The organism is Mesorhizobium sp. ORS 3428, from assembly GCF_001854785.1.
In the GTDB taxonomy this organism is placed as follows: Bacteria; Pseudomonadota; Alphaproteobacteria; order Rhizobiales; family Rhizobiaceae; genus Mesorhizobium.
This window is the reverse complement of the sequence record NZ_MDFL01000046.1, coordinates 114480-157158: the sequence shown is the minus strand read 5'-3', so window position 1 is coordinate 157158 and position 42679 is coordinate 114480. Positions and strand designations below refer to the sequence as shown.

General features: G+C 64.0%; 40 protein-coding genes (1 of these 40 running past the window's edge). 17 read left to right on the top strand and 23 right to left on the bottom strand.

What is annotated here, in order from left to right; genetic code table 11:
* Positions 1-445 precede the first annotated feature (445 nt).
* The 8 genes from ORS3428_RS06520 to ORS3428_RS06485 all read right to left on the bottom strand — a co-directional run bounded on the left by ORS3428_RS06520 (position 446) and on the right by ORS3428_RS06485 (position 9054).
* The gene (locus ORS3428_RS06520; protein ID WP_071095644.1) at positions 446-841 is read right to left on the bottom strand and encodes an ester cyclase; all 396 of its coding nucleotides are present in this window, start codon (positions 839-841) and stop codon (positions 446-448) included.
* A 96-nt stretch (positions 842-937) separates the two neighbouring features.
* Positions 938-2062 (bottom strand): DUF2333 family protein, encoded by a 1125-nt coding sequence (locus tag ORS3428_RS06515; RefSeq protein WP_071095643.1) that lies wholly within the window; start codon positions 2060-2062, stop codon positions 938-940.
* A 17-nt stretch (positions 2063-2079) separates the two neighbouring features.
* Positions 2080-3378 carry a DUF6638 family protein gene (locus ORS3428_RS06510; protein ID WP_071095641.1) on the bottom strand — a complete coding sequence of 433 codons (1299 nt, stop codon included), beginning with the start codon at positions 3376-3378 and terminating at the stop codon, positions 2080-2082.
* Between the two features lie 67 nt (positions 3379-3445).
* Positions 3446-3856, bottom strand: coding sequence for an endonuclease domain-containing protein (locus ORS3428_RS06505; protein ID WP_071095690.1), 411 nt, complete (start codon positions 3854-3856; stop codon positions 3446-3448).
* Between the two features lie 59 nt (positions 3857-3915).
* Positions 3916-5820, bottom strand: a complete 1905-nt coding sequence (locus ORS3428_RS06500; RefSeq protein WP_071095639.1) for an AAA family ATPase — start codon at positions 5818-5820, stop codon at positions 3916-3918.
* A gap of 23 nt (positions 5821-5843) precedes the next feature.
* Positions 5844-6989, bottom strand: a complete 1146-nt coding sequence (locus ORS3428_RS06495; RefSeq protein ID WP_071095637.1) for a hypothetical protein — start codon at positions 6987-6989, stop codon at positions 5844-5846.
* 34 nt (positions 6990-7023) lie between these two features.
* Entirely contained in the window at positions 7024-8112 is a 1089-nt protein-coding gene (locus ORS3428_RS06490) for a hypothetical protein (RefSeq protein ID WP_071095636.1), read from the bottom strand.
* 330 nt (positions 8113-8442) lie between these two features.
* Complete coding sequence (locus ORS3428_RS06485; protein ID WP_071095634.1) at positions 8443-9054, bottom strand: thymidine kinase; 612 nt, start codon at positions 9052-9054, stop codon at positions 8443-8445.
* A 232-nt stretch (positions 9055-9286) separates the two neighbouring features.
* On the opposite strand from ORS3428_RS06485, the gene ORS3428_RS06480 reads away from it, so the two are divergent.
* From ORS3428_RS06480 to ORS3428_RS06465, 4 genes are all read left to right on the top strand, one after another.
* Positions 9287-10222 (top strand): choline ABC transporter substrate-binding protein, encoded by a 936-nt coding sequence (locus ORS3428_RS06480; protein ID WP_071095688.1) that lies wholly within the window; start codon positions 9287-9289, stop codon positions 10220-10222.
* A gap of 220 nt (positions 10223-10442) precedes the next feature.
* Entirely contained in the window at positions 10443-11297 is an 855-nt protein-coding gene (gene choW, locus ORS3428_RS06475) for a choline ABC transporter permease subunit (RefSeq protein WP_071095632.1), read from the top strand.
* Positions 11294-12475 carry a choline ABC transporter ATP-binding protein gene (choV, locus tag ORS3428_RS06470; RefSeq protein ID WP_071095630.1) on the top strand — a complete coding sequence of 394 codons (1182 nt, stop codon included), beginning with the start codon at positions 11294-11296 and terminating at the stop codon, positions 12473-12475. The genes choW and choV overlap by 4 nt, the downstream gene beginning before the upstream one ends.
* Before the next feature lie 108 nt (positions 12476-12583).
* Entirely contained in the window at positions 12584-13621 is a 1038-nt protein-coding gene (locus ORS3428_RS06465; protein WP_071095628.1) for an MBL fold metallo-hydrolase, read from the top strand.
* Positions 13622-13748: 127 nt separating this feature from the next.
* Here the strand turns inward: ORS3428_RS06465 and ORS3428_RS06460 are convergent, their stop codons facing one another.
* Positions 13749-15818, bottom strand: coding sequence for a BTAD domain-containing putative transcriptional regulator (locus tag ORS3428_RS06460; protein WP_083355018.1), 2070 nt, complete (start codon positions 15816-15818; stop codon positions 13749-13751).
* Between the two features lie 170 nt (positions 15819-15988).
* Here ORS3428_RS06460 and ORS3428_RS06455 point away from each other — a divergent pair, with 170 nt between their 5' ends.
* Entirely contained in the window at positions 15989-17074 is a 1086-nt protein-coding gene (locus tag ORS3428_RS06455) for a PLP-dependent cysteine synthase family protein (RefSeq protein WP_071095626.1), read from the top strand.
* A gap of 105 nt (positions 17075-17179) precedes the next feature.
* A complete protein-coding gene (locus ORS3428_RS06450; RefSeq protein ID WP_071095624.1) occupies positions 17180-18655 on the top strand; it encodes a pyridoxal phosphate-dependent decarboxylase family protein in 1476 nt (491 codons plus the stop codon).
* Positions 18656-18679: 24 nt separating this feature from the next.
* Here the strand turns inward: ORS3428_RS06450 and ORS3428_RS06445 are convergent, their stop codons facing one another.
* The 3 genes from ORS3428_RS06445 to ORS3428_RS06435 all read right to left on the bottom strand — a co-directional run bounded on the left by ORS3428_RS06445 (position 18680) and on the right by ORS3428_RS06435 (position 21266).
* Complete coding sequence (locus ORS3428_RS06445) at positions 18680-19054, bottom strand: YciI family protein (protein WP_071095622.1); 375 nt, start codon at positions 19052-19054, stop codon at positions 18680-18682.
* Between the two features lie 89 nt (positions 19055-19143).
* Positions 19144-20553: an ATP-binding protein gene (locus ORS3428_RS06440; RefSeq protein ID WP_071095620.1), complete on the bottom strand. Its 1410-nt coding sequence runs from the start codon at positions 20551-20553 to the stop codon at positions 19144-19146.
* Positions 20550-21266: a response regulator gene (locus ORS3428_RS06435; RefSeq protein ID WP_071095684.1), complete on the bottom strand. Its 717-nt coding sequence runs from the start codon at positions 21264-21266 to the stop codon at positions 20550-20552. Before ORS3428_RS06435 ends, ORS3428_RS06440 begins: the two co-directional genes overlap by 4 nt.
* 236 nt (positions 21267-21502) lie before the next feature.
* Here ORS3428_RS06435 and ORS3428_RS06430 point away from each other — a divergent pair, with 236 nt between their 5' ends.
* The 4 genes from ORS3428_RS06430 to clpS all read left to right on the top strand — a co-directional run bounded on the left by ORS3428_RS06430 (position 21503) and on the right by clpS (position 23069).
* Entirely contained in the window at positions 21503-21805 is a 303-nt protein-coding gene (locus ORS3428_RS06430) for a hypothetical protein (protein ID WP_071095618.1), read from the top strand.
* 36 nt (positions 21806-21841) lie between these two features.
* Positions 21842-22084, top strand: coding sequence for a hypothetical protein (locus ORS3428_RS06425; protein ID WP_071095615.1), 243 nt, complete (start codon positions 21842-21844; stop codon positions 22082-22084).
* Between the two features lie 150 nt (positions 22085-22234).
* Positions 22235-22576 carry a hypothetical protein gene (locus tag ORS3428_RS06420; RefSeq protein WP_071095613.1) on the top strand — a complete coding sequence of 114 codons (342 nt, stop codon included), beginning with the start codon at positions 22235-22237 and terminating at the stop codon, positions 22574-22576.
* A gap of 187 nt (positions 22577-22763) precedes the next feature.
* On the top strand, positions 22764-23069 hold the full coding sequence (gene clpS / locus ORS3428_RS06415; RefSeq protein WP_071095611.1) for an ATP-dependent Clp protease adapter ClpS: 306 nt from the start codon (positions 22764-22766) through the stop codon (positions 23067-23069).
* A 179-nt stretch (positions 23070-23248) separates the two neighbouring features.
* On the opposite strand, the gene ORS3428_RS06410 is transcribed toward clpS, so the two are convergent.
* From ORS3428_RS06410 to ORS3428_RS06395, 4 genes are read right to left on the bottom strand one after another with little or no spacing between them, the layout of a single operon-like run.
* Positions 23249-25336 (bottom strand): hypothetical protein, encoded by a 2088-nt coding sequence (locus ORS3428_RS06410; RefSeq protein ID WP_071095609.1) that lies wholly within the window; start codon positions 25334-25336, stop codon positions 23249-23251.
* A gap of 3 nt (positions 25337-25339) precedes the next feature.
* Positions 25340-28156 (bottom strand): DUF4159 domain-containing protein, encoded by a 2817-nt coding sequence (locus ORS3428_RS06405; protein ID WP_071095607.1) that lies wholly within the window; start codon positions 28154-28156, stop codon positions 25340-25342.
* Positions 28153-29202, bottom strand: a complete 1050-nt coding sequence (locus ORS3428_RS06400) for a DUF58 domain-containing protein (RefSeq protein WP_244507868.1) — start codon at positions 29200-29202, stop codon at positions 28153-28155. The genes ORS3428_RS06405 and ORS3428_RS06400 overlap by 4 nt, the downstream gene beginning before the upstream one ends.
* A complete protein-coding gene (locus tag ORS3428_RS06395; RefSeq protein WP_071095605.1) occupies positions 29202-30206 on the bottom strand; it encodes an AAA family ATPase in 1005 nt (334 codons plus the stop codon). Before ORS3428_RS06395 ends, ORS3428_RS06400 begins: the two co-directional genes overlap by 1 nt.
* 146 nt (positions 30207-30352) lie before the next feature.
* On the opposite strand from ORS3428_RS06395, the gene ORS3428_RS06390 reads away from it, so the two are divergent.
* From ORS3428_RS06390 to ORS3428_RS06380, 3 genes are read left to right on the top strand one after another with little or no spacing between them, the layout of a single operon-like run.
* Complete coding sequence (locus ORS3428_RS06390) at positions 30353-30997, top strand: DUF1285 domain-containing protein (RefSeq protein ID WP_071095603.1); 645 nt, start codon at positions 30353-30355, stop codon at positions 30995-30997.
* Positions 30997-31629 carry a CoA pyrophosphatase gene (locus ORS3428_RS06385; protein WP_071095601.1) on the top strand — a complete coding sequence of 211 codons (633 nt, stop codon included), beginning with the start codon at positions 30997-30999 and terminating at the stop codon, positions 31627-31629. The genes ORS3428_RS06390 and ORS3428_RS06385 overlap by 1 nt, the downstream gene beginning before the upstream one ends.
* An 8-nt stretch (positions 31630-31637) precedes the next feature.
* A complete protein-coding gene (locus tag ORS3428_RS06380) occupies positions 31638-32894 on the top strand; it encodes a CCA tRNA nucleotidyltransferase (protein ID WP_071095682.1) in 1257 nt (418 codons plus the stop codon).
* Between the two features lie 122 nt (positions 32895-33016).
* On the opposite strand, the gene ORS3428_RS31215 is transcribed toward ORS3428_RS06380, so the two are convergent.
* The 4 genes from ORS3428_RS31215 to hemF form a co-directional block, all read right to left on the bottom strand.
* Positions 33017-34000: a S8 family serine peptidase gene (locus ORS3428_RS31215; protein WP_083355017.1), complete on the bottom strand. Its 984-nt coding sequence runs from the start codon at positions 33998-34000 to the stop codon at positions 33017-33019.
* 87 nt (positions 34001-34087) lie between these two features.
* A complete protein-coding gene (locus ORS3428_RS06370) occupies positions 34088-34573 on the bottom strand; it encodes a hypothetical protein (RefSeq protein WP_244507867.1) in 486 nt (161 codons plus the stop codon).
* Between the two features lie 381 nt (positions 34574-34954).
* Entirely contained in the window at positions 34955-35140 is a 186-nt protein-coding gene (locus ORS3428_RS06365; RefSeq protein WP_040970995.1) for a DUF1059 domain-containing protein, read from the bottom strand.
* Positions 35141-35458: 318 nt separating this feature from the next.
* Entirely contained in the window at positions 35459-36373 is a 915-nt protein-coding gene (gene hemF / locus ORS3428_RS06360; RefSeq protein ID WP_071095597.1) for an oxygen-dependent coproporphyrinogen oxidase, read from the bottom strand.
* Positions 36374-36494: 121 nt separating this feature from the next.
* On the opposite strand from hemF, the gene ORS3428_RS06355 reads away from it, so the two are divergent.
* Positions 36495-36752, top strand: a complete 258-nt coding sequence (locus ORS3428_RS06355; protein WP_071095679.1) for a hypothetical protein — start codon at positions 36495-36497, stop codon at positions 36750-36752.
* Between the two features lie 9 nt (positions 36753-36761).
* On the opposite strand, the gene ORS3428_RS06350 is transcribed toward ORS3428_RS06355, so the two are convergent.
* The 3 genes from ORS3428_RS06350 to ORS3428_RS06340 form a co-directional block, all read right to left on the bottom strand.
* Positions 36762-37553, bottom strand: coding sequence for a hypothetical protein (locus ORS3428_RS06350; RefSeq protein ID WP_071095595.1), 792 nt, complete (start codon positions 37551-37553; stop codon positions 36762-36764).
* A 113-nt stretch (positions 37554-37666) separates the two neighbouring features.
* A complete protein-coding gene (gene soxR / locus ORS3428_RS06345) occupies positions 37667-38110 on the bottom strand; it encodes a redox-sensitive transcriptional activator SoxR (RefSeq protein ID WP_071095593.1) in 444 nt (147 codons plus the stop codon).
* Between the two features lie 246 nt (positions 38111-38356).
* Positions 38357-38815: a tRNA (cytidine(34)-2'-O)-methyltransferase gene (locus ORS3428_RS06340; protein ID WP_071095591.1), complete on the bottom strand. Its 459-nt coding sequence runs from the start codon at positions 38813-38815 to the stop codon at positions 38357-38359.
* A 469-nt stretch (positions 38816-39284) separates the two neighbouring features.
* On the opposite strand from ORS3428_RS06340, the gene ORS3428_RS06335 reads away from it, so the two are divergent.
* The 3 genes in view from ORS3428_RS06335 to ORS3428_RS06325 are tightly spaced (at most 23 nt apart) and all read left to right on the top strand, a layout consistent with a single transcriptional unit that may run on beyond the window.
* Positions 39285-39701 carry a hypothetical protein gene (locus tag ORS3428_RS06335; RefSeq protein WP_083355019.1) on the top strand — a complete coding sequence of 139 codons (417 nt, stop codon included), beginning with the start codon at positions 39285-39287 and terminating at the stop codon, positions 39699-39701.
* Between the two features lie 23 nt (positions 39702-39724).
* Positions 39725-41605, top strand: coding sequence for an ABC transporter ATP-binding protein (locus ORS3428_RS06330; RefSeq protein ID WP_071095588.1), 1881 nt, complete (start codon positions 39725-39727; stop codon positions 41603-41605).
* A protein-coding gene (locus ORS3428_RS06325) for an ABC transporter ATP-binding protein (protein ID WP_071095586.1) crosses the window boundary here: on the top strand, positions 41602-42679 show its 5' portion. It continues 806 nt past the right edge of the window; 1078 of the gene's 1884 nt are visible here — the first part of the coding sequence; the start codon lies at positions 41602-41604; its stop codon lies off the right edge, out of view. The genes ORS3428_RS06330 and ORS3428_RS06325 overlap by 4 nt, the downstream gene beginning before the upstream one ends.

The window sequence follows — 42679 nt, the reverse complement described above, 5'->3', positions numbered from 1 at the left end:
GGTTTCTTCCGGGCGGCGCGCGCGATCTCGATGTCGGACTTCACTTCGGCCATGATGGCTTTCCTCTGGATTGGGCGGTGGAGGGTAGGGGTTCGATCATCGTGCATGCTCGAAACGCCGCCCGGACGCAAGGGCAAGTTCTAACCCTATCGCGGTCACGGCGTCAACTGTCATGCAACTATGTTTCCTAACAAGAAATAATATTGCTGTTCCCGATCGACCTTTCCGGGGTCTTTGGCGCCCGGTTGTTGCGCCGTATAGAAGCCAGAGCGGGGGTCGTTCCGCCGTCTTAAAACAGCCGCGCAATGCGCGAAAAGCGACAGAGGCCCGGCGTATGCCGCCCAAAGCTGCGCGATGGTTTTGGGATGGGCGACATGGCGCAAAAACGACTCGACCTACATCGCTCAAGGCTGCCCGAAACACGCGCTCCAGGCGGACGGCGGCATCAGATTGCGCCGATCTGGCGCAAGAGCCCCAGGCCGTCGAGCTGGCCGAAATGTTCGATGAGGAGATCGCCCTCGAAGCGATCGATGTGAATTGCGCCGACCGAGACGCGATTTCCACTCGGCTTGACGCCGTGGAACATGCCCGTATGCGTGCCCTGGAAGCGACAGCGCGTCACCACCCTGCCGGCATCGCTGACATAGTCGTCGATGACGTGATGAGCGTCGGGGAAACCAGCGAAGAATTCCGCCAGGGATTTTTGCCATTCATCCAAACCGACCGGACCGGCGCTGCCGAGATGAACCGCAAGATCGAGTGAAGCCAGGCTGGACAGCGTGTCCCAATCCTGCCTGTCGATGGCGGCGTAGAGGTCTCGAGCGGCCTCGCGGATATTCATGTCGTGTCCTCGCTGGCAATCGCATCTGCGCCTGAACGGCGACGAGACGATCAGGTTCCAGCCTGAACCCGAATTGGCACTGCGATGCCGACCGGACTACTGCGTGAGCACGTTGCTGATCTCGACCATGTTGGAGCGCACGCGCAGGATATAGAAGCCCATGGTCGTCAGGTGCGTCGGCAGCAGCCAGCCGTCCTCGCGCCCATTGGCGATGATGAAGGGCTGGATGCGCAGCGCCGAGACGAATTGCGCGTCCATCGTGTCCCACAAATTCTGCAGGTGCTTTTCCTTGATGACGTCGTCGAAGTCGGCCTGGGCGCCCTTCATCAGACCGTAATAGGCATAGAGCTGGCCGTAGGCGAACCAGAAGCGGTCGTCGGCGCGGAAGTCGAACCAGCCGGCATTGTGGTTCTCGGCGCGCTCCTTGAGGATGGCAGAGGTCGAGCCGATGTCGCTGGCGATGCGGTCGATATACTGTTTCAAATTGTCGGCGCGGGCATCGAAGGTCGCCTGGCAGGCGGTGAGGCGAGCGTTGAAGGAGCGCAGCTTGCGCACCGCGTCGCGGTAGTAGCTCGGCGTCGGCGTCTTGGGGCCAAACGGATTCAGGCCGAAATACCAGGTGTATTCATCAAACTGCAGATTGCCACGCGCGTCCTGCAGGTCGGCATCGATCTGCGAGGTGGTGCGCACGCGCCCGAGATTGTCGGCAAGCTCGGTCGCTGTGCGCCGCACCGCCTGGTTGATGCCGCGCTGGAAGGAGGCCTTGTTGTCCATCCACGGCGTGTGGTCCCAGTCGATGCCGAACAAGCCGAGCTTGTAGAGGACCATCGACGAGATCCAGGCATTCTGGTTGACGTTGAAGTCCGTCAGATCGGCGGCCACCTGCGCGATCCCGGAGTTGCCGCACGTCCTTGCGGTACTGGTGCCAGCGCCGGCCGAGACCTGCTCGCCGGCCGACACGTTGCGCGTCTCGAAGGTGTACTTGTCGACGTAGTTCGGATCGAAATTGTTCCACCACTGGGTGGCGTAGAAGAAATTGGCGTAGAGGCCGATCAGCACCAGCAAGGCAAGGCCGACCACGGCCTTGAGGATCCAGCCGCGCTTCCCGTACCAGCGGCCGCCCCACATGAACGGCCACAAGATGATGCCGATGACGAGGCCGATGCCGCGGCCGATCCATTGGAAAATCCGGGTGAAGAAATTCACGATCGGATCGAGCATGGCTGTTGTCGCCCCCCTCAGTCAGTCAAGCCATAGAGGCGCGCGCGGAACGCCGCCTTGTCCTTCAAATATGTGGTTTTCAGAACCTCCACAACATGCCTTCGCCAGGCCTCGCTGAAGCCGCCGAAGTCCTTGTAGAAGCCCGGTTTGTTGAAGACATAGCGCGAGACGAAGTCCTGCGGTACGAAGTCCGAGACCAGCTGGTTGGTGAGCCAGGCATCGGGGTGATCGGGCCTGGCGCGCACGACCAGGAAGCGCTGGCGCGGCGGAACGTCCTCGATCTTGAGATGGCCGAACTGAGCGATCTCGCGCTTGGCGGCGTTGAGGATGGGGAAGTTGGCGTCCTCGGCAATCAGGTCGGCATGGCGCTGGATCCAGGTCTGCAGCCAGACCTTGTCGACATCGGTCAGATTGCGGTTGGGCTCGGCGTCGCGGATCAACGCCCGCACCACCATCTCGGCGCGGTGCTCAAGGTAGCCCGAGGCCTCGATCCAGGAGGCGCGCGGCAGGTCCAGCCGGCCGGTGGCGGCAAGGAAGCGGAACACCTTGTCGGCGTCGTTGATCGACAGATAGCTCACCTGCCATGGCCGCGAGCGGCGGAAGCCCGGTGCCGCCGGGTCGCAGATCACCGTCGTCATATCAGGATCGACGAAGACGTAGAGCCCGCCGAAATGGCTGGTCCAGTAAGCGTTGTGGCGGAAGATCACCTGGTCCGGGACCAGCGCGTTCTCGCGGATGTCGCCGCAGACCTTGGCAAGATCGACCATGCGCTCAAGCATGGCCTTGTCGCGCCAGGCGTCGGGCTCCTGCTTCAGCCGGTCGACCAGCTTGCCGAGCTCGGCCGCCTTGCCCAGCACGTCCTCGGCCGACAGCACCTTGAACTCGACCTGGTTGATCGACAGCAGATCCTCGATGTCGTTGACCTTGGGGACGGAGTCCTCGATCTCGCCGTAGATCACGTCCTTGATGGTCAGCGCATCGATGGCGCGCCGGTTCTTCGACATGAACTCGAACATCAGCTGCGATGTATTTGAAAAGGCGGTGTGGACCACCGGCAGGTCGATCTGCGACGGCGTCAGGATGATGAAGCGGCGGTTGACCTCGTTGGGGTCGAGATAGTCGTAATCGCCGCATTCCTCGGCGATCTCGGGCGAGAAGCCGGTGCGGTCGATCTGGAAGCTTTTCAGCTTGGTGGGCTCGAGGCCGAAGGCGGCAAGCGCCTTGTTGTAGCGCTGGATGAGATGTGGCTCGTCGACAAGGAGCAGCCTGCCATAGATCAGCTCGTTGTCGCGTAAGAGATCGGGCTTTTTGGCCATTATTCCTTCTCCCCGTTCACGGGGAGAAGGTGCCCGAAGGGCGGATGAGGGGCGGCGCAGACGCTCATCATCTTTGCTCCGACGTGTCGGACGGCAGAAATTTCACATCGACACCAATCATCTTGCGATCCAGCCGACCATCAAGTGCTGCCGTGATCGTGTCCAGAACGTTCGTGCGGCTGGTCAAAACATCCGCATGCCAAACCCTCAATATCGACCAACCATTGGCATTCATCGTCTCATCCCTGTATCGATCATGAGAGCGACCTGCGTGCTGGCTGCCGTCGACTTCCACGACCAGATTGGCCTCACGGCAAGCGAAGTCTGCGAAATAGGGGCCAATCGGCAGTTGGCGAACGAACTTGTGGCCATTGAGTCGCCGTCCGCGCAGTTCATGCCACAGCTTTTCCTCGGCATCGTTCTCAACCTTCCGCAACTCGCGGGCTTTCGCTATCTTTGGCTCGTTTTTCCCACGCATGGCGCTGCCCCTCATCCGCCCTTCGGGCACCTTCTCCCCGTAAACGGGGAGAAGGAAGATCACCACAGGCCCTTCTTCTTCAGCTCCTCCATCTCGCGCGTCGCGCGTTCGCGCAGCCGCGCGTCACGCAGGAGCTTCTCGACGGCCGCGTCGTCGGACTTGTCGGAATAGCGGAATTCGGAATCGGCGTAGCGGTTGATCTCCTGCATGACCATATCCATCGAGAACGGCCCGCGCAGTTCCTCGATCATCGCCTTCTTGTCGTCGTAGCTCTTGTGCATGAAGGCTTCCGGCTTCTCGAACCAGTCGTCCGGCAGTTCGATGTCCATGGCGCGCATCTTGATGGCGTCGGTGACGTTCTTGATGGCGCGGCCGGTGAAGCGCGGCTCGGCGTCCTTGATCATGTGCAGATAAGTGYCGATATCGGCCAGGGTCTTGGGCGCGCCGTTCTCCTTCATGTAACGCTCATAGACCTTCATCAGCCCGTCTTCCTGCGGCTTCTCGTGCTCCTCATAGGCCTCGGCGACGGCGCGCCGGATCTCCTGCGCGGCATAGAGCTTGTGGTCGCCGAGCGGGATCTTGTGGTTCTTGCCGGCGAGCAGCACGAAGATGTCGATGTAGTCGTCGCGGGTCTGCGGACCGTCGACCAGCCAGCGGGCGCCGGCGCGCTGGCGCAGCGCATCGTCGACATTCTCGGGATAGTTGGAGAACATGCCGAAGGCGCAGTTGCCGCGCACCACGGTCGACGCGCCGGCAAAGGCGTCCATCAAAACACCGGTGATCTCCTGCTGGCCGGCCGACGCGCGGTCGTCGGAGCGGCGTGCCGCCACCTGGTCGATGTCGTCGATGGTGCCGAAGCCGATGACGCGCGGATTGAGCACATTGTTGATGAACTGCCGGCAGTTCTGCCCGGACTTGCCTTGGTAGGACGAGATCTGGTCGACGCCGAAATTCTCGTAGACGAAGGGATAGCCGGCGACCTGGCAATAGCCGTTGACGAGACCGGCAATCATCTGGATCAGCGTCGTCTTGCCGGTGCCCGGCGCGCCGTCGCCGATGAAAGTGAAGACAAAGCCGCCGAGCTCGACCAAGGGGTTCCGCTCGCGCTCGAAATCGTAGGCCATCAGCATCTTGGCCAGCCTGACCGACTGGAATTTGGCGATGTGGTTGCCAACGACTTCTTCCGGTTTCTTGAAAGTCATCACCAGCGGCTTGGCGCGCTTGCCGGGCGCGACGTCGAAACCGTCGAGGGTGAAGTCGTCGACGTCGATGCGGATATGGGCATTCTCAAACGGGCCGATGCCGTCGAAGCGGCCCTTGCGTGCCAACAGCCCGTCTATGGCGACGCGGGCGAAGGCGCGCGAGCGCGTCATCAGGTCGGCATCGTCCTTCGAGCCGGCGACCGCCTTGTCGAGCCCAGCCACGATCGACTTCACCGCGTCCTGCGGCGTGTCGAACAGGAAATCGGGTTCGGGAATGTCGTTCGGCGCCTCGCCGTCGCTGTCGATCAGCTGGAACAGGTAGGAGGCGAAGCTGAAGGCCGAAACATAGGCCGAGGCCGACAGCAGCTTCTTGAAGGTCGCGGCGTCGTCGCCCTCGAGCGGAGCGCGCGCATTCCGCGCCTGCAGGCTTTCAAGGTCGGAACCCTCGGCGAAGACGTCCGCTATGGCGAGCGCGATCGCTAGGCCGCGCCGCGCGCGATAGAGAAGCGTGTGCTGCGGTATGGTCATCAGCTGGTCGTCGGGATGGACTGCTGCGACCGTCTTGGTGAGCTCGACTTCGCGCGTGCGGCGCACCGAACCGACCGAGACGGTCGAGACGAAGCGACGATTGGTGCCGGCGAGCGCAGTGCCGGACTCGCGCGACGGATCCTCCAGCACGACGATGCGGGTGATGAAGCTCTGCGCGACTGCACGGTGCTTTTCAATGGCGGCTTCCGGGATCGTGGTCAGGCCGGTGTCCATAAGGATGCTCCGCGGTTTGACGGTCAGACGTCGCTGATGACCTGTCCGTTGGACAGGACGTGGACCTTGTAGCCGGAAAAGATCTTCTGCGCCTCGCCGGCGGCGTAGAGCGCCTGGTAGGCCTCGTGYGGGATCAGCGCGTGGTTTTCGTAGCTCGACACACCCTGGCGCACGGCTTCGAGGTCGTCGGTATCGATGAAGAATTCCTGCGTCGTCTTCTCGCTGGAGAACAGGCCCCTGCGGCCGKGCTTCTCGCCCTTGGAATAGACTTCCTGGATGGTCCAGGTGAGCAGCCAGGCATTCTCGGGCTTGCGGACCTTGGTCAGCACCTCGGTCACRGTCGAATTGTTCTCGGTGATCCCGGCGGAGTAAAAGGGGCCGAGCACCACCCGCCGAAGCTGCTTCGGATGCAGCGGCTCGAAGTCCTTGTCGAGATTGACGGCGATTGTCGCCGGCGACAGCGTGTAGGCCGAATTCTTCTCGGTAAAGTCGTCGAAGCGGTGAGCGAGTTCGGGGTTGAGCAGGCCGTCCACCGGAAGCGGAATGTCGACCCGTTCGTTGAGCCTGCCATTGCTGTCGACGAGCTGGCGCACCATGCTCTCGGAAGAGTCCTCGACCGTCACCATGTAGATCAGAGGCAGGTTGGCGCTGCCGTCGAACGAGGCCCAGTGGACGAGATAATAGGGCAGCAATGTCTTGGGATTGACCGAGACCTTCGCCGTCTGCGCCAGCATGAAGGGGCCGAAGGTCGCCTCGCTCTTGACGTCTTCCAGATAGAGCCGCTCGGCCATCGACTTCTGCAGTGCGGCGGGAAATTCCTTGTGGCGCAGGATGAAGTCGGCCATCTCCTCGCGCAACTCGCCGGCCTGCGGAATGTTGGCCAGGCGGCTATCTGCCTGGCGGCGGTCGTTCTCCAATTCGAGCAGGTTCTGGAAGACAGGATAGCCGCTCTCGRCACGCGAGATGCGGAACGTGTCCATGAAGCCGAGCCGGTTGCGCCAGCAGGCGAAGGACTTGTCCAGCCGGGCGATATACTCGGCGACGATCTTGGCGACGATGCCGTGCCGGTAGAGCGGCGAGCGGTCGTCGCGCATGAACACTTCCAGTCCGCTCAGCGCAGCCTGGATGGCGGAGAAGTAGCGGGCCGCGGCTTCATTTTCGGGGGTCATGGCACTGTCCCGGAGAAGAATGCCAGCACGGCGCCTACTGCTGCACGTAGTTCGCCGAGTTGTGCTTCTTCATCACCTCGTCGAAGCGGCGGGCGAAGGCGTCGTCGGCAAGCTTCTTGCGGCGCTGGATGTCGGCGCTGRCCACCATGTTCTTCTCGTGCATCTCCAAGAGATCGCCGATGTGCTTCTGCGAGGCGGCGCCGATGCCGGCCATCGTCTCTTCCGCGGTGTTATCGACCTGGCTGCCCAGCGTGTTGATCTTGTGGGCGACGTCCTGCTGGGCGGCAGTCTTCAGCGAGTCTTCCAGCGMCTTGTAAAGGACGATGCGCTGCTCGGTGTCGATGGTCAGCTTATTGATCAGCGTCGACTGCGCGGCGATCTGGTTGTTGAGTGAATCGACGAAGGTCTGGAACATCGAAGTGTAGCGCTCCAGCGTCTGGCTTTCGGCGAGCAGTTCCTGCTCCTTGGCCTGCTTCTCGTTGTATTCGGTCGCCATCTTCGAGCGCTCGCCTTCGAGCTCGGTGCGCTCCTTCTGGGTAGTGGAGGCGGCAATCTTGTTCTCGATGTCGAGCAGCATCGGGTTGAGCTCCTCGATGCGCTTCTGCACGGCCTCGAGATTGGCCATGGTCGCCTTGCGGCGCTCGATCACCTGCGAAAGGCTGGCCTCGGAGGTCTTGTAGCGCTGGTCGAGGATCTGCTTCTGGGCTTTCAGAATGCCGACGATGGTGTCGGATTTCGCGAGCAGCTCCTGCAGATTGCCGGCGAGCGACATGTTGCGCACRCGGTCGGTGCGCATGCGCTGCTGGCGCTGCTTGGAGAAGATGCCGACGARGTTTTCCCAGCCGGTATAGTTCCTCATGCTCTCGAATTCGGCGCCGAAGACGTTGGTGGCGTCCTCCAGCCCGATGATCAGGTCGGCGATGTTGCCTTCCATCACCTTCTGCYGTTTCAGCACGTCCTCGATGCGCGCATTCTCGATGTCGAAATTGGCGTCGCCGATCTTCTTGTCGGCCTGGGYAAGCGTGTCGAGCACGGTGCCGGACTGCTCGATCTTGGTGCGCATGTCCTGCACGACCTGCTTTGTCTTGGCAATTTCGGCATCGAAATTCTGCAATGTCGCCATTGGGGCCCTCCCGCTTCGGCGTCCGGTTTCGTCGCACGTGAAGGCGAATATATGTGGGGCTTCAAGCGATTGAAAGAAGCAAGACAAGGAGGGACGCCAAAACAAAAGAATTGCTTAGGTCCTTGAAAGACAAGGCAAGCATGCGCATGGCGCAAGTAACGCGCTCACCTTTCTAACAGCCTTAGCTGTTGGTCCTTAAGCTCTTGTTTTTACGAGCAAGCTGCGCCGCTGAAAGTGTCGCAAATCTCTTATGCCGGATCGCGTAAGTGGCGCATTCGCAAAGAGGTGGCAACCGGTTACCCGCTCGCAGGCGGCCGCGGGTTGCACGCCTCAGCTGCGGACAAAACCGACGAAGTCGTCGGGCGGGACCCTGCCCATTTCCTCTTCCCAGTGCCGGCGGCAGAGGGAGACATAGACATCCTTGCCGATCGCCACCTGATCGCCCTGTTTCGCCACCTTGCCGTCGGGACCAAGGCGCACGACCATAGTGGCCTTGCGGCCGCAGCGGCATATGGTGCGCACCTCGCGCAGGTCGTCGGCGATGGCAAGCAGCGCGCGCGAGCCGGGGAAAAGCTTGCCCTGGAAATCGGTGCGCAGGCCGTAGCACATGACCGGGATGTTCAGTCGGTCGGCGATGYGGGCGAGTTGCCAGACCTGTTCCTCCTCGAGGAACTGAGCCTCGTCGACGAAGATGCAATGCACTGTGGTGTGCTCGTGATGCTCGGCGACGCGGGCGAAGAGATCGTCGCCGTCGCGGAACATCTCGGCCTCCGCGTCCAGTCCGATGCGCGACGAGATCAATCCCTGGTCACCCTTGCGATAATGGCCGGCGACGAACAGCATCGTCGTCAGGCCGCGTTCGCGATAATTGTAGGACGCCTGCAACAGCATGGTGGTCTTGCCGGCATTCATCGTCGCGTAGTTGAAGTAGAGCTTTGCCATGGCGCCCTTTTAAGCCGACATGTCGCCGCGCGGGGAGGGGGCGCTTGCTCCATCCACCAAAATCAGTCTTGCCAGAAAGATCCCCGGCATGTCGCTGAATGGCCAGCGCGCGCCGTTGATCGTGATGTGGCGCCGCTTGAAACCACATCAAAATGGTGTTTGGCTCACGAAACAAGGCGGGCGGAAGATCCGTGACTTCGCGTCGCTTCAGAATTGCAATGGGAGAAAGTTCATGTCGCGTATGAAATCCTTCGTCGCCGGTCTCGGTCTGGCGGCGCTTCTGTCTACGACCGCCGCTYATGCCGGCGATCCGGCAAGCTGCAAGGCGGTGCGTCTCTCGGACGTCGGCTGGACCGACATCCAGGCGACCACGGGGCTGGCCTCGGTGTTGCTCACCGCACTCGGCTACGAGCCGCAAACGATCCAGCTTTCGGTGCCGGTGACTTACGCGTCGCTGAAGAACAAGGACCTCGATGTCTTCCTCGGCAACTGGATGCCGTCGATGACCAACGACATCAAGGACTACAAAGCCGAAGGCTCCGTCGAGACAGTCGGCACCAACCTGACTGGCGCCGGCTATGGCATCGTCGTGCCGAACTACGTCGCGGATGCCGGCGTCAAGACGCTGACCGATCTCGGCAAGTTCAAGGACAAGTTCAACGGCAAGATCTACGGCATCGAAGCCGGAAATGACGGCAACCGCATCATCCTCGACATGATCAAGAACCCGAAGGACAACCTGCAGGGCTTCGAGCTCGTCGAGTCCTCGGAAGCCGGCATGCTGACGCAGGCCGAGCAGTCGATGAAGAACAACGAGTGGATCGCCTTCCTCGGCTGGACGCCGCATCCGGTCATGGGCGCAATGAAGATCACCTATCTCGACGGCATGGGCGATAGCGGCTTCGGCGCCGCCACGGTCTATACCAACACGCGCAAGGGCTACACGACCGAGTGCCCGAATGCCGGCAAGTTCATCTCCAACCTGAAGTTCAATCTCGACATGGAAGGTGAGATGATGGACGCGATCCTCAAGGGCGGCGATCCGCAGACGGTCGCCACCGACTGGCTGAAGAAGCATCCGGACGCRGTGGCGCCCTGGATTGCCGGCGTGACCACCTTCGACGGCGGCGACGCAGCGGCGGCCATCAAGACCGCGCTCGGGGGCTGAGCCGGCTTGAGTTCGGCATGATCCTTGGAAGGGGCAGCCACTGGAAAAGGCTGCCCTTTTTCTTAAAGTGCGCGCGCTGACACGAATTCAAGAGACGCGCTTTAAGTCTTTGTTTTTACGCATGTCGCTTTCCAAGAACCGCTGCACATTTTCGGGCGACATGCGTTAAGCTGTGAGAAGATGACCGCCCGCCAAGGACGGCGCAGACCAAGAGGGGACAATGGATCCGATCTCGAAATTCCTGGTCAGCTACAAGATCCCCATCGGGTTGTGGGGCAAGGCCTTCTTCAGTTTCCTGACCGACAATTTCGACACGGTCTTCAGAGCCTTCTCGAACGGCCTGAATTTCATCCTCGACGGGGCGGTGGACCTGCTGCTGATGGTCCCGCCGGTGCTGCTCGCTCTGGTCGTCGCCATCATTGCCTGGTTCCTGCAGCGCTCGCGCCCGCTCGCCATCGGCGTATTTGTCGGCCTCATCTTCATCATCAACCAGAATCTCTGGAAGCAGACGGTGCAGACGCTGGTGCTGGTGGTTGCTGCCGCGGCCATGGCCATGATCATCGGCGTGCCGCTCGGCATCTGGGCCGCGCACAAGCCGAAGGTTTACCGCGTCATGCTGCCGGTGCTCGACTTGATGCAGACGCTGCCGACCTTCGTCTACCTGATTCCGGTGCTGACGCTGTTCGGGCTTGGCAACGCGCCAGGCCTCATCGTCACGATCATCTTCGTCATTCCGACCGCGGTCAGGCTCACCCATCTCGGCATCGTCTCGGTTCCGAAGGCGATCATCGAGGCGGGCGAGTCCTTCGGCGCCACCAAGAGCCAGTTGTTGTGGAAGGTCGAGCTGCCCTCGGCGCTGCCCACGATCATGGCGGGGCTGACCCAGTCGATCATGCTGTCGCTATCGATGGTGGTGTTCGCGGCCCTGATCGGCGCCGGCGGTCTCGGCACGGAAATCAACCGCGCGCTGGGCTCGCGCAAGATCGACCTCGGGCTTGAGGCAGGCCTCGCCATCGTCGTGCTCGCCATCGTGCTCGACCGCATGACCCGCATCGGCGTTGGAGGCAAGAAATGACCGTCGCCGTCGATTTCAAGAATGTCGACATCGTCTTCGGCGCCGATCAGACGGAGTCGCTCGCGCTGATCGACAAGGGCGCGACCCGGGCCGAGATCCTCGAAAAGACCGGGAATGTGCTGGGCTGCGCCGGGGCCAACCTCACTGTCCATGAGGGCGAGATCTCGGTGCTGATGGGGCTTTCGGGCTCGGGCAAGTCGACGCTGCTCAGAGCCGTCAACCGGCTCAACATCGTGTCGCGCGGCCAAGTGCTGGTCAAGGATGGCGATCGCACGGTCGATGTCGTCACCTGCGACGAAGCGACCTTGCGGCGGTTGCGGCAGAAGCAGGTGGCCATGGTGTTCCAGCAGTTCGGCCTGCTGCCGTGGCGCACGGTTGAGGAAAATGTCGGCTTCGGCCTGGAGCTTGCCGGCGTGCCGGAAGCCGAGCGCAAGATACGCGTGCAGAAGCAGCTCCAGCTCGTTCATCTCGACCAGTGGTCAAAGAAATACGCGCATGAGCTTTCGGGCGGCATGCAGCAGCGCGTCGGCCTCGCCCGGGCCTTCGCCACCGAGGCGCCGATCCTTTTGATGGACGAGCCGTTCTCGGCGCTCGATCCGCTGATCCGCACCAAGCTGCAGGACGAGCTGCTGCAACTGCAGGCGGAGCTGAAGAAGACCATCATCTTCGTCAGCCACGACCTCGAGGAAGCGCTGAAGATCGGCAGCCATATCACCATCATGGAAGGTGGACGCATCGTCCAGACCGGCGCGGCGGAAGACATCGTGCTTCGCCCCGCCAACGACTATGTCCGCGACTTCATCGCCAATGTGAATCCGCTCTCGGTGCTGACGGCGTGGAACGTGATGCGCGACCGCCGCGATCTCGAACAGGGCGAGAACGGCTGGGTGTGGCTCGACCGGCGCAAGACGACGCGTTTCAAGATCGACGAGCATGGCCTGGTGGCGGCGGCCGAACGCGACGGCAAGCCCGCAGTGTGGGTATCCTGCGCCGATGTCGAGGGCCAGCCGGATGAAGCGAGGCAGGTGTTCTGGGYCAATCCCGGCACGCCGCTGAAGACGGTGATGCTGGCTATGYATCGCTCGCAGACGGCTCCCGTGGCGCTGTTCGACGAGCGGTCGCGCTTCGTCGGCGCGATCGGCATCCGGGACGTGCTGAGCGCGGTGCTGAGGCGATAGAAGCTCGACCTTTGCAACAAGAATGCGGTGTTCGCTGGCGGGCGCCCCAAGCTTGTTCTAGACTTGCCCGACGGCCAGGCCATGRCGGGCAGGTGCAAGGGGCAATCAATGATCTTCCGTCAGCTCTTCGATTCCGTTTCGGGCACCTATTCCTATCTGCTTGCCAGCCGTCGCGGCGGCGAGGCGTTGATCATCGATCCGGTGCTGGAAAAGGTCGAACGTTATCTGCAACTGGTCAACGAGCTCGACCTCAGGCTGGTCAAGGCGGTGGACACGCATCTCCATGCCGACCATCTCACCGGCCTTGGCGCGCTGCGCGACAAGACGCAATGCGTGACCGTGATGGGCGAGYAGACCAAGGCCGACGTGGTGTCGATGYGGCTTGCCGACGGCGACAAGCTCGCGATCGAGGGGCTGGCGCTCGACGTAATCTATASGCCCGGCCACACCGACGATTCTTACAGCTTCGTCCTGCCGGATCGGGTGTWCACCGGCGACACGCTGCTCATCCGCGGCACCGGCCGCACCGACTTCCAGAACGGCGATCCGCGCCAGCAATATGAATCGATCTTCGGCCGCCTGCTCAGGCTTCCCGACGAGACGCTGATCTTTCCCGCRCATGACTACAAGGGCGAGACCGTGTCGACGATCGGCGAGGAAARGGCCTTCAACCCGCGCCTGCAGKTGAAGTCGGTCGACGAGTATGTGAACATCATGAACAATCTGAAGCTCTCCAATCCGAAGATGATGGATGTGGCGGTGCCCGCCAACATGAGGGTGGGATTGCACCAGGACGACATCGCCAGCCGCGGCTGGTCGGTGACCRCCGAAGAGGCGCTGGGGCTGATCGGGCGGCCGGATGTGGCGCTGATCGACCTGCGCGAGCAGTCCGAGCGGGAACGCCACGRCATCATCCCCGGCGCTATCCATCTGCCCTATGYGCGGCTTCAGGAAAACATCGCCCCCGGCGGCATGCTGCATGAGCTGGCAAGATCAACCAGCAGGCAGATCCTGTTCTACTGCGCCTTCGGCGAGCGCTCGGCTATGGCGGTGCAAGCGGCGCAGGATGTCGGGATTTCGAGCGCCCGCCACATCCAGGGGGGCATCGATGCCTGGAGGAAGGCCAGCGGCCCGCTGATGCACTAGGTTGTGCTGCCGGTGCTCACGGACCAAAAGTTCCGCTGCGCGCCGGTTCTCGAAAAACGTCGTTTTCGACTCGGCCCGACCTGAACCCCAACACAACCAGCCCTGCCGCCAACCAGGGATCGGCCGCTCAATTCAGTCCGATCCGCGTCGCGCCTCTCCGGAACAGGGCTTCCGCGTCGCGATCGAAGCGGAAGGTGGCGATGAAGTCGTCGGCGCGGTAGTCCGGCAGCGCGTTGCGGATCGCGGCGGCGAAATTTCGAGCCTCGTCCTGGCGACCGGCGAGCGCCAGGCAATGCGCGGCGATGGCCAGGATGATGACATGGGCATTGGGGCGCGCTGCAGCCTTGAGCGCCCATTCGGCGGCCTCGTTGAATTCACCCAATCGTGCATGGGCCATGGCACGCGCGCCCATCATGCCGAACAGCAACGGGTCGAAGGGGCTGAGATGGCGTGAATGATCGGACGAGCCGATCGCCGAATGCGGATCGCCCGACTGAGAGTGCACGAATGACAACGCATAGTGGCCGAGCGCGAAGTTCGGACTGAGGTCGACGGCCTTTGCCAGTTCGAGCAGCGAGCCGTCCTGGTCGCCGCGCAGCCACAAGGCGCGGCCCATCGCCCAGTGCGAGGCGGGGTTGCGGTCATCGACGAGAAGGCTGTGGCCGGCATTTTCGAAGGCAAGCGCCGTTTCGCGGTCGCGGTCGCCCCAGCGCTGGAAGGCGCTCTGCCAATGGGTGAAGGATAGGCCCGTATAGGCCCGGGCGAAGGTCGGGTCGAGCTTCAGGGCCTCGTTGAAGAAATGCTGCGCCAGTTCGTTTTCCTGGCGGGTGAAGCGGTACATGTGCCACAGGCCGCGATGATAGGCTTCCCAGGCGTTGAGCGAATTGGGCGCCTTCAGCATCGCGCGGTTGCGCTCGACCGTCGCGACCTCGGCGGCGATCGAGGAGACGATGCTGTTGCCGATATCGTCGAGGACCGTGAAGATTTCGTCCGGCCGGTGCTCAAAGGTCTCGGCCCAGACGATCCTGGCGGTGCRCACTTCCACCAGCTCGACCGAGACGATGATGCGGCCCCGCAGATTGCGGACCGAGCCTGTCGCCACATAGTCGACATTGAGGCGGCGTCCGGCATCGTCCGGCGCAATATTCTTCTCGGCCAGAGCAAAGACCGAGYCGCGGGCGATGACGAAGAAATCGCGCAGCTTGGCGAGGCGCGTGATGATGTCGTGGGTCAGGCCGTCGGCCAGTCCGCCGCGAAAACCGCCGGCGCCGGCGTCTTCGGCAAAGGGCATCACCGCCAGCGAAGCCCGGCGTGTCGCAGCCGCTTCGGCTTCGACGGGAGCGCTCGATGCCTGCATCGCCCCGAACGGCATGGACCGAGYGCATGGCGTCGGGCCGGAATGTCGAGCCCTGATCTCCAGCCATGCCTCGCGCAAGGGAGTGAAATCCAGCTCCTCGGAGTGAAAGAGCCCCGCCGCGGTGGCAAGATGCTCCTCGCCGGCTCCGATCTGACCGCGCCGCGCGAGGTTTTCCAGCAGCGCCACATGCGCGCGCCCGTCGAATGGCGCCAGTTCCAGCCATTTGTCGATATAGGTCGCCGCCTCGTCGGCTTCCGGCGGGAGGAGGCCGATGATGTGCTCCAGAACGGCGACATGGCAGGAACTGAAACGGCGGCGCTGCGCGGTCAGCCAGCTGCCGAAATGCGGACTTCTGTCGAGTTCGAGACCGTCAAGGAAATCGCCGGCGAAAAGTTGCAACAGCGTTCGCAACTGATCGAGGCTCAATGTGTCGATACCTTCGGCCACCTTCGCGGCCGCCTCCACAGCGTCCACGCGCAGATCGGCAAGGCGCAGCGCAACGGTATCGCCTTCGGTCTCGACCCTGCGCAGGTCCGGCTCGTCGAGTGCGGCGCGAAGCTTGCTCAGGCACCAGCGAAGCTCGCCGCGTGGGTCGTTCGGGACGTCCCACAGAAGCTCGCAGAGCCGGCTGCGGCTGACGGGGTGTGGGGCGAGCGCCAGATAGGCCAGCAGCGCGCGCAGCTTGCGGGACGCGGGCATTGTTACCGGAACGCCGTCGCGCGCGATCACAAGCGGTCCGAACAGCCGGATCGACAGGCCGGCCGTGTCGCCGCTCAGGCTCGATCGGGCGGATTCCACGCGCGATTCCACGCTCGCTCCCACGCTGACCAATCGCCACATGTTCTATCACCAAACGCGACAGGGCGCATCCGGCAGCGGGCTGTCCGTGCCGGATGCTGCCGTTGCCGAATTGCCGGCAGGTCAAACGAAACTAGCGCGGCAAAGTGTCGAAACCGCRCCGCCGAAGCCGCCGGTCTGTAACCGGCGCGTGAGACATCGAGGAGAAAGCCATGTTGCACCAGTTGAAGATCAGGACGACGGCCGGTCGAGGCCGGCTGTTCGACAGCATTCTCGACACGGTCGGCGACACGCCGGTCATCCGCATCAACAATCTCGGCCCGGGCCATGCGACGATCTATGTGAAGGCCGAGTTCTTCAATCCGGCGGCCTCGGTGAAGGATCGGCTGGCGCTCAACATCATCGAAGAAGGCGAGCGCAGCGGCAAGCTGCAGCCCGGCCAGACCGTGGTCGAAGCGACCAGCGGCAACACCGGCATCGGCCTTGCCATGGTCTGCGCGCAGAAGGGCTATCCGCTGGTGGTGACCATGGCCGACAGCTTCTCCATCGAGCGCCGCAAGCTGATGCGCATGCTGGGCGCCAAGGTGGTGCTGACGCCGCGCGCCCAGAAGGGTTTCGGCATGTACCAGAAGGCGGTGGAACTCGCCGAGGCCAATGGCTGGTTCCTGGCCCGTCAGTTCGAGACGGAAGCCAACGCGGCCATCCACGAGGCGACCACGGCGCGCGAGATCATCAACGATTTCGCGGGCGAGAGGCTCGACGTGCTGGTCACCGGCTATGGCACCGGCGGCACGATCGCCGGCGTCGGCCGGGTGTTGCGCCGCGAGCGGCCGGATGTGCGGATCGTGCTTGCGGAGCCGGCCAACGCGCAGCTTCTCGGCAGCGGCAAACGCCAAGAGCGCGGCGCCGGCGGCGCGCCCGCCGCCAGCCATCCTGCCTTCGAGCCGCATCCGATCCAGGGCTGGACGCCGGACTTCATCCCCAACGTGCTGCAGGAGGCGATCGACAAGCACTACTATGACGAAGTGGTGCCGATCGCCGGTCCGGAAGGCATCAAATGGGCCAAGGCCCTGGCGCAGCAGGAAGGCATCTTCACCGGCATCTCCGGCGGCGCCACCTTCGCCGTGGCGCGCCAGATCGCCGGAACCGCTCCGGCCGGCTCGGTGATCCTGTGCATGTTGCCCGACACCGGTGAGCGCTACATGTCGACGCCGCTCTTCGACGGCATCGAGGCGGAGATGGACGCCGAAGAGATGGCCCTGTCGCGTTCGACCCCGAGCTGCCAGTTCGACACCTGAAGACAAATCGCGGCGCCVCTGTCCGTTTTCGGGTGGCGGCGCCGCGGTGATTGGCTGCACATTGGCCGATCCTGGAACGGTCGCTTGCTCTGCGGGAGAAATCGCATGGACAGCCTGCCGGAACTCATGGCCACCGAGGAAACGCTCGATCCGTCGGACTGGGCCGATATACAGGCCCTGTCGCACCGGATCGTCGACGACGCCATCGGCTATCTCAAAGATGTCCGGGACCGGCCGGTGTGGCGCGAGATGCCGGGCGAGGTCCGCGCGTTCTTCTCAACACCGCTGCCGCGGGAACCAGAGTCGATCGGCGACGTGTATGGCGAAGTCGCCCGCAACGTGATGGCCTACCCGATGGGCAACATCCATCCGCGTTTCTGGTCCTGGTATATGGGCTGCAGCAATTTCACCGGGGCGCTCGGCGATTTCCTGGCGGCGATCCAGGGTTCGAACCTCGGCGGCGGCAATCACGCGGCCGGGCTGATGGACAGCCAGGTGGTGAACTGGTGCAAGGAGATGATCGGATTTCCGGCCTCGGCCAGCGRCACGCTGGTCAGCGGCGGCTCTATGGCCAACATCGTCGGTCTGACCGTGGCGCGCAACGACAAGGCTGGCGTCGACGTTCGGGAAAAGGGCGTGGGCGCCATCCCGAGGCCGCTGCGTTTCTATGCATCGGACCAAGTCCACTCCTGCCACCGCAAGGCGATGGAGGCGCTCGGTCTCGGCAACCAGGCGCTGCGGCGCATTCCGACCGATGCGGGTCTGCGCATCGATATCGGCGCGCTCAAGGCCGCCATCGCGGAGGACCGCGCGGCGGGTTTCAAGCCGGCCTGCGTGATCGGCACCGCCGGCACCGTCAACACCGGCGCGATCGACGACCTTCAGGCGCTGGCCGCGCTTGCGGTGGAAGAAGACCTCTGGTTCCATGTCGACGGCTGCATCGGCGCGCTGATCGCCATCGCGCCTCGCAACGCGGCGCTGGTCGCCGGCATCGAGCAGGCCCACTCCGTCGCGCTCGACCCGCACAAATGGCTGCATGCGCCGTTCGAGGCGGGCTGCGCGCTGGTGCGGGACGCATCCGCCCACCGCAACAGCTTCGCCGTCACGCCGGAATATCTGGAATCGGCGCCGCGCGGCCTCGCCTCCGGGCAGTGGCTGCACGACTACGGCCTTCAAACATCGCGTGGGTTCCGCGCATTGAAAATCTGGATGGCGCTCAAGGAGYATGGGGTCGAGAAGTTCGGCAGGCTAATCGACCAGAACATCGCCCAGGCCCGTCATCTCACCGGTCTGATCGAGGCGGAGCCCGCGCTCGAGCTGATGGCGCCGACCACCATCAACATCGTCTGCTTCCGCCACCGCCTGGACGGCGCATCCGAGGAAAGGCTCAAGGCCGTCAACATCGAGATCATGCTTAGGCTGCAGGAAGAAGGCATCGCCGCATTGTCCGACACCACCGTGCACGGCCGGCATTGCCTGAGGGCTGCGATCACCAACCATCGCACGCGCCACGACGATCTCGATCTGCTGGTGCGAGAGACGCTTCGCATCGGAAATGCGGTCGGGGCGGCGGCGATCTGAGGCGTGCAGCCGGAACGATGCAGCTTACTTGGCCGCCAGCGGCGCACCCGGCAGATAGAGCATGATCGGTCGGATCTCGTAGACAGCGGTGGGATTGACGCGCTTGAGGTCGCGCGCCACCGCTATTGCCTCGTCCTGGTTCGCGCAATCCAGCACATAGAGGCCGAGCAATTGCTCCTTGGTTTCGGCGAAGGGGCCGTCGATCACCATGCCGTCGCCAGGGCCGCGCAGCGTGACGGCTTTCGCGGTCTCGCCCAGCCTTGCCGCCGGCCCCAGCTTGCCGGCGCGGGTCAGCCTGTCGTTGACCTCGAGCAGGTCTTTCATCAGCGCCGCATCCTCTTCGGGTGTCCAGGACTGGACGGTTTGTTCGACGTGGTAGGCAAGGATTGCGTAGAACATGGTCGGTTTCCTCCCGGATTGGGCCGCACTATCACAAGGATGGCGCAACTGATCCAGTCCCGGCGCCGGTCGAAAAGGCGCCTGCTGACTCAAGCTGCCAGCGGCAGGCGCAGCTCCGTCAGCAGGCCGCCGCCAGGAAGGTTGGAAAGGCTGATCTCGCCGCCGGCGCCGCGTGCGATGTTGCGGGCAATGGTGAGGCCAAGGCCAAGGCCACCGGTCTCGCGGTTGCGCGACTGTTCCAGGCGCACGAAGGAACCGAACACCTTGTCGAGCTTTGCCTGCGGAATGCCGGGGCCCTCGTCGCGTATGCTGAGCGTGATCGTGTTGYCCGAGCGCTGCACGCCGATATGCGCCTTCTTGCCGTAGGTGACCGCGTTCTGGACGAGATTGGTGATGCAGCGGCGCAGCGCCACCGGCCGCGCGATGCAGATCAGGCCGCGCGAGGGTCTGGCGTCGTCGTCGAACGAGGCGTCCTCGAATGCGTCGGCGACCGACTCCACCAGCGACCAGAAGTCGATCCGCTCGGCCTTCTCCTCCGTCACCTCGAACTTGGCGAAGTCGATCACCGAGCTCGCGATGCTTTCGATGTCGGCAAGGTCATGCGCAAGCGCATCGCGGGCGGGTGATCTGCGCAGCAGCTCGAGGCGCAGCCGCATCCGGGTCAGCGGCGTGCGCAGGTCATGGGCAAGGGCCGCCGCCAGGTGCTCGCGGTCCTCGACATAGTCGCGCAGGCGCATCTGCATGGCGTTGACCGCCTTTGCCGCGGCGCGGATCTCGCGGCTGCCGGACTCGGCGATCGGCGGGCTTTTGAGATCCTTGCCGATGCGGTTCACCGCGGTTTCCATCATCCGGTAGGGCGCCGTCAGCCGGCGCAGCGACCAGATCGACATCACCACGATCAGCCCCGCTATCAGCGAATAGAGCGGCAGGCTGTCCCAACTGAGGATCGGCCCCGCCGGCGTGATCGGCTCGGTKAAGTTCAGCCACTGGCCGTCGGAAAAGCGCAGCGAAGCGGTGAGCTTGTCGCTTTGGGCAAAATTCGCGGCCAGCACCAGAAGATCGCGCTCGACCTGGCCGACATCCTTGTTCATGACCTGRCCGTTCGGAGCATCGGCCTCCTGCGTTGCCGGGTCGCGCCGCACGCGCGCGTCGGTGACGCCGAACTTGGACAGGCGGCCGACCAGAATGTCCTCCAGTTCGGCAAGTTCGTCGTCGCCGGCGATCGAGGAGGTGACGGCAGGGGTGTCCGACACGGTCAACGCAAAGCTGGCATTGAACAGCCCGGACGCGGTTGCCTTGCGCTCCTCGGGCGTAGCGTCATGCATCAGCTGCACCAGCGAATAGGCGCGGTCGTTCAGCCGATAGAGGTCGACAATATCATTGGCCGCGGCCCGGTCGCGCGAGACGATGTAGAGGGTCGCGACCTGGCTGATCATCAGGCCGGCGATGACGATGAGCAGCACCCAGACAGGCAGGGTTTGCGGCAGGAAGCGTCTCATTCGGAGGTCGTTTCGGGCAGAAACTGATAGCCGCCGCTGCGCACCGTCAGGATCAGTTTCGGCGTTTTCGGGTCGTCCTCCATCTTGCGGCGCAGGCGGCTTACCAGGATGTCGACGCTGCGGTCGAAGCTGTAGCCGGTGTCGCCGCCGGAGAGCTCGATGAGTTGCTCGCGGGTGAGCACGCGCTGCGCGCTCTTGACGAAGGTCTGCAGCAGGTTGAACTCGGCCATCGTCAGTTCGACCCGCACGTCGTCGGGCGCGGTCAGCCGGCGGCGCGAACAATCCATGGTCCAGCCGGCGAAGCGGTAGATCTGCTTGGGGGAGGGCCGGCGCGGCTCGGTCGTGCCGTTGCGCCTCAAAACCGCGCGGATGCGGGCGAGCAGTTCGCGCGGATCGAAGGGTTTCGGCACATAATCGTCAGCGCCCATCTCCAGGCCGACGACGCGGTCCGTCGTCTCGGTCACCGCGGTCAGCATGATGATCGGCGTCGTGTAGTTGGCGCGGATCTCGCGGCAGAGCTCCAGTCCGCTCTTGCCCGGCAGCATCACGTCGAGGACGATGAGGTCGACCTGCGCGCGGCGCAGGATCGCCTCCATCTCGGTGCCGTCGGCGGCGACCGTCGTACGCAGTCCGCGCTTCTGGAAAAATTCCTGAAGCAGGTCCCGTATCCCCTTGTCGTCGTCGACGATCAGTATGTGCGCGTCGGATTTCACGAGAACCCCGCCATTGCTGCAGCCAAGCCGTCCTTCGGTGATCACCCACACGATAGAATTCGGGCCACATCTTGGCCAGTGCCGACGATACAGGACGGCTCGGCTCCCCAGAAACAATCCAGAAACAATATTCTACAGTTGGGAAAAACTCGTGAAAAATTTCAACGGCATAACGGGTGCCGTGGCGGTCGGGTCATCGGCTGCGACGCAAGTTTCCGGAGTAACGGACAATACCAATGCAGAGGTTCTGGATCAGCGTGATGGGTGCTTTGCTCAGCATGTCGCTCATCACCGCCGCGGTCGCAGCCTCCAACGCAAAGGTGACGCCGCTGACCCGGGCCGAGCGCTGCACCAATCTCAGCCGTCAAGTTGACGAAGCCCTCGAAACCCATGCCGCGGCAACGCAGGTCACCGCGGCGAAGGCACTTCAAAGAAAGGGAAACCGGTTCTGCGCCAACAAGAAGCAGGCACAGGGAATCCGGATGCTCGCGAACGCTTTGAAGCTGCTTGGAGTAACACCGATCGACCCGGTCCAGTGACGCTCACCCCGACCTGCAGAAAAAGGAAATGAAGCCATGAAGAAGTCTCTCCTCTCCGCCCTCGGCCTCGCTGTTGCTCTGGCCTTCTCGATGCCGGCTCTCGGCAACGCCGCTGCCACCACGACCGCTGCTCCGGCTGCTTCGACGACCGCTCCGGCTGCGACCGCTCCGGCCAAGGCCGCTCCGAAGAAGGTTGCCGCCAAGAAGGCCTGCAAGGTGACCAAGACGCACAAGTGCCCGGTGAAGAAGGCCAAGAAGGCCCCGGCGAAGAAGTCCTGATCCAGGCTTTCAGTCCTGACATTGCAAGACCGCTCCGGCCGGTTCCGGCTGGAGCGGTTTTCTGGCGGCCGAAGCCCGGGCCGGTAGCTTCCACCGCTCCGCTCCCGATCCTTAACCCGATCGCAATGCCGGTGCTGTAGGACAATCCGCATGAAAAAGCGGCTTTCGTCCCTGATGCGCTCGCTGACCCTCGGCGGCCTGGTGGCCACCGCGGCGGCAAGATCGTTGATCATCTTCAGAGCCAGCCCGGTGCCGGACCCCGCCAGCGGCAGGACCGAGCCGGAGCTTTTCGCGCCGGCGCTCTCATCGAGCTTCGATTACATCACGYCGGCGCAGAGCTGGGTCCTCATCGTGCTGACCGGCGCAACGCTGATCGGCTTCTGCGCCTGGATGGTTGCCGCCTTCATCGAGCGCGGTCCGGACATCAACGACGGCGGCTCCGGCAGGTCCGGCACGGCGATGCGCCGCACGGTCGGCCGGCAGGGCCGTTGACCCGCAAGCAGGCCTTTCCCACATAAGCAAGAATGTCTGTCCGCGCTGCTGCAGCGGGTAAATGGACGATCGCTTCCCTGCATGACAGAGTGGAAGCGAGAATGGCGGTTGTTTTCGCGCAGTTCCGGACGGAAAACCGCGCAGCGCTTTTCCCGGATTTGCCGCAGTTCACCACTGGTGGACCCCGATGCCTGAAACTGTCCTCACGCCGCGTACCAAGACGCGGCCGAAAACCGAGCGGCCGAAGCTCTACAAGGTCATTCTCGTCAATGACGACTTCACGCCGCGCGAGTTCGTGGTGACCGTGCTCAAGGCGGAATTCAAGCTCAGCGAGGATCAGGCGCACCGCGTGATGATCACGGCGCACACGCGCGGCGTTTGCGTGGTCGCCGTCTTCACGCGCGACGTCGCCGAGACCAAGGCCGCGCGGGCCACCGACGTCGGCAAGGCCAAGGGCTATCCGCTGCTGTTCACAACCGAGCCGGAAGAGTAGGGGGCTGGACGCTTCCCTTCTCCCCCTTGGGGGAGAAGGTGGATCGGCGCGCAGCGCCGAGACGGATGAGGGGTGCTCCAGCTTGGCGGCAGCTTACCCCTCACCCGGATTGCCATCCGATTTGTGAAGGACAAATCGGGGCAATCCGACCTCTGGCACAGGGGGAGAGGTGAAAGATGCTACCGTCCTTCGCGATACCACATCGAGCCTATGGCCAGGAGCAGCAGGCCGAGGCCGAGGAAGCCGCCGAACAGCGGCACGCGCGAAACGGCCTTGAGGGCGCTGTCGTCGGTGGTGCGAAGGCCGATCCAGTCATCGCCCGAGGCAGCGCCGGCAGAGCGGACCGGCACGATCGAAGGCAGGCTCACGCCGCCGGCGAGGCTGCCGAGCGCCGACGAGGGTGCCAGGCGGCGCACGCTGCCGCCGGTCGCCTCCGCCGGCGGCTTCAGCCTGTCTTCCGTGGAAACGACATCGGAGAATTCCGGCGCGTTGACCGGGCCGACATGGGCAAGCGCGGTGAGGTCGCCATTGGCGACCTGATAGAGGCCGATCTCACTGGTCTGCAGGCTGCCGGTGAAGACGCCTGGCTCGGATTTCTGCAGCTTGATCGTTACCTTTTTTCCGGAGGGCGTGATGACCTGCGCCGGGCCCGGATCGTCGCTCATCGTCTGACGGCGGACCTCCAGAACCATGCCGCGGCCGTCGGCGGTCAGCCGTTCCTCTTCCAGCTCTGGCTCCTTCATCAGCCAGTGGGCAATGCGCCGGTAGAGCTGGACATGCGGTCCGCCGCCTTCGAAGCCGCGCGCCCATAGCCAGCCCTGGTCGGAAAGCAGCATGCCGACCCGGCCTTCGCCCTTGCGGTCGAGCAGGAGGAGCGGGCGGTTGTCGGCACCTTTCATCACCACTTCGCCCTCGGGATTCTTGACGCCGATGGTGCGGAACCACCGGCTCCAGTGCGGCGGGTCGCTGGCCGAGCCGTCGAGCCCGCGCGTCACGGGGTGACGCTGGCCAAGATCGGTGAGACGCGGATAGAAGGCCTTGTCGACAACCTCGCCGCTTGGCATCGCCGGCAGAGCCGACATCAGCGGCGTGCGGGCAATCGAGCTCTCGCCGGCATATTCGGGGCCGGCGGCGATCAGCAGCGCGCCGCCTTTTTCGACATATTCGGAGATGTAGTCGTAATAGAGGATCGGCAGCACGTCGCGGTGCTGGTAGCGGTCGAAGATGATGAGGTCGAAGTCCTTGATCTTCTCGACGAACAGTTCGCGCGTCGGGAAGGCGATCAGCGACAGTTCATTGATCGGCGTGCCGTCCTGCTTTTCCGGCGGGCGCAGAATCGTGAAATGGACGAGATCAACCGATGCGTCTGATTTCAACAGGTTGCGCCAGGTGCGTTCGCCGCCATGCGGCTCACCGGAGACGAGCAGCACGCGCAGGTTCTCGCGGATGCCGTCGACGAGTGCGATGGCACGGTTATTGGCGTCCGTCAGTTCGCCCGGCTCGTGGTCGATGCCGAGCTGGACGATGTTGCGGCCGGCATTGGGGATGGTGACCTGCAGCTTCATCGGCTGGCCGATCGTCGCGTGCTCGACCGAGACCTGCTGGCCATTGACCAAGACCCGGACGTCGACGGGGCCGGTTTCGCCGTCGCTGGCGATGACGCGGTAGCTCATGTCGAGCGGCTTGCCGACGAGGCCGAAGCGCGGCGCATTCTCGAAGCGGATGCGGCGGTCCTTCTCATGCTCCTTGCCGGTGATCAGCGCATGCAACGGCGCGTTGAACTCCGGCGCCCCGGCAGGCGCATCGTGCACCTCGCCGTCGGTGATCATGATCGCGCCGCCGATCCGCGAGGGCGGCACGTCGCGGAAGGCATTTTCCAGCGCGCTGAACAGCCGGGTTTCGGTGCGCTCGTCGGCAGCCTCCGACTTGCCGGCGTCGACGACGCGGACATCGAATTGCTTGAAGCGGCCAAGGCGCTGCTGAAGGCCCGCAAGCGCTTCCTCGGTCTGCTTGGTGCGGTCGCCGATGTCCTGGCTCTGGCTGCGGTCGACGATGATGGCGACGACGCTCTTCAGAGCCTCGCGTTCCTCGTCGAGGAAGACGGGGTTGAGGAGTGCTGCGCCAAGCGCGAGCAGCGCGACGAAGCGCAGGACCGAGCCGCGCTGGCGGAACCATAGGCCGGCCAGCGCAAGCAACAGCAGCGGCACGAAGACCAGGCCGAACATCGGCCAGGAAACCAGCGGCTCGAAGGAGATCGACCAGTTCATGACCTACTGCCCCAGCCGTTCGAGCAGGATGGGCACATGCACCTGGTCGGATTTGTAGTTGCCGGTCAGCATGTACATCATGATGTTGACGCCGGCGCGCAACGCATAGACGCGCTGCATCGGATCCGGCGGCACGGTCGGCAGCATCGGATCGCCATTCGCGTCGACCGCCCAGGCGCCGGCGAAATCATTGGCGGTGATCATGATCGGCGACACGCCGTCGCCGGTGCGCACCGGACGGTTCTCGGTGTTGGAGGCGTCGAGCGAGGCCTCGACCCACAGCGGACTGCCATTGAAGCGGCCCGGAAACTCCGGAAGGATGAAAAAGGATTTGGTCAGCACGTGGTCCGACGGCACCGGCTCCAGCGGCGGCACGTTGAGATTGGCGAGGATGTCGCGCAATCGCTCCGTCGCCGGGCTGGTCGACCCGGCTCCGATGCCGTTGGAGAACTGGTCGCGCGTATCGAAAAGAACCGTGCCGCCCTGCTGCATATAGGCGTCGATGCGGGCGATCGCCGCTTGGCTCGGCATCGGCGCGGTGGCATCGATCGGCCAGTAGATCAGCGGATAGAAGGACAGCTCGTCCCTAGAGATGTCGACGCCGGCCGGCGGGCCGGGCTCGAGCGCCGTCTTCTCGACCAGGAAGCGTGTGAGGCCCTCGAGGCCGGCGCGGCTGATCGAATCGACAGCGGGCTCGCCGGTGATGACATAAGCGATGCGGGTTTTCGAAATATCGTCGATCGCCTGGGAATCGCCGGGCTTCGAATCATCCGCGCGGGCTGGATCGGCATGGCCGAAGAGTCCGCCAAGGACGATCAGCACGGCACCGATGGCCGCCGCGGCGCGGCGCGGCCGTCGCGACAATACCCCGCCCATCCACAAGACCGCCAGCGTGTCGAGCAGCATCAGCAGGAGGGCGATGGTGACCAGCGGACCTTTCAGGTTCTCCGATTCGTCGAAGGCGTAGGGAATGTCGGTCACCGGCAAGGAGACCTGCGGGCGTGCAAGCGGCGTGAATGTGCTCGAAGCATTGAGCAAATTGTGCGCGAAGACGCCAGTCTCCGAGCCGTAGAGCCCTGGCGGGTTTTCCAGGGTGACCGGCAACGGGCCTGAGCCCGGAACGAGCGGCCGCGCGTCGGGCGACGGCGGCACCAGCGTGCCGTCGGCGCCGATCATGCGATAGGGCGCCAGCGACGTGGCGGCGGCCTCGGCATTGGCAACCGCTGCACCCTGGTTGCGCGACAATTGCACGATGCGCCTCAGCATCTCGACGAAACTGCCGGAGATCGGCAGGTTCGACCAGGTCGCCTCCGGCGTGACGTGGAAGAGCACCAGCGTGCCCTTGTCCTTCTTCATGCCCGTCACCAGCGGCGTGCCGTCGGCGAGCGTCGCCCAGGTGCGCTCGACGATGTCGGGCGTCGGCTCGGCCAGCACCTGCCGGCTCACGGTCACCTCGCTCGGCGGCGCCAGGTCGGCGAAGGGGCCGTTCTTCGGGAATTCCGTCACCGCCTGCGGCGTCGTCCAGGACAGCGCGCCGCCCAGTGCGCGCTCGCCGCTGCGCAACCTGACCGGCAGCAGGTCGTCGTCATTGCCGGCGGCGGCCAGCCGTGGACCGGCAAAGCGCACCAGCGTGCCGCCCTTGTCGACCCAATCGACCAGACGTTGCCGGACCTGCTCGGGGATGTTGCCGACATCGGCCATGATGATCATCGCCGGCTTCTGGTCGAGGAGTTGCGGAATCGCATCGGCCAGATCGACGCTCGACGGCTCGACCAGATCGGCGAAGGGCTGCAGCGCGCGCTTGATATAGTAGAGCGGCGACAGAAGCGGCTGCGCCTGGTCGGCCTCGGCCTGCGACAGCAGTCCGACGCGGCGGCGCTTCGAGCTTTCGTCGAGCACGCGCACGGCGCCGGCCTGATGCTGGCCGTCGAGCGCGATCGAGGCGAAGTCATTGCGCAGCTCGAACGGCACCGTCACCGTGCCAGTGGCGGTGCTTTCGCCGGGCGCGAAGGTCAGCGTCGCGTCGGCAATGCGGCGGCCCTTGTCGTCGAAGGCGCCTGCCGTCATTTGCGCCGGTGCCGTATCGCCCGGTGCGCGGATGGCGGTCAGCGCGAAGCCGTCGACCTGGTTGTCGGCGCCGATCAGGCCGGTCAGCGAAAGCCGGTCGGAAGTGGCCCAGACCAGCCGCGAGGCATTCTTCTCCAGAAGCGTCTTGAAAGCGGCTTCGTCGCCGTTTGCCGCCAGGCCGTCGGCAAGCACGGCGACGCTGGCGCCGGGCAGGCGCTCCAAAGCGGCGGCGACGCGGGCATAGACGGCCGGGCGGTTTGTCGGGACGGGGCGCGGCTTTGCCGCGCGGAGGCGGTCGAGCGCAGCCGAGGCGTCGAACGGGCCGATCTCGGCATTGGGCTTCTCGGCGGTGAAGGCGATGACGACCGGCACGCCGTTCGAGCCGGCGTCCGCAATCAGCCGCTCGGCGGTGGCAACGCGCTTGCCCCAGTCGTCCGCACTTGCCCAGTCATTGTCGATCACCAGCGCCAGCGCCGAGCCTTCCGCCGGCAGTTTTTCACGCGGATTGAAGACAGGTTCGGCCAGAGCCATGACGACAAGCGCCGCCAGCAACAGTCTGAGCAGCGTCAGCCACCAGGGGCTTTGATGCGGCGTCTCCTCGCGCCTCAAGACGCGGGCGAGGATCCTCAGCRGCGGAAAGACCTCCGTCTGCGGCCTGGGCGGCGTCAATCTCAGCAGCCACCAGATCACCGGCAGGGCCAGCAGACCCCACAGCACCATCGGCACGCCGAAGGAAAGCGGCAGCCAGCTCATCCGACCGCCTTTCCGGCATGACTGTCGCTGACAGTCAGCCCTGCATGACTGTCGCTGACAGTCAGCCCTGCATGACTGTCGCTGACAGTCAGCCCTGCATGACCGCTACCGGCGGTCAGCCCTGCGTGACTGCCGCCGGCAGCGAGCCCAGGACGGCTGCTATCGGCGGTCATCGCCATGTGCACACGCACCAGCGCGTCGGAAGCCAGCCGATCGGTGTGGTTGACGGTGAAACTCCAGCCGAGACGCTTGCACCAGCCGGCCAATTCCTGGCGCCGGGCGGTGTAGAGCAGGCGGTATTCCTGCCCCAGCGTTTCGGCGCGGCCAGCAGTCAGCTTGTCGCCGGTCTCGGGATCGGTGAATTCGGTGCGGCCCGAATAGGGGAAGGTCTCCTCGGCCGGGTCGGCGACTTCGATCAGATGCGCGCGCACGCCGTGACGGGCGAGCACGCCGAGCCAGTCCATGGTTTCCTCGACCGGATCGAGGAAATCGCTGACGACGACGATGTCGCAGAAGCGGCGGATGGCCGCCAGATCGGGCTTGGCCGGCAGCGGGCCGGCCGAACTGAGCTGCGCGGCGATCCGCTCCGCGCCGCTGCGGGCGGTGAAAGGGTCGGTGAGGCCCGGCCAGGCAATGCGCTCGCCGCTGCGCGAAAGCAGCTCTGCCATCGCAAGCGCCAGCACCAGCGCGCGCGACTCCTTGGAAACTGTCGCTCCCGCCGATTTGTAAAGCATGGAGGGGGAGGGGTCCGCCCAGAGCCACACCGTGTGGGCTGCTTCCCACTCGCGGTCACGCACATAGGTGTGGTCGTCACGCGCCGAGCGGCGCCAGTCGATGCGCGAGGAGTCGCCTTCGACATAGGGCCGGAACTGCCAGAAATTCTCGCCGATGCCGCGCTTGCGGCGGCCATGCCAGCCGGCGATCACGGTGTTGACAATGCGGCGAGCCTCGACCAGCAGGTCCGGCACTAGAGAGGCTCGCAACCGGCCACGGGCGAGCGCGTCGCGCGTCGCGACCGGTGCCTGGACCTCGCCAATTCGACCCATCAGATACCTTTTGCCAGCTTCGCCACCACGTCGCGAACGGAAGTGCCTTCCGCGCGGGCAGCGAACGTCAACGCCATACGATGCTGCAGCACCGGCTCGGCCAATGCGCGGATGTCGTCGGCCGACGGTGCGAGCCTCCCATCATATAGGGCGCGCGCTCGCGCGCACAGGGTCAGCGCCTGGCTGGCGCGGGGGCCCGGGCCCCAGGCGACATGCTTGTCGGTATCGGCATTGCCCTCGTCCGGCCGGGCCRAACGCACCAGCTTGAGGATCGCCTCGACGACGCTTTCCGGCACCGGCATGCGACGGATCAGCGTCTGGATTTCCTTGAGCCTGGCCGGCTGCAGGACATTGTCGGCCTTGGCCTCCTCGACGCCGGTTGTTTCGAGCAGGATGCGGCGCTCGGCCTCGACGTCCGGGTAAAGGATGTCGACCTGCATCAGGAAACGGTCGAGCTGCGCCTCGGGCAACGGATAGGTGCCTTCCTGCTCCAGCGGGTTCTGCGTCGCCAGAACGTGGAAKGGTGACGGCAAGTCGTAGCGGACGCCGGCGATGGTGACGTGATATTCCTGCATCGACTGCAGCAGCGCCGACTGTGTGCGCGGCGAGGCGCGGTTGATTTCGTCGGCCATCAAAAGCTGCGTGAAGATCGGCCCAGGAATGAAGCGGAAGGAGCGCTTACCGAATTCATCCTGCTCCATCACCTCCGAGCCGAGGATGTCGGACGGCATCAGGTCGGGCGTGAACTGGATGCGGCGGGAATCGAGGCCGAGCACGATGCCCAGCGTCTCGACCAGTTTGGTCTTGGCGAGGCCCGGCACGCCGACGAGCAGCGCGTGGCCGCCGGCCAGCAGCGCCACCATCGTGCGCTCTACGACGGCTTCCTGACCGAAGATCACCCTGCCAACTGCGTTGCGGACCTTCGAGATGTCGGCCAGCGCCTTCTCGGCCTCCTCGATCATGGCCTTTTCGCTCAACGGGCTTTCCTTGATCATCACGCTCATGCCGCTCGGTCCTTTTTGGTTGGAAATACCGGCCTGGACTCTCAGAGTCGCAGGATGCCGCGATTCGGCCTCGCCTAGCGCCTGCGATTGAACTTAAATCACAGACCTAGGCTGACAAGCGTAACAACAGTGACTATTTCGTGACAATGACCGAGCATTGCGGACATCGCGGGCAGAGCCTGAGCGAACAGAGCCTGACTGGTGCCACCGAGGCGCGCGGGCTCGAAGCGCTGATCGCGCGGGCGGCGCGGGYCGGCAAGGGACCGGCCCCCGTGGAGCGCTGGAATCCGGACTTCTGCGGCGATCTCGACATGGAGATCAAGGCCGACGGCACATGGTTCTATCTCGGCACGCCGATAGGACGCATGCCGTTGGTGCAGCTCTTTTCGAGCGTCTTGCGCAAGGACGCCGACGGCAAGACCTATCTGGTTACGCCGGTGGAGCGCGTCGGCATCCGCGTCGCCGATGCGCCCTTTATCGCCGTCGAGATGAACGTGTCGGGCACCGGCGACAAGCAGGTCATTACTTTCCGCACCAATGTCGGCGACGTCGTAACCGTCGGACCCGGCCATCCGCTGCGCTTCGTCGACGAGGACGCCACGGGCGGGCTCAAGCCCTATGTGCTGGTGCGTGGGCGGCTGGAAGCGCTGCTGGCGCGGCCGGTGATGTACGAACTCGTCGAGCATGGCGAGGAGATCGACATAGACGGCACGGCAATGTTCGCCGTTCGCTCCGGCGGCGAGGTCTATCCGATCATGCCGGCCGAAAAACTCGAGCGGTTAAGCGCGTGATGGACCAGGTGGCGCCGGTGCCGTTCTCGATTGCGGATTTTCGCGCCCGCGTCTCGGCGCAGGCTGAGGTGCAGCCTGGCGACGAGTTCGGCGATCACCGCTTCAATCCCGGCCATCCCAGGCTGCAGCACATCAAGCCGCTGCGCGATGCCGCGGTACTGATCCCGGTCATCGATCATGCCGATGGCGCCACGGTGCTGCTCACGAAGCGCGCGGAGAGGCTGCGCAGCCATTCCGGGCAGGTGGCCTTTCCCGGCGGCACGATCGATCCGACTGATCCCGGCCCCGAGGCCGCGGCGATGCGCGAGACCTTCGAGGAGATCGGCCTCGACCGCGACCACATCGAAATCATCGGCCGGATGCCGGACTATGTTTCCGGCAGCGGCTACCGCATCGTGCCGGTGCTTTCCGTGGTGCGGCCTGGCTTTTCGCTGGCGCTCAATGCCGACGAGGTCGACGCGGCCTTCGAAGTGCCACTGCGCTTCCTGATGGACCCCGCCAATCATGCGCGCGACAGCCGCATGTGGAACGACCTCGAATGGTTCTTCTACGAGATGCCCTATGGCGGCCAGCGCATCTGGGGCGTCACCGCCGGCATCATCCGCACGMTCTATGAAAGGCTCTATGCGTGAGCGCCGAGATGTCACTTTCGGGCAGGGCCGACTGGCTCGGCGAAAAGCACCTGCAGCGCCTGCTTGCCGCGCTGAAGGAGGGCGGCGAAGAGGCGCGCGTGGCGGGTGGGGCGGTCCGCAACGCGCTCATCGGCCAACCGGTCGCCGACATCGACATCGCCACGACGACCGTGCCCGCGGAAACGATCCGCCGTGCCGAGTCCGCCGGCTTCAAGACGGTGCCGACCGGCATCGAGCATGGAACCATCACGGTGGTCGCGGGCGGCAAGACCCATGAAGTCACCACGCTCAGGGCCGATATAGAGACCGACGGCCGGCGGGCGAAAGTGACGTTCGGGCGCGACTGGAAGCTTGACGCAGAACGACGCGACTTCACCATCAACGCGCTCTATGCCGAGGCCGATGGCACGATCGTCGACCTTGTCGGCGGCGTCGCCGATATCGAGGCGCGGCGGCTGCGCTTCATCGGCGATCCGGAAGCGCGCATCCGCGAGGATTATCTGCGCATCCTGCGCTTCTTCCGCTTTTTCGCCTGGTATGGCGACGGCCGGCCCGACGCCGAAGGCCTGAAAGCCTGCGCCAGGCTGAAGGACGGGCTCGGCCGGCTCTCGGCCGAGCGCGTCTGGTCCGAGCTGAAGAAGCTCTTATCGGCGTCCGATCCCTCGYGCGCCCTGCTGTGGATGCGCCAGGCCAGCGTCCTCTCGGCCGTGCTGCCGGAGAGCGAGAAATGGGGCATCGACGCTATCCACGGGCTGGTCAGGACCGAAAAGGATCTCGGCTGGGCTGCCGATCCGATGCTCAGGCTGGAGGCCATCGTTCCGCCGGATGTCGCGCGCTTGAAGGCGCTTGCCGAAAGGCTGCGACTTTCGAACGGGGAGGCGCAACGGCTGCGGCACTGGGCGCTGACCGTTCCACCGGAATCCAAGATGACCGAGACGGAATTCTCGAAAAGGCTCTATTCCGGCGATCGCGGCGGCTTCCTCGATCGGCTGCGGCTTGCGCTCGCCGCGGCGCGGGCCCGCGCCGTCGAGGACAATAAGGCCATGGTGGAGGCCGGCGGCTTTTCGCGCCTCTTCAATTTCGCTTCGAAATGGGAGAGGCCCGCCTTACCGATCAAGGGCRCCGACCTGACCGCACTCGGCGGGTCGCCCGGCCCGAAGCTCGGCGCCACGCTGAAAAACCTGGAGAAGGAGTGGGTGGACTCCGGCTTCACCATGGATCGCGGCGCACTGCTCGAACGCGCCGCGAAAGCCCTCGAGGGTTAAGCATGTCTCCCGAAAGTGGGAACCGGTTTCGGGACAAAGACATGCGTAAAATCAAAAACCTAAAGCGCATGGAGGCGAATCTGAAGATCGCGACGCGCTTTAGATAACGCCGATCGGCGCGGTCAGTGTATCGCCACGGGGGCCAGCGCCCGCGAAAGGCTTGCCTCGCCCTTGCCGTAGACGGAGGGGTCATAGTTGGCCAGCGTGTCGGTGCGGGCCGTGTTGAGCAGGTCGTTGGTGATCTGAACCGGCGTCGCCTTCGTGAACTTGCTGCCGATGATCGCTGCGTATCCGGAGATGATCGGCGCGGCGAAAGAGGTGCCGTAAAGGCCCGTCTTGTCACCTTCGACACCGACCACCAGGAAATGGCTCTGCACGRTCGGGTCGGAGCCGGCGTAATTGGAATACCAGGCAAGCTGAGCCTTGTTGGATGTCGTGCCGTTTGTCGACAGCGCGCCGACGAAGATCGCCGTCGGCTTGCCGATCAGGGCGAGGTCGAGATAGTCCTGCTGGCCGCCGGTGACCCCGCCGACGGCAACCGAGTCGTTGCCGGCCGCTTTCGACACTATGGCAGATCCTTTGGAGGCGTAGGAAATGATCGACTGCTCCTCCGGGGCCCACCAGATCTGGTTCACGCTGTAGCCCGCGCTGGCGTACATGCCGTAGCTGAGATTGAGCACGTTGCGGCCGCTTGCCAGCGGAACGGCCGAGCCGGTCGAGAAATCCTTGGAACGTATGGTCGCCGCGGGAGCGATCATGCTTGCTTCCTCGCGCGTCCATTCGCCGTGCCGCTGGTATTGCGTGCCGATGCCGAAATTGCCGTAAAAGCGCGATGAACTGCTGAAGTCGTCGACGATGGTGATGGTGACGCCCCGGCCTTTGTAGCCCGCCGCCCACGCGGCGCCGACGTCGGGGCTCATCCAGCTCTGCACCGTCTGGGTCGTCGCCCTTACAGCGGGTATCTTTGCGCTTACGCATATGGATCCGCCGCCGTGGCACAGCGCGGCCATCTCGTCCGCGTCGGGGGCTTCCTGCGCCGACGCGAAGGATGCAGGCAGAAGGACGAGCGCCGCGGCGATACCGAACTTCCAGAAATTGACAGACATGGTCTTACTCCCGGTCAAACAGGAACGAGGACGGAGGATCGCGAAGTTCGGGAGCAGGAGGATTTCCCATGCACGGCCTCGCGGCGATCAGAAGGTAACACGGTAATTGAGCCACAGGCGCAGCCTTTCGGGTCTAGCGTTAACCAGATATTTCAGCGTTTCCTCAGGCGCCGTCTCACCGGCCGCGAGCCGGCAATTGACGCTGTAGGTGCCCAGATCCCCGTAGTCGGCCACGCAGGGCTTTTCGGTCAGGTTGCCGCCGAAGGTCGTGGTAACGGAAAGGGACAGGGTGCTGTCCGGGCTCGGATGAGTCTGGGTGAGAAAACCGAGCTTAAAGCTCGGCTGAATGCGGTACTTCTCGGCTTGTTCGCCGGTGCCAAAACCCCACAGGATGCCGCTGTTTTCAGTGAGCTGCGTGAGAAAATCGACGTGCATGTCGACCCAATTGCTGTGGTACCACCGATTGAACGAGACCCAGCTTCCGTCCTGCAGCTCATAGCCGCCGTTGGCGAGGCCTCGCGCGCGATCGCTGAGCGGCGAGCCCTGGTGAATGTCGACGAGCGAGGTGGTCATTTCCTGGGCGGCCGCCRGCGATGTGCCGATGAAGGCGCAAAACAGGAGTGCYGCTGCACGGAAGCCGCTTCGACTGTCGGACCTTTCGCGCATGCGCGCAGCACCTTGCCCATGGGACCGGCCCAGCCTGGCGGCGAACGGCTTGTCGGGCAGCCGCCATGGCCGGGATCATGCGCTCGACGATCGCATGGAGACCGTTACCGTGGGGTTATCCAAGCCGCTACGAATATAAGTTTTTGCCAGAGCTCGGCGAAAGCGAAGTCTTACCGACGATCAGGCAGGTCGCCGCGAAACAAGCGGGATGCAGCACCCGGCCGCATCCCGCTTGCCGTTCTTGCCTGTGGTATCGTGCGAAATCCGCGATTGGCCGTGACTGATGCCTCAGGCCGCGTCGCGGACCTTCTGGATGCGCGAGCGGATCGCCTCGATCATCGTCTCGCGGATGATAGTTTCGCCATGCGTTTCACGCAGATGTTCGACGGCGCGGCGCATCACCTCCGCCTCTTCTTCGGCGCGCGTATGCCAGTCACAACCCGGGACAAGTGTTCCGCATTGGAATTCCTTCATTGGTCGTTCCTTTCCTCCTGTGGAGCGGTCCAGTCTTGGACTCCCGTTCCATGTGTTGCTTTTTAAGCAATTCGGGAAAACCGCTGAGCACTTTCCAGGAATTGCTCAGTTGGATCAGCATAACACATACCTGTCGGTTTCGGTTGCATCGAACCCGGGCGGCAAACCGCGCTTCGCCGTCTTCGGGAGAAAGCAAAGGCGGGCAGCGCTGCCCCGCCTTTCTTGCTGCCTGATCCTGTTTTTGGCGAGCAGGGCTTCACTTTCATGATCTTGACCGCCCCGGCCGTGTCGCGGGCCGGCTTCCCGTTCACCGGATGTTTACGGCCATTTTACCTCGGGCGGCATGCTGGATAGGATCGAGGCGACATTGCCGCCTGTCTTCAGGCCGAAGATGGTGCCGCGATCGTGGAGCAAGTTGAACTCGACGTAACGGCCGCGGYGGATGAGCTGTTCATCGCGGTCGCCGTCGGTCCAGTTCTGGTTGAAATTGCCCCGCACGAGGTGGGAATAGACAACGAGGAATGAGCGCCCGACATCCTGGACGAAATTGAAATCGGCGTCCCAGCCGCCCTTGTCGTCGCCCGAATGCAGCCAGTCGAAAAAGATGCCGCCGACGCCGCGCGGCTCGTTGCGGTGCGGCAGGAAGAAATACTCGTCGCACCACGCTTTGAATTTCGGGTAGTCGGCGACCGCGGCGTTCCGCTCGCAGGCGAACTGCATGGCGCGGTGGAAGGCGATCGTGTCGGGGTCGTCCTGGGTGCGGCGGCGGTCAAGCACCGGGGTCAGGTCGGCGCCGCCGCCGAACCACCGGCGCGTGGTCACGACCATGCGGGTGTTCATGTGCACAGCCGGCACGTTGGGGTTCCAGGGATGGGCGATCAGCGAAATGCCGCTCGCCCAGAAGCGCGGATCCTCCTCCGCGCCGGGGATCTGCTTCCTGAATTCGGGCGAAAACTCGCCGTAGACGGTCGAGGTGTGCACGCCGACCTTCTCGAAGACGCGGCCGCGCATCATCGACATGGTGCCGCCGCCGCCTTTGCCCTCATCGCGCTCCCACGGCGTCTTCTCGAAACGGCCGGGCGACCATGAGGACAGAGGTCCCTGGAGTTCCTGCTCGATCTGCTCGAAAGCGGCGCAGATGCGCTCGCGCAGCGCTTCGAACCAGAGGCGGGCCTTCATCTTCTTCTGCTCGATGTCGCCCGGCAGGCCCACGGGAAGGTCAGGTCGTTCCAAATCCGTCTCCAGTTACAGGCCCACTTGCCTGACAAATGACTCGTCTTTTCTGCGCGCGATCCCTAATCTCTTGAAGGCAAGGGTCAAGTCCCGTCTGACCAAGGCGCAAAGGAGTTCCCTCGTGCGCACCCCGGCAAGACCGCCGCTGGATGGCTTGAAGAAGAGGCTGGAGCGCTCGCGAGCCGAGCGCGAAAAAGAGCCGCGCGACGGATTCCTGCGCGAGACCTTCGTGCTGCCGCGTCCGGCCRCACGGCTCAAGGCGAAGGAATGGTTCGAGYGCTTTCCCAAACAGGCCTACTGGACCGAGATCGAAAGCTGGTTCGAGCGGCCGGGCGACGTTATCGAGTTCACCATGCGGCGGCTGCCGGGAGCCGATTGAGAGGCTGGGTCAATTCCATCCGGTTTCGATATAGTCGAGCAGCGCTGCCGGCATGGCGCGTGTCGTCACCTTGGGCGGGTTTACGGCTCGCAACTCGGTGTATAGTTCGATCGATTTCACCAACGCATCCCTGACGCTTTCCCGCTCATATGCGGGAACCGTGCCAACCAGGCGCGATCGGGCCACGCCGTTTTCATCAATTCGCCGCACGCCGCGCTGGGGCGTCCCGGCATTTCGAGCCAACATCAGGCCGAGCACGTGTTCCCGGAAGAAGCCCAGCATTTCGATCGCCTCGAAGAGTTCGCCGCGCAACAATTTCGTTGCTCCATAGTGCAGCCAGACCCAAGCCCGATCCTCGAACCATTGGGGCTCGTTCTCGGGCCAATGAATCTCGGCTTGGGCGAGTTGGTCAGCGACCGCTTGCTGCGAATGTGCCCAGATGATCTTCGGGCTTTCGACAATTTGCGTCAGATCGRCAAGCCTGACGAATTTGAGATCGACATGAATCAATGGCGGGCCAAACAGGCAGATAAGCAGCCTCGGCTCRCCCACATGCTCGCCGCTGAAGGCGGCAAGACAGTTCCCGATTTTCTCGGCGATCGAGCGCCGGTCGGTCATCGCCTCGTCATAGGCATCGGGACGAACGACCAGGATCAGATCAAGGTCCGACTGATCATCGAAGCCGCCGTGCAACAGCGAACCGCCTGCCAGCACGGCTTCGAAGCGAGGATCGTGCCGAATTGAAGTCAGAACGCGGTCGAGAAGGGCCGCGTGGGGCGCAGGGAGTGTGCTGGTCACCATCAGGATCTCCAAACCAGCGCCACAGGATAGGTTTCTTTGGCGCTGTGGATCAAGGTGTCTCTTGCTGGGAGCAATCTTGCGGCCGCCGGTTCCAGACAACTGGCGCCGCGCACCTACCGCRCCAGCAACCGCCTCGCTCCGGTGCCCTCCCTGGCCAGCCTGTCGTCCCTGTTTCTGAGCGGACACTTGTCGATCGACATGCAGCCGCAGCCGATGCAGTCGGTCAGGCCGTCGCGAAGCTTCTTCAACTGGCTGATCTTGTGGTCGAGCCCGTCGCGCCAAGCCGTTGAAAGCAGATTCCAATCCTCGCGCGTCGGCGTGCGGCCCTCGGGTAGGGACTGGAACGCAGCGGCAATCTCGGCCAGCGAGATGCCGACCTCCTGGGCGACGCGGATGATCGCCACGCGCCGCAGCACGTCGCGGCTGTAGCGCCGCTGGTTGCCGGCGGTGCGATGGCTGCGGATCAGGCCGCGTGCTTCGTAGAAATGCAGTGCCGATACCGCCACGCCGCTGCGCGCCGCTACCTGCCCGACCGTCAATTCCCTCACCGGCGCCATTCACACTTTCCGCTTGACCTCAAGTTAGGTTGAGCTTGTAGCGAGGAAAGCCAGACAAGGCAAATGCAGGAGAAGGCGATGTGCGCCTGGGTGAGAATCGCTGATTACCCTCCCCCTTGTGGGGAGAGTCGTGGAGCGGCGTCGCGCAGCGACGCGRCGGAAAGGGGTGGGGGTACTTTGTGGCCTTCGACCCCCACCCGGCAGGCTTCGCTTGCCACCCTCCCCGCAAGGGGGAGGGTAGAGATCCTATCCGAGCTGGCGGAGCGCTTCGCCGGTGATCATCGCAACGGACAGCGCGACATTGATGCTGCGCGCGCCCGGCCGCATTGGAATGGTCAGTCGCGCATCCGCCGCCTGATGAACCTCTTGCGGCACGCCGGCGGATTCACGGCCGAACAGAAGGATGTCGCCGGCGACGAAGGCGAAATCAGTGTAGGCGGTCGCGGCCTTGGTGGTGAGCAGCACAAGGCGGCTCGCACGCGCCCGGCGCCATTCCTCGAAGGCGTGCCAGTCGGCATGGCGGGTAAGCGCCGCCATTTCGAGGTAATCCATGCCAGCCCGTTTGAGCGCCCGGTCGGAGAGCGGGAAGCCGGCCGGCTCAATGATATCGACGCCCAGATCAAGGCAGGCGGCGAAACGCAGGATTGTCCCGGTATTGCCGGCGATATCAGGCTGGTAGAGCGCGATGCGGAGACGGTCGTTCATTTCCGCATCCTTCTAATAAGTGGCAGATCGGCCACAGGCGTCTCCAGGTTTAGGCGATTTCTGGATTGGCGGGTGGCCATTTTCTGCGAAGTCGAGTATATGCCGATCATCGTCAACCCGAACCGATGGAGGGGGRCCACATGATGACCATGCACATCCAGCTCCTCTCCGGGGCTCCTGTATGCCCAATGGCGGTTTCGGTACGACGATTCTTCTGACACTTTAAGACCTCATCGCACCGATTCCCGCCGAACCCAGTTTCGGCTTTCGAAGGAATCTTGCGATGTTTTTCAAACTGCCAAAGGGGCGCCTCGCCCCACCTGAACCTGTCAAGACCGATGTTTGTCGTCGTGTCCGGACCGACGCTCATCGTCAAGTCCCGACCGACGCATATCGGGCCTCCGGCCGAATGCCGGAGGTCGAGTTCGCACCACCCTTTTTAACGCATTTACCCATGGAGGACGGACCGATGTTCGATCCATACAGAATACCCGGCTCGAGAAACCTGCACGAGCGCAAGATGGCGACCTGGGCGTTGCTGATCGGCGAGACCTACTCGTCGGCGGTGCATGCCGAGGCGCGCCGGCGGCCGCATCGCGGTATGCTGCCGGATGTCGATTTCTCGCGCGCCGTGCCCGATCACAGCCGGCCTTCGCTGGTGCGCCGCATCGCAAGGCTGTTCCGGCCGGGCGAGAAAGCAGGGGCTGGGGAGAGCTTTTCGTCGGAAAGTTCGGGGCCGTCAGTATCCTCTGGCGAGCCTGTCGGCGAAAAGCCCGCGACACCCTATATTGCGCGAAGCAGGGCCGGCGATGCGGGTGATTCCGTATCGCCGGCCCGCGGCGCCGCGCGGCCGAGGAATCTCGTCCATCAATTCCGCGCCGCGTGAGCACAGTCAGTCGAGTGCCTGCAATGTTCCGCTGGTTTGAAAAGAGGCTCGATCCGTTTCCCGCCGCGGAGCCGGTCGAGCCGCCGAAGACGCTGATCGCCTTCTGCGTGCACTATACGCGCGGGGCTTGGCCCTACATCCTCCTCGATGCGGTGCTGGTGACGGCGATCGCCTTCACCGAAGTGTGGATGTTCGGCTTCCTCGGGCGCATCGTCGACTGGCTGTCGGCGCAGAACCGCGAAACCTTCCTGCAAACCGAGAGCTGGAAGCTCGCTTGCATGGCTTTCGTCGTGCTGTTCGCGCTGCCCGGAACGGTCTGGCTGCATTCGCTGCTCAACCAGCAGACACTGATGGGCAACTATCCGATGCGCATCCGCTGGCAGGTGCATCGCTACCTGCTCAAGCAGTCCATGGCCTTCTACCAGGACGAATTCGCCGGCCGCATCGCCACCAAGCTCATGCAGACGGCGCTCGCCGTGCGCGAATGCGTGATCAAGCTGATCGACGTCCTCAACTACGTCATCGTCTATTTCCTCGGCATGCTGTTCATCGTCGGCTCGGCCGACTGGCGGCTGGCGGCGCCGCTTGCCGTGTGGCTGGTCGGCTATATCGGGCTCCTGCGTTATTTCATTCCGCGGCTCGGCAGGGTCGGCGAGGARCAGGCCAATGCGCGCTCGACCATGACCGGCCGCGTCGTCGACAGCTACACCAACATCCAGACGGTGAAGCTGTTTTCCCATGCGCGCCGCGAGGCGGGCTTCGCCAAGGAAGGCATGTCGAACTTCCTCGACACCGTCTACCGCTCGATGYGGCTGGTGACGGTGCTCTATGGCCTGCTCTACATCCTGAACTCGCTGCTTCTGTTCGCGGTCACGGCGATCTCACTCTGGCTGTGGCTCGGCGAAACCGTGACGATCGGCGCCGTCGCCGTAGTTATCGGCCTGGTGCTGCGCATGTGGGGCATGTCGCAGTGGATCATGTGGGAGATGTCGGGACTGTTCGAGAACATCGGCACGGTCCAGGACGGCATCCAGTCAATCTCGCTGCCGCGATTGGTCGAGGACAGGCCGGGCGCCAAGGACATCGCCGTGACCCAAGGCGAGATCCGCTTCGAGGACATCCGCTTCCACTACGGCAAACAGAAAGGCGTCATCGAGAACCTGTCGCTCAACGTGAAGCCCGGCGAGAAGGTCGGCATCGTCGGCCGCTCCGGCGCCGGCAAGTCGACGCTGGTCAACCTCTTGCTGCGTTTCTAYGACCTGGAAAGCGGCCGGATCCTGATCGACGGCCAGGAGATCGCCGCGGTGACGCAGGATTCGCTGCGCGCGCAGATCGGCATGGTGACRCAAGACACCTCGCTGCTGCACCGCTCGGTGCGCGACAACATCCTCTACGGCCGGYCGAGCGCCAGCAACGAGATGCTGATCGAGGCTGCGAGGCGCGCGGAGGCGCTGGACTTCATCTCCGAGCTTTCCGACTCCGACGGCCGCAAGAATTTCGATGCCCATGTCGGCGACCGGGGCGTCAAATTGTCCGGCGGCCAGCGGCAGCGCATCGCCATCGCCCGCGTTATGCTGAAGGACGCGCCGATCCTCATCCTCGACGAGGCGACGTCGGCGCTCGATTCGGAAGCCGAGGCGGCGATCCAGGAGAACCTGTACAAGCTGATGCAGGGCAAGACCGTGATCGCCATCGCGCACCGGCTGTCGACCATCGCCGCGATGGACAGGCTCGTCGTCCTGGACAAGGGCCGTGTCATCGAGGAAGGGTCGCATGAGGAGCTCGTCGCCGAAGGCGGGCTCTACGCGCAGCTCTGGCAGCGCCAGTCCGGCGGCTTCCTGCTCGACGACATGCCGGCCGAGGCCGCCAACGATGCGATTGCCAAGGGTGAAGCCGCGGAATGATGAAGGCCATCTATCGCTGGTTCGAGCACTGGGTCTACCCGTTCCGCGAGCCCGCGAATCTTCGGCCTCCTTCCGGCRTCGGCGGGTTCATCTGGCACTATGTCGGTCAGGCGAAGCTCGCCTTCTTCGCCATGCTCGTCATCGGCGGCGTGGCGCCGCTTGTCGAGGCCGGACTGTTCTATTTCGTCGGGCGGCTGGTCGATATCCTTGACCAGCTTCCCGGCCAGCGCAGCTGGCATGCGCTATGGACCGCCGCCGGCCCCGAGCTCCTTTTCATGGGGGCAGTGGTGCTGATCGTCCGCACGATAGTGGTCGGYCTGTCTGCGCTGGTCGACGAGCAGACGATCACTCCGGGCTTCTACAATCTGGTGCGCTGGCAGGCGCACCGGCATGTCTCGCGCCAGTCCTATGCCTTCTTCCAGAACGACTTCGCCGGGCGCATCGCCACCAAGGTCTGGCAGGCAGGGCAGGCGACGGGCGACCTGATGGAGAGCTTCCTCGAGGTCGTGTGGTTCATGATCGTCTATACGGTGACGACGCTGGCGCTGGTCGCGGGCCTCGACCTCAGGCTGGCGGTGCTGGTGGTAATCTGGATCGTCGCCTTCGGCTGGCTGGCCAGGCTCTATTTGCCTTCGATCCGCCGGCATGCCGAGGCGACCGCCGAGGCCGGCTCGATGATCAACGGCCGCATCGTCGATTCCTATTCCAATGTGCAGACGCTGAAGCTGTTCGCGGCCGACGGCGACGACCGTTACATCCGCAACGGCTTCGACATCTATCTCGACGCGCTGCGGCCCTTCACGCGGCGCCTGACGGGCGTGCGCATGGCGCTGACGGCGCTCTCAGGCGCGATGATCACCGCGATCGCCGCCTTTGCCGTCTATCTCTGGGTCGAAGGTTCGATCACCGTCGGYGCCGTCGCCTTCACGCTGTCGCTTGTGCTGAGGCTCAACATGCTGCTCGGCCGGCTGATGATGCAGCTCAACGGCATCCTCAGGAATCTCGGCGTGCTGGAGAATTCCAAGGCGCTGATCTCGCAGCCGCTTGGCCTGACCGATGCGCCTGGGTCCAAGG

What these genes read in the sequence shown, in the direction of transcription:
- ORS3428_RS06365 (WP_040970995.1), bottom strand. Translation starts at nt 35,140, where the DNA reads ATGAAGGAATTCCAATGCGGAACACTTGTCCCGGGTTGTGACTGGCAT.
- ORS3428_RS06520 (WP_071095644.1), bottom strand. Translation starts at nt 841, where the DNA reads ATGAATATCCGCGAGGCCGCTCGAGACCTCTACGCCGCCATCGACAGG.
- ORS3428_RS06370 (WP_244507867.1), bottom strand. Translation starts at nt 34,573, where the DNA reads ATGACCACCTCGCTCGTCGACATTCACCAGGGCTCGCCGCTCAGCGAT.
- ORS3428_RS06445 (WP_071095622.1), bottom strand. Translation starts at nt 19,054, where the DNA reads ATGTTCTACGCAATCCTTGCCTACCACGTCGAACAAACCGTCCAGTCC.
- ORS3428_RS06455 (WP_071095626.1), top strand. Translation starts at nt 15,989, where the DNA reads ATGTTGCACCAGTTGAAGATCAGGACGACGGCCGGTCGAGGCCGGCTG.
- ORS3428_RS06335 (WP_083355019.1), top strand. Translation starts at nt 39,285, where the DNA reads ATGTTCGATCCATACAGAATACCCGGCTCGAGAAACCTGCACGAGCGC.
- clpS (WP_071095611.1), top strand. Translation starts at nt 22,764, where the DNA reads ATGCCTGAAACTGTCCTCACGCCGCGTACCAAGACGCGGCCGAAAACC.
- ORS3428_RS06515 (WP_071095643.1), bottom strand. Translation starts at nt 2,062, where the DNA reads ATGCTCGATCCGATCGTGAATTTCTTCACCCGGATTTTCCAATGGATC.
- ORS3428_RS06400 (WP_244507868.1), bottom strand. Translation starts at nt 29,202, where the DNA reads ATGGGTCGAATTGGCGAGGTCCAGGCACCGGTCGCGACGCGCGACGCG.
- ORS3428_RS06510 (WP_071095641.1), bottom strand. Translation starts at nt 3,378, where the DNA reads ATGGCCAAAAAGCCCGATCTCTTACGCGACAACGAGCTGATCTATGGC.
- ORS3428_RS06505 (WP_071095690.1), bottom strand. Translation starts at nt 3,856, where the DNA reads ATGCGTGGGAAAAACGAGCCAAAGATAGCGAAAGCCCGCGAGTTGCGG.
- ORS3428_RS06410 (WP_071095609.1), bottom strand. Translation starts at nt 25,336, where the DNA reads ATGAACTGGTCGATCTCCTTCGAGCCGCTGGTTTCCTGGCCGATGTTC.
- ORS3428_RS06425 (WP_071095615.1), top strand. Translation starts at nt 21,842, where the DNA reads ATGAAGAAGTCTCTCCTCTCCGCCCTCGGCCTCGCTGTTGCTCTGGCC.
- ORS3428_RS06340 (WP_071095591.1), bottom strand. Translation starts at nt 38,815, where the DNA reads ATGAACGACCGTCTCCGCATCGCGCTCTACCAGCCTGATATCGCCGGC.
- choW (WP_071095632.1), top strand. Translation starts at nt 10,443, where the DNA reads ATGGATCCGATCTCGAAATTCCTGGTCAGCTACAAGATCCCCATCGGG.
- ORS3428_RS06430 (WP_071095618.1), top strand. Translation starts at nt 21,503, where the DNA reads ATGCAGAGGTTCTGGATCAGCGTGATGGGTGCTTTGCTCAGCATGTCG.